Genomic DNA, 56,941 nt, shown 5'->3' on the forward strand with positions numbered 1-56,941 from the left:
CCGGCCCACAACACCGGAAACGCCCCCACAACACCCACACCAGCCGGCACCGCCGCCTGCCACACCCCAACACCCAACGCCGACACCGACGCCTGCGGATTATGATCATCAATCCCCTGCCACCGCGACGGCGGCAACACGATCACCCGCGCCTTCCCGATGACATTCTCCACCGGGACCGTCCCCTGCGCGTCATCCTCCATATGCGCCCGCGAATCCGCCGAGAAGTTCCTGTTGTCCCCCATCACCCACAACCGACCAGGCGGAACAGTCACCGGACCAAACGCCTCCACGTTCTCCGGCCCCGTCCCCTCCTCCCAGTGCACATAGGGCTCATCCAACAACTTCCCGTCAACCCTGACCCGCTTCGCCTCCGGATCCCACTCCACCGTCTGGCCACCCACCGCGATGACCCGCTTCACGAAGTCCCGCTCATCCGGCTGACCCACACCCAACGCCGAACCCACATCCTGCAACCACCGCACCACAGGATTCGACGACCGAGACCCCGCCACCTCCACGTTCCGACCCCACGAATCCGGCCCCTTGAACACCACCACATCACCAGGAGCCGGATCCGAGAACCGGTACGTCACCTTGTCCACCAACACCCGATCATTGGTGCACCCCCCACACCCGTGCAACGTCGTCTCCATCGACTGCGACGGAATCACGTACACCCGAGCCAGAAACGTCTGGATCAGGAACGTCAACACCAACGCGGTCAGCACCAACAACGGGAACTCCCGCCAGAAGGAACCCTTCCGCTTCGTCCGCCGCCCCCCAGACGACGACCCGGACCCACCAGAATCCGGAGACCCACCAGGGTCCCCTCCGGCACGGTCCGGGTCGTCCTGAGGCGCTGTCGAAGGCACTACGTCGGCCACGTCCCCAGACTACGGCAGAAGATCACCCCGACTTGACCGGCGACGCTCGTCGGTCCCCCCGATCCAGCGCGCTCCGCGAGGAACCCGGTCCGGAAACACCCACCCGAGGTCAGTCGACAGCCCCGGACGGGTCACGCCGCCGCTACTTCAGCTCCTGCGACGACTTGCCGAGCAGGCGTCGGGCCACGATGAGCTGCTGGATCTGTTGCGTGCCCTCGAAGATGTCGAGGATCTTGGCGTCCCGCGCCCACTTCTCCAGCAGGGTGTGCTCGGCGTAGCCGAGCGTGCCGCACAGTTCCACGCACCGGAGAGTGATCTCGGTGGCGACCCGGCCCGCCTTGGCCTTGGCCATGGACGCCTGCAACGAGTTGGGCCGGTGGTTGTCCGCCATCCAGGCCGCCTCGAGCGTCAGCAGGTGCGCGGCCTCCCAGTCGGCCTCGGCCGAGAGCAGGGCCGACGCGGCGGCGGGCTGGGTGTGGGCGGGCCGGTCGTAGTCCACGACGACACCGGCCTCCTCCAGCAGCCGACGCGTCTCGTCGAGCGCCGCGCGGGCCAGCCCGACGGCCATGGCCGCCACCAGCGGCCGCGTGTTGTCGAAGGTCTGCATGACGCCCGCGAAGCCACGCTCGACGTCGATCTCCGGGCTGCCCAGCAGGTTCTCCTTGGGCACGCGCACGTTGTCGAGCCGGAAGTGGGCGGTGTCGGACGCGCGGATGCCCAGCTTGCGCTCCAGGCGCACCAGCTCGAAGCCGGGCGTCCCCTTCTCCACGACGAAGGACTTGATGGCCGCGCGCCCCCGGTCCCGGTCCAGGGTCGCCCAGACGACGACGGCGTCGGCCCGCTCGCCCGAGGTCACGAAGATCTTCTCGCCGTTGAGCACGTAGTGGTCGCCGTCGAGCACGGCCGTGGTGCGGATGGCGGCCGAGTCCGAGCCGCAGTCCGGCTCGGTGATGGCCATGGCGGCCCACCTGCCCCGGAACCGTTCGAGCTGCTCGTCGTTGGCCACCGAGGCGATCGCGGCGTTGCCGAGGCCCTGGCGGGGCAGCGCGAGCAGCAGGCCCACGTCGCCCCAGCACAGCTCGATCGTGCCGAGCACGGTGGCGAGGTTGCTGCCGTTGCGGACCTCGCCGTCGGCGGCGGTGCGCTCGCGCCGCACGCCGGTCGCGCCCGCGCCGCCCTCGCCGGAGGCGTTCATGCCGTCGAGCACGGCGGCCAGCATGTCCAGTTCGGTGGGGTAGGTGTGCTCCTCCCGGTCGTAGCGCCGGGAGTGCGGGCGGAAGATCTCGGTCGCCACCTGGTGGGCCTGGTGGACCAGTGCCGCGAACTTCTTCGGAACCTCAAGGTTGATCATGTGTTCGTCCGCTCCTTCGCGCGGCGTCGGCCCTCAGACGAGGACGACGCCCTCCATCACGCCCACCGCGCGCAGGTCGCGGTACCACCGCTCCACCGGGTGCTCCTTGACGAACCCGTGGCCGCCGAGGAGCTGGACGCCGTCGCTGCCGATGGCCATGCCCCGGTCGGCGCACAGCCGCCTGGCCAGCGCGACCTCCCTGGCGCAGGGCAGTCCCTGTTCGGCCCGGCTGGCCGCGCGGTAGGTGGCCAGCCGCATGCCCTCCAGCTCGATCGCGATGTCGGCCACCCGGAACGCCACGCCCTGCCGGTGGCTGATCGGCTCGCCGAACGCCTCCCGGCCGTTGACGTAGGGGATGACGTAGTCGAGCACGGCCTGCGCCGTGCCGACGGCCAGGGCGCACCAGCCCAGCCGGGAGAGCCGCACGCAGTCGGCGTAGACCTCCGCCGAGCCCGCGCCGAGCAGCGCGCCCGGTGGGAGCGAGACGTCGTTCAGCACGAGCCGCCCCATGCTGGCCGCGCGCAGCCCCATCGCCGGGTCCGCCTCGACCGCCAGGCCGGCGGTGTCGGACTCGACGAGGAAGAGCGCGGGCGCGCCGTCGAGTTCGGCGGCCACCACGAACAGCTCGGCGCGCGCCGCCCTCGGCACGAGCGACTTCACGCCGTCGAGCACGTAGCCGGCGCCGACCCGACGGGCGCGGGTGCGGAGCGCGAACGGGTCGAACAGCGGGCGCGGTTCCGCCACGGCCAGCGCGGCGGCGGGCACGTCGTCACCGACGAAGGCGGGGAGGTAGGTGGCCTGTTGCCGCTCGTCCCCCCACAGCACCAGGGCGGTGCTCACCGCGGTGGGCGCGAGACAGGCCACCGCCAGGCCCATGTCGCCGTGGGCCATGGCCTCCGCGACCAGGACGTTGGTGACGGTGGAGCGCTCGTCCCCCGCGCCGCCGAGCGCCTCGGGGATCCCGACCAGGCCCACACCGAGTTCGGCGACCCGGCCGAGCAGGCCGTCGGGCGGGGCGCACCGGGTGTCCGCGTCGGCCGCCGCGGGCCGGAGCTGCTCGGCGGCGAACTCGACGACCGTCTCGCGGATCATCCGCTGCTCGTCGGTGGGGGTCAGGTCGAACAACCCCCGCTCCCCCGCCGCAGGCAGCCGGACCGGCTGGCCGAGCTGGCGGACCGCCTGGAACGAGCGGGTGGCCGCGCCGAGGGTGCGGAACCCGGCCCTGGTGGCCTCGAAGGCCATCCGCTCCACCGGCTTGCGCAGTCCGAGCCGGTCGAGGACCGACGCGCCGGCGACCCGGTTGACCAGCGCCAACCCGAGGCCCATGACGTCGAGGCCCGTCCCGCGGCCGCCGCGCCCGGTGTGTCGTCGCTCCTCGGCCATCACCGCTCCCTCCCGGGCCGTCGGCCCGTCCGCCAGTTACCTACTCTAGAGTAGACTTACTACCAAGTAAACAAGTCGCGCCCGGTTCCCGCCCAGCTCCAGGACCACGGGAACTCCCCACCCCGCGACTGACTCTCACCGCGCTCCGGGCATTCCGCGCCGTCCTCCCTCAGGAGGCGCGCCCGTCGCCGTGGATGCGGGACGGCGGACCCGACCCACCCCCCGCTCGCGAGTCCACAATGGACCGTCATGCGCGACCCGCGACCCGCGACCCGCGTGCCACGCCACGGGGCCGGTACGGAGCGCGAGGTGTGGGTATCCCCGCGGTGGACACGGCCGCCGAGGGGAAGGGGTGTGCGCATGCGCTGGCGACTTCGGGGCAAGGTCGTCGTGGTCACCGGCGCCTCCAGCGGGATCGGACGGGTGACGGCCGTGGCGTTCGCCCGCCAGGGCGCGGCCGTGGTGCTCGTCGCCCGCAGGGCCGCGGCGCTGGAGGCGGTGGCCGAGGAGTGCCGGGCGCACGAGGTGCCCGCCCTCGCCATGCCCGCCGACGTGACCGACGAGGAGGCGGTGCGGGAGGTCGCGCGGTCCACGGTGGAGCGGCTCGGCCGGCTCGACGTCTGGGTGAACAACGCCGGGGTCACGCTGTGGGGGCGGGTCGAGGAGGTCCCGATGGAGGACTTCCGGCGGGTGCTGGAGACCAACTTCCTCGGCTACGTCCACGGGGCGCGCGCCGCGCTCCCCCACTTCCGGGAGCAGGGCCGGGGTGTGCTGGTCAACAACGCCTCGATGCTGTCGGTGGTCGCCGAGCCCTACGCCGGCGCGTACGTCGCCGCCAAACACGCCGTCCTCGGCTTCGCCTCGTCGTTGCGCCAGGAGCTGGCGCTGGACGGGCTGGCGCGCCAGATCCGGGTGTGCTCGGCCATGCCGGCCACCATCGACACGCCGTTGTTCCAGCACGGCGGGAACTACTCGGGCCGACGGGCCAAGGCGATGCGCCCGGTCTACCCCCCGGAGCGGGTCGCGCGGACTCTGGTGAACCTCGCCCGCTGGCCGCGTCGCGAGGTGTTCGTCGGTCCGGCTGCTCGGATGTTGGCGTGGCAGTGGCGGATGGCGCCCGCGCTGACCGAACGGCTCACCGCGTGGATGGCCGACCAGGACCAGTTGGAGCGGCACCGCCTCGTGCCCGCCGACGACGGCAACCTGTTCGCGCCGGTGGACGACGGCGACACCGCCGACGGTGGCTGGGGCGGCCGACGAGGGCAGGCCCGCCGTCGGGTGCTGGCCGCCGCCGTCGCGGGCGCCGGCCTTCTCGGAGCGACCGCGACCGCCCTGCGTCGCCCCCGGGGTGATCGGTGGAGCTGACGAGCCGGTGGACGGCCGCCGCCGGCACGTTGGTGCACAGTCGCGCGGGCGGGGACGCGGGTCCCCCGCTGGTGCTGGTCCACGGCTTGGGGGTCGCCAGCCCGTACTGGGAGCGCACGGCGGCGGCGCTCGCGCCGTGGTTCCGCGTGCACGCGCCCGACCTGCCCGGTTTCGGCCACACGATCGGACCGCGCGAGGCGCTCGACGTCCACCAGCTCGCCGAGGCGTTGGCGGACTGGATGCGGACGGCGGACGCCTGGCCGGCGGTCGTGGTCGGAAACTCGATGGGATGCCAGATCACGGTGGACCTGGCGGTGTGCCATCCCGAGCTGGTGCGTCGCGCGGTGCTCGTCGGCCCGACGATCGACCGCACCGCGCCCGGCGCGCTGTCGCAGGTGTTCCGCCTGGTCCGCAACGGGTTCCGCGAACCGCCCCGCCAGTTCTGGATCGTCGCCAGGGACTACGCCAGGGCGGGATTGGGGCGGGTGCTGCGCACGTTCCTGGCCGCGATGGCCGAGCCGACCGAGTCCTGGTACCCGAGGGTGTCCGCGCCCACCCTGGTCGTGCGGGGCGAGAGGGACGCGCTGGTCACGGCGGAGTGGGCCGCTCGCGTCACCAACGCCCTCCCGCACGGGGGCCTGGTCACGCTGCGCGGCGCGGCGCACACCGCGAACCAGGCGGCGCCGGAGGCGTTGGCCAGGGTGGTGCGGGTCTTCGCGGAGGAGCAGTCGGCGGAACCGGCGGGAGGAACGCCGTGAGCCGTCTGCTGGCCGCCCGTTGCCTGACCGACTTCGACTCCTCCGTCAGCGGCGTGCGCGCGGTGTCCCGCGCGTTGCGCGGCCGGGAGTTCGGCGCGTTGGGGCTGCTCCCGTCGTCCCGTCTCCTCGCCGACGCGCTGGCGGGCCTGCCGGAGCCGGTGCGGCTGCGGCTGTTCGTGGCCACGGGCTGGCAGCAGGGCGCCCCCGAACGGCTCGTCCGCCGGCTCCGCGCCGCTGACCTCGACGAGTGGGTGACGTCCCAGTACGGAGCAGGGCCGTACCCGGCGATGCTCGTCGGGGCCGCCAGTGGCGCGGCCGTGCACCTGTGCGCGGCGTTGGGCGCGCCCTTCCTGCCGCAGACGCTCCTGGTCGGCGTTCGTCAGTCCTCTGTGGACATAGACGAGCCCCGGAGCGCGATGGCGGCCTTCGACCGCCTCGGGCACCACCTCGTGACGGCGAACCCCGATCTCCAGCTCCACCACATGCACGATCCCAACCAGGACCGACCGATGCTGGACCGGTTCGGCTACTTCCGGTTCAAACGCAGGCGACTCGGCCCGGTGTTGGAGCGGTTCTGCCGACAGCGGCTGCGGCCGGGCGGGAGCATTTTCGTGCTGGACTGCCGGTTGCGCTGGCCGTCGACCACGCTCGACGACCAGCGGTTCTTCCAGTTCGGCGCGCTGGGCGGGATTCCGGCGGAGGAGTACCACGACGGCAGCGAGCGGATCAGCCGGTTTCTCGCCGAACAGGGGGCCACCGTGCGGAGGTGGGACCCACCGCCACCCGACCGCGAGGCACCCGAGGCCGAGTGGGGCTTCGAACCCGCCTTGATGGACGACGTGAACCTGCTGGCGCAGCGGTACGGGTTCCGGGTTCGTCGGGTCGTGGTCGACCACCCGGAGGAGCTGAGCCCACCCGTGGCCGACCTGTTCCGGGACTGGTACCGCCGTCGCGGGATACCGTCCGACCGGTTGCTCGTGGAGAGCTACAACCAGACCGAGCCGCTGTGGGCGTTGCGGTTGGGCGCGGTCCCCTTCTGGCTGCACTTCACGGTCACCTCGGCGATCGAGCGCGCCCGGCACTACCTGGACACCCGCGGCGATCCCGCGGAGATCCTGGTGAACCTGTTCTCCAACGGGTTGTGCTCGCTGGGCCAGGTCCCGTTGGACGAGTGGCGCGCGCTCGCCGCGAGGGCGACCCGTCACGGCGCGTTGGTGGGCGTGGCGGAGGACGCCTATCCGACCGACATCGGCTCGACCGTCCGGTACGCGGCGGCCCTCGCTCGCCACGGCCCGCGCCATCCGCTCCCCCCACCGCTCCCTCTGTCCATAGTGGACGATTTTCTCCCCGAGGAGCGCTGAGGCCCCCCCAGAAGGAACGGCCCTGACCACGGGGAATCAGACCCGAAGGGGCTCAGCGGAAGGGAATCAGACCCGAAGGGAATCAGTCGAAGAAGCGCGCGAGGAGAACGGGATCCGCCTCGTCCTCCTGACGGCGCACGGGGGTCAGGTCGGCGAACACCGACGCCCCGTCGCAGGCCGCGTGCAGGGGCCGCCACCGCCGCTCGCGCCCGGGCTGGACGCAGATCCCCTTGATCGTCTGAATATCCAGCAACCGCACGTGGGTGGGGTCGGCCACCGCGTTGACGTGCCGCCACCACGGGGACATCACGTGCAGGACCCCGCCGTCGCGCAGCACCCGGTGGCACTCGTCGACCAGGGGCAGGAAGTCCACCAGGTGCTCCAGCACGTGGACGACGAAGACCCGGTCCACCGAGCCGTCGGCGAAGGGCAGCCCGTCGGACAGGTCCGCCAGGACGTCCACCGCCCCGGTCATCCGCTGGTCCACGCCCACGTTGCCCGCGTACTGCTTGGTGCTGCCGCACCCGAGGTCGAGGATCACCGGCTCGCGCCCGGCCACCACCACCCGGTCCCACACCGCCATCACCCCGTCGAGCCGGCCGACCAGCTCGCGCAGGACCGCGAGCCGCTCCGGATGATCGACCTCCCCCGTCAGGTGGGCCACGCCGCCGTCGAACCGGGCCTCCACCGCCAGGCCCCGCACCCGGTCGTCGTACTTGAGCAGCTCCGAGGTGGCCGTGGCCAGGTGGTCGTCCCACAGCCGCACCCGCTGCTCGGAGGGCGGGAACATCCGCGTCGTCACCATGCCTCCGTCTCCGGCGCCAACCCACGTCACGGACTCTCCTGGCTCACGGCAGCGCGGGGCGCACCGCGTGCTCGCTCCGGTCGCCCCATGGGCGCCGCGCCGCGCCCGCCGCCCACCCGGGTCGGTCGGGGAGACCGCTCAGGGCCTCGGTCACCGCCTCCTCGGCGCTCCGACCGGGCCGCCACCCCAGCTCGGCCCTGGCGCGTTCGGTGCTGAGCAGGGGGATCGCGGCGGCGAGGTCGACCCAGCCCGGCGACGACGGCCGGGCCCGCAACGTCCAGCGCACCCAGGCCGCCGCCCGCGCCGCCGACAGCGGCACCGGCGCGTGGCGCGCGCCGAGCAGATCCGCGAGCCGGCGCGGGGGCAGGGCGGGCTCGGCCGCGAGGTTGAACGCGCCGGGGACGCGGCGGCGCAGGATCCGGAGCACCGCGTCGGCCACGTCGTCGGCGTGCACGAACTGGAGCACCAGCCGGGAGGGCAGGGGCAGCACGGGAAGACGACGCCGCGCCAGCCGGAACACCTGGGGCGGAGGCGTCGGGCCGGCGTCCCGCCGCGTCTCGCCCGTGCCCGGTCTCGGAAGGACCAGGGCGGGACGCACCCTGGTGACCAGGAGGTCGGGGTGCGCGTGCTCCACGCGGTCCATGATCCGTTCGACCGCCGCCTTCTGGCGGCTGTAGGGCGAGGAGCCCACGCCGTCGGTGGGCCAGTCCTCGCTGGTCCTGCGGTCCTTGGGGGCCGGGGAGTACGCGCCGATCGACGACAGCGCCACCAGGTGCGGGACGCCTGCCTCGACCGCGGCGGTCGCGACGCGCTCCGCGCCGTCGACGTTGGTGCGGCGCGCCAGGTCCTCGTCATGGCCGGGCCCGGACGCCCACGCCAGGTTGACCACGGCGTCCGCGCCGGCGAAGGCTCGGCGCAGTGCGGCCGCGCCCGCCGGGTCGGCGACGTCGGCCGTGCACCACTCGACCTCGCGCGGCGGAGGAAGCGGGGGCTTCCGCCGGGACACCCCGACGACCGTCACGTCCCGCTCCGCCGCCACCCACCGAAGGAAGGCGGTACCGATGTTCCCGCTCGCGCCGACGACCGCGACCCTCATACCCGCCGGGCTACCCGGGTCGGCGGCCCCAAAACGCTCTTCGCCACCGGAGCGAGCACTCGACGCGACCGGGGCTCACGCGCCGTCCCGGCACCGGATCGACAGGTAGTCCCCCTCGTCGGTGACCGTCGTGCCCAGAGCGGCGCAGGCAAGGGCGAACCGGTCCCGGATCCACTCATACTCCTGGGGGTCGGCCAACCGGGTGTGGCAGTAGTCCAGCGCGATGGGCACGGCGTCGACCCGCTCCAGCCCGTCCCGGTCCACGGTGATCAGGAAGACCAGGCCGCGGTCGTTGCGCAGCCACGGGTGCGTCGCGTAGTCGTCGACGAAGTCCCCGAGGTCGAACAGCACGGAGTCGCCCACGCCGTGGAACACGTGCGCGGAGTGCCCCGCGACCACGGTCGCCCCCGCCGCCACCAGCTCCGCCGCCGCCCTCCGGACGTAGGACAGCGGCGCGGGCACCATGTTCGGCCCCCAGTGCGGTGTCACCAGGACGACGTCGACCTCCGCGCGCAGGTCGCGGACGAGCGCGGCGAGCCAGTCCGGCACCCCCTCCCGCAGGTCGGCGTGCGCGACCCCGGGCGCGGCGGCGCCCGCCGCGTACTCGTCGGGGTGGTCGGTCACCCCGAGGACCGCCAGCCGCAGGCCGCCCACCTCGAACATCTGGGGCCGCCGGGCCTGGTCGAGGTTCGCCCCCGCGCCCACCACGCGGATCCCCACCCCGCCGAGGTGGTCGACCGTGTCGAGCAACGCCTTGGGGCCGTAGTCGAGGGCGTGGTTGTTCGCCAACGTCACGCAGTCGACGCCCAGCTCGGCCAGCTCGTGCGCGGCGGACGGCGGCGCGCGGAACCAGAAGCGCTTCTCCGGGTCGGGCCACGGGCTGCCCCGACGGGAGACGCAGCACTCCAGGTTGAGCACGAACAGGTCGGCCTGGGCGACGGCCTTGCGGACCCCGGCGGAGAACAGCTCCTGCCGGCCGGGGCGCAGCAGCCGCTCGGCGACCCCGCGTCCCAGCATCGTGTCGCCGGCCATGGCGATCCGCACGGCCATCGTCACCGCCCCTTCCGCAGGAAGGACCGCAGCCTCCGCAGCGGCCAGGTGTTGATCACCTCGTCCGCGGTGAGCCAGCCGCGTCGCGCCGTGCCCACGCCGAACCGGAGGTGGGGCAGGTGCACCACCGAGTGCGCGTCGCTGTCGACCGCGAACCGCACCCCGTGCCGTCGGGCCCGCAGGATGTTCTCGTCGGACAGGTCCAGCCGGTCGGGGAAGGAGTTGATCTCCAGCGCGGTGCCGGTGCGGGCGCAGGCGCGGAACAGCTCGTCGAGGTCGACGTCGACGGCGGGGCGCCGGCCGAGGAGCCGGCCCGTGGGGTGGCCGATGATGGTGACGTGGGGGTTCTCGCACGCCCGCACGAGGCGTCGGGTCATCTCGGCGGAACCCTGGTTGAAGTGCGAGTGCACGGAGGCCACGCACAGGTCGAAGCCGTCGAGGAACTCGGGTGGCCAGTCGACCCCGCCGTCCGGGTCGATGTTGAGTTCCGTGCCGTGCAACAGCCGCATCCGGTGGTGTCGGCCGTCCAGGGCGCGCACCGCCTCCCGTTGCGCCAGCATCTTGTCGTCCGACATGCGTTGCATGAAGAGGTTCGGCGCGTGGTCGGTGACGGCGTAGTAGGAGTGGCCGAGCCGCGCGGCCGCCGCGACCATCTCGTCCAGTGAGGACACTCCGTCGGTCAGGTCGGTGTGGGTGTGCAGGTCGCCCCTGAGGTCCCCCTCCTCGATCAGGTCGGGCAGCTCGCCCCGCAGCGCGGCCTCGACCTCGCCCCTGTCCTCGCGCAGCGGGGGCGGGATCCACGGCAGGCCAAGGCGTTCGTAGACCTCCTCCTCCGTCTCGGACACGACGAGGTCACCGGTCTCGACGTCGAACAGGCCGTACTCGGAGAGCTTGAGCCCGGCCCGCACCGCCATCTCCCGCAACCGGATGTTGTGCGCCTTGGAGCCGGTGAAGTACTGCAACGCCGCGCCCCACGCGCCCATCGGCACGACCCTGAGGTCCACCTGGAGGCCCTTGGTGGTGCGGACGGAGGTCTTCTTGTCGCCCCTGGCGATCACTTCGTCCACATAGGACAGATTCACGAAGGCGTCCATCAGGGGACCGGGATCGTCGGCGGCCGACAACACGTCGATGTCGCCGATCGTCTCCCGGTACCGTCGCAGGGAACCCGCGTAGGCGCACCGCGCGCAGCCGGTGACCGCCGACAGCTCCGCCACCACCTCCTCGGCGAGGTCCATCGCCACGTTGAGGAGCACCCGCCCGCCGGCCTGTCGCATCACCGCGACGCCGTGCAGGATGTTCTCCTCGGTCTTCTCCCCGAAGCCCCGCAGGTCACGCAGCCGCCCGGCCGTGACGGCCTCCACCAGCTCCTCGACCGAGGAGATCCCCCGCTCCCGGAAGAGCATCATCGCGCGCCTCGGGCCGAGCCCGGGGATGGCGGTCATCTCCCGCACCCCGGCGGGGATCCGCGCGCGCAGCTCGTCGACGGCGGCGACGTGGCCGGTACGCAGGTACTCCTCGACCTTGTCGGCGATCGAGCGCCCCACGTGGGGGATCTCCCGCAGCGCCTTCGGGTCGAGCCGGGACACGTCCTCGTGGTAGCCGCCGACGGCGCGCGCCGCCTTCTCGTAGGCGCGTGCCTTGAACGCGTCGCCGCCCGTGATCGAGATGAGGTCGGCGTACTCCTGGAGGAGGGCCTCGACCTCCTCGTTCGGCCGGGCCATGTCCCGAGTCTAGGGCGGTCAGAACCCGCCCGCCGGCCGCCGGCGGGACACGGGAGACGGCCGGAGGGCGGTGGCGGGGACGGCGGCTCACCCGGCGACACCGCCGTCCCCGCGGGTCGGAGGTGTCCCCGGACCGGGCCTCACTCACTCGACGGAAGCGGGGGTCCCGTCGAGGGAGAGGGCAGTCGCCCGGTGGCGGCCCGACTCCGCCTCCCCTACGCCAGTACTTGGCGTGTCCGCGCCATCACCACGGGCGGCGGAGGGAGCGCGACGTGGCGAGGAGACGGGAGCACGACGGGCACGACGAGGGCGCCTGCCCGGGCCAGGGCGGACGCGACCACGCCGGCAGCGACCACGAGCCGTTCCACCCGCGCGCGGGGACGCGCCGGATCGACGGGAGCCGCGCCAACCCGGTCCTCGTCGGTCGGGTGTTCACCGACAGCCCCGCGACAGGGGGCAACGCCTGGAAGCAGGCGCGGCGAATCGCGGGTGACGCGAAGCGCGAGGCGAAGAAGACGGCGCGATGAGCGTGGTGACGGACCCCCGGCCGGTCGAGGGACGGCTCGGCGAGCGGGACCTGGGTTTCGGCGTCGGGCTGCGGATGTCGCACGTCCCGCACATCCGCGAGCACCAGCCGCCGGTCGGCTTCTTCGAGGTCATCTCCGAGAACTTCATGGACTCCCGCGGCGCGCGCCGACACGCGCTCGACGAGATCGCCGAGCGGTACCCGGTCGTCCTGCACGGCATGTCGCTGTCGGTGGGCAGCACCGACCCGCTCGACTTCGACTACCTGGCCCGGCTCAAGCGCCTGGCCGAGGCCGTGCGGGCGGAGTGGATCTCCGACCACGTGTGCTGGACCGGCGTGCTCGGCCTCAACACCCACGACCTGCTGCCGTTGCCGTTCACCGAGGAGTCGCTGGCGCACGTGACGCGCAGGGTCCGCACCGCGCAGGACTTCCTGGAGCGCCGGCTGGTGCTGGAGAACCCGAGCACGTACGTCGAGTTCGTCGACTCGACGCTCACGGATTGGGAGTTCCTCGCCCGGCTGGCCGGGGACGCCGACTGCGGGCTGCTGCTCGACGTCAACAACGTCTATGTCTCGGCCACCAACCACGGCTTCGACCCGGAGGAGTACCTGCGGGCGCTGCCGCACCACCGCGTGGTGCAGATGCACCTTGCCGGCCACACCCACTGCGGCACACACGTCGTGGACACCCACGACGCCCCGGTCGCCGACCCGGTCTGGTCGCTGTACCGGCTGGCCGTGCGGCTCACGGGCGGGGCGTCAACGTCGCTGGAGTGGGACGAGCGGATCCCGCCGTTCGCCGTCCTGGAGGAGGAGCTGGCCAAGGCCCGCCGGCACGCCGAGCACGCCAGGGACACCGGAGACGCCGGCTACACCGAAGACTCCAGGGACACCGGAGACTCCGGGGCCGCCCGAGGCCGGGGCGGCCAGGATGCGTGAGGACTCCGACCTCGTCCGCCTCCAGCACTGGTTCCAGGCCGCCGTCCTGGCCCCGCGGGGACCCGGCCCGGAGATCGACGACCTGGTCACGGCGTCGGCGCGGCAGACCGCCCGCCAGCGGTTCGCGATCTACTGGCGGAACTACCGGCTGCGGCTGCTGGAGACGATGCGCGCGCTGCACCCCGGTCTGGTCCACCTCCTCGGGCGGGAGCTGTTCCACCAGTTCGCGTTGAGCTACCTGGAGGAGCACCCCTCCCGCACGCACTCCCTGCTCCGACTGGACGAGCGGTTCGTCGAGCACCTGGAGCGGACCCGGCCCGCGCCCGAGGACGACGGCGACGGCCGGTGGTCGGCCCTGCCCGACCTGGTGATTGACATGGCCCGGTTCGAGCGGCTCCAGAACGAGGTGCTCGACGGACCCGGCACCGAGAACGGCGCGGAGGGCGCGGGCGGTGCCGCCCCGCACCTGGCCGCCCCGCACCTGGCCGCCCTGCCGCCGCGCTCCGGCCTCCCGCCGCCCGACCTCGTGCTGACCCCCGCGCCCTGCCTGCGCCTGCTGCGCACGTCGTTCCCGGTCCACAGCTACGTCGCCGCCGTCGAGCGGGGCGAGGACCCGGCCCCGCCCGAACCGCGCCCGACCTTCGTCGTCCTGACGCGCCGGAACTACGAGGTCGTCACCCGGGAGCTGACGCCGCGCGCGCACGCCACGCTCCAGGCCATGGTCTCCGGCGCGCCGATCGCCGAAGCCCTGCGCGGACCCGGCGGCGAACAGGGCATCTCCTGGCTGCGCGACTGGCTCGCCAGCGGGTTCTTCGTCGCTGCCCGGCCGAGCACGGGGCACGACGCCGACCAGGCCCCGCCGGACGACGGGGGCGAGAAGCCGGAGCCGTCGGAGCGGCTCGACGCGCCGCGACCGCCCACCCCTGTCCCGGGAGGACGCGGCACCGCCGCCATGTGAGGTGTCCTTCCCGGGGTGTGCGCGTCACGACGGTTCGTCAGCGTTCGGACAGGGGTGTTCCCGCTGCCGGCGGACGTGCGGTAACACGGTGCGGTGCGGAGAGAGCTGGGCGGCGGATGGTCGATCGACCTCGACGGAGCGGTCGTCGGGCGGGTGGTCGGCGGCAACACGCGGTTCACCGGGTTCGGCCGCACCGTGTGGACCGCGGTGTGGGACCTCCCCTCGCCCGAGACACCGGCCGACGCGCTCGCGTGGATCAGGCAGGCCGGCCCGCCCCGCCCCCTGCGCACCTTCGAGGAGCCCGGCGCGGACGACGAGGAACTCCGCTACGCCTCGTGGTGCCGTGAGACCGAGAACGGCCAGGAGCGGTTCGCCCTCCACGCCTACACACTGCGGCCGACCTCCTACGTCCAGGCCGCCTTCCTGGTCACCGTCGCGGACGACCTCGACTGGGCGCTCACCGCGTGGCGGTCGCTGCGGTACCGGCCCGCGCCGCACCACGGCGGCGGCACGCCGCTCGCGGGCGGGTGATCCCGACCCGTCATCACCCGGAAGAGCACCACTCTTCCGGGTATTCCCCCGGTCGTTGACGTCCGAGGGTGACGCGTTGCCCGTCCCCGCGACACTTTCGGGCCGTCCTGCCGCGGGTGTCCTGCCGCGCCCAGGCGCGGGGCGCACGATCGACGGTGGGGCGGGCAGTCGCGTCCCGCCACGACCGCCGCGGAGCGCACCGATGACGACGACGGCCGGTCCCACCGCGGAGCGGTACGGGGACCACCTCTTCCACCACGGACACCCCAGCGAGTTCGCCCGGCTCAGCGCAATGGCCGCGGCGCTGGACCCCGGCAGCCGCGCCCACCTCACCGCGCTCGGCGTCGGCCCCGGCTGGCGGTGCCTCGACCTGGGCGCCGGGACCGGAAGCGTCACCCGCTGGCTCTCCGAGCAGGTCGGGGACGGCGGCGAGATCGTCGCGGTCGACCAGGACGTGCGGTTCCTCTCCGGGATCGAGGAGGGGAACGTGACCGTGGTCGAGGCCGACGTCACCGCCCCCGACTTCGCGCCGGGCCGGTTCGACCTGGTCCACGCGCGGTTCCTGCTGATGCACCTGCGGAGCAGGGAGAAGTTCCTGGCCCGCGTGGTGGACTGGCTGCGGCCGGGCGGCTGGCTGGTCGTCAGCGACGCCGCGGACCTGGGCACCCCCTCCTCGGACAACGCCGCCTACCGGGCCACGATGGCGGCGTACTGGCACGCCGTGGGCGCGGCGTTGGGCACGGACATCACCTTCGCGCGCCGCTACCCGCGCCCGCTCGCGGCGTTGGGGCTGACCAACCTGGGCGTGGGCGTGCACTTCCCCGTCGTGTCGGCCGGTTCCGGCATCGCCGAGTGCTGGCGGCTGAGCCTGGAGCAGGCCAGGCACTACGTGCTGGCCACCGGCTCGGTCACCGCGGAGACCGTCGACGAGACGCTGCGCTACCTGGCGACGCCGACCACGTGGGACCTGTCGTTGGCCATGGTGACGGCCTGGGGCAGGAGGACCTGAGCCGACACCACGGTCCACAGAGGACGGTCTTGTTGACGTGGGGGTGTGGGCGGGGGCGCCGGGAGGCGCCCCCGCCCTCGACCCCCGTCCGTCAGCGCCAGGGGATCTGTGGTGAGCGGTGGAAGGCGACGCCCATCCGCTCCCAACGCGGCCCCTGCGCGGCCAGCCGTTCGCGGAAGCCCTCCCAGCTCCGGGTGACCTTCGGCGACCAGCCCAGCTCCGCCACGGCCGGCAGGCGCGGGAACGCCATGAAGGAGACCTCGTCGAGGTCGGTCAGCGTCTCCGTCCACAGTGGAGCCTCAACGCCGAGCACCGCCGACTCCGGCAGGTCGGCCAGGTGCCCGCCGGGCTCCCAGCCGTAGGCGTCCCGCACCTCGATGTACCCGGCCCAGGTCAGGCCCAGCTTGGTGCTCGGGTCGTACTTCATGTCCAGGTACGTCCGGTTGGCCGGCGACATGATCACCTTGTTCCCCCGCCGGGCGGCCTCCACGACCTCCCGGTCGGTGGTCCCCCTGCCCCAGTACTGGAGCACGGCCGAGGGCGGGGTGGCGGCCTTGGCCATCTCGTGCCAACCCACGGGCGTCTTGCCGTGGCGTTCCACGATGGGCAGCACGCGCCGCATGAACTCCTGGTAGTCGGCCGGCGGGGTCGAGTGCGCCTCGTCGCCGCCGATGTGCAGGTACGGGCCGGGCGTCAGCGCGGCGAGTTCTCGCACGACGTCCTCCACGAACCGGTACGTGACGTCCTTGCCCACGCAGAGCGAGCTGAAGCCCACCTCGATGCCGGTGTAGAGCGGCGGGGCCTTGCCGTCGCAGTTCAGCTCCGCGTACGAGGCCAGCGCCGCGTTGGTGTGGCCAGGCATGTCGATCTCCGGGACGATCGTCACGTGCCGGCGGCGCGCGTGCTCGACGATGTCGCGGTACTGGTCCTGCGTGTAGTAGCCGCCGGGGCCGCCGCCGACCTCGGTGCTGCCGCCGTAGGTGGCCAGGCGCGGCCAGCTTTTGATCTCGATCCGCCAGCCCTGGTCGTCGGACAGGTGCAGGTGCAGTCGGTTGATCTTGTAGAGGGCGATCCGGTCGATGTGCGCCTTGACCTCGTCCACCGTGAGGAAGTGCCGCGCGACGTCGAGCATCGTGGCGCGGTGCGCGAACCTCGGATAGTCGAGCACCTGACCGGCCGGCACGCGCCACGGACCGCGCTGCGGCCGGTCGCTCTCCACCTTCGCCGGCAACAGTTGGCGGAGCGTCTGCACACCGGCGAACAACCCGGCCGGCTGGTTGGCCCGCAACACCACCGACCGCCGCGTGACGTCGAGCTGGTAGCCCTCCTCCCCGACCCGGGGGTCCGCGCCGCCCAGCCGTAACACGATCGCGTTGCTCGTGAACCCGTGGTCCGGGACGACGGGGAGCCAGTACCCGGTGGACCGCCGGAGGAGGTGGGCGAGCTGTTCGCCCACGTCGCCGGCGCCCCTGTCGACCTGGATGCGCGTGGCGGGGTTGAGGGAGAACGTCTCGCCGGGCGTCGGCCGCGCCTCGACCGGGGCCGGCACCACGTCGGTCAGCCGCGTGACCTGTTCGGCCGCGGCCGCGGTCGGCTCGGCCCACGCCGCGCCCGCCACACCGGCCACCAGCAACGGCGCCACGAGCACGGAGAGCAGGCCACGCCATCGTGCGTGTCTCATCGGTCGTCCCTTCCGGCGGCGGCCCTGCGACGACGGTGCGTGATCGTCACCCACAGGGGACGAAACCACCGCGCCAGGACCTCCGTAAGGCGACGAACGGCCGAAACCCTTCCCCCACCCAGCCCCCACCCCGAAAGCGACAATATTGACAAGTTATTGTTCCATCTGTCAGCCTTTTCTTACGGGTGCTCCGGGAGGTGCCGTGACCAGCGAGGAGCTGTTGGCCCTGCTGGCCGCCATCGGGCACACCCAGCGACTGCGGATCATCGGTGAGCTGGCCAGGGGACGCGTGCACGTCAGCGAACTGGCCCGCAGGCTCGGCCTGTCCCGTCCACTGCTCTACATGCACCTGGAACGGCTGGAGAAGGCCGGTCTGGTGGCGGGGACACTCGAACTGTCGTCCGACGGCAAGGCGATGAAGTACATCGAGCTCACCCCGTTCGAGGTGCGGTTGAACGTGGACACCGTGCTGGCGGCACTCCGTGAGGATGAGGAGCGAGCGGAAGCCGACTCCGAGGCATGACGACGAGGGGGACCACCACATGACCGGCGGGATCGTCGCGGTCGTGATCGTCCTGATCAGCATCGGCGGCATCACGGCAATCCTGGTGTCGTACTTCCGCCTCCAGCGGCACCGCGCCGACGCCGCCGCGATGGCGTCCTCAGTTCCAACAAGGCTGACGAACATGAAGCCGACGAAGACCGACACCATCACCACGGCCGCACTGGTCACCACGCCCGCCGACCTGGTGACACCCTCGATGACCGCGCGCCGGGCGGGCAGACCGGCCATGACGCCCTCGCGGATCCGGCTGACGACGAACACCTGGCAGTCCATCGACAACCCGAACAGGATCACGAACAGGATCAGCGGGATCCGCGAGCTGACGAACCCGCCGGAGGTGAACCCGAGCAGGCCCGCGGCTGCCGCCCTTGCCGTCGACAGCGAGGTGGATTGTGGTGGTCAGGCCACCGGACGAGCGTCCAATGGCGTGGTCAGCCGGAACCGCGGTCGGATTCCTGTGATTCGACCAAGCCCCCGTGTCACCGGGCAGGGCCGCTGTGCTGGTGCGCTCGGACCAGGCTGGAGTCCACCGACACCACCCAGCCCCATTCGTCGATCAGGCCCGCTCTCGCACAGGCCTGGTCGACCAGGCGACTCCGCGTGCAGTCCGCGCTCCCGTGTGACAGCCGCTCATACAGCGTCTGCCACGGATCGAACCGTTCCAGCACCTCCCGCCACAGCACACCCGTCCGGTCCTTGTCGGCGATGTCCCCGATCTCCCGAGGCCTGATCACACCTCCCTACCGCCCCGACGCGGCGACCGAACCGGCAACAACGGCTCGAACACCGCCCCGCGCCACATCCATCACCAACTCCTTGCCCATGAACCAGGACTCCGCAGGTCCCCAACATCAAGATCCATCAGACACGCCCCAGGGTTCGGGTTGCCATCGGATGCACGTCGGCCGCGCCCCGCCGCTCTCCATAAATTCCTTCACCGCCGCCCGCACAAGTTCCAGCGGAATCTCCGCATTCGCGGGGAACCCCCGCCAGTGTCCCATGTAGAAGTACGCCACCTCTTCATCGCCGGACGATTGCTCGTTCACACTGACGACACCACGCGGCCAGTCCCGTCCCGCGTACCGAACCACGCCACGTCCGTCTGACACGCCTACGTCCAGCCCTTGCGTGTACGGATCTCCCGACAGGTGAACGTCCATCAGGATGGGCGCTTCCCGCGGCGACTCGGAGCGCACGCGGTCAATCAGGGCGTCCACATCCTCAGCCGTAGCCACAACCACAGGGCTTTCGTCGTGTTCGAACAGGTAGTAAACATCTAGGGAACCCACTTCGACGTTCCGTCTCCTCTATACACCCGACGAAATCCATTCGGGCCGTGGACAGTCATTGTATACCCAGACGGAAGGACCACGGGAATGAGCGCGTCACATCCCATCGGACCTCGACAAGGAAGGTTGTTTATGACGAGCACCGTCGATCGAATGCCGTTTTTTCGCATGTGAACGGCCAACTTGATTTCCACGTCGACGACGGTGACGGGAACACGTCGCGACCTTATTTCTTCCTCAAAGAACCGTAGCGCCTCTTCCGATTTCTCGTCCTTGCCACTCACTTCCCGGTGAACATTGCCCTCCGCGTCGATCCACCGTCCGTGCGTCTTCTGCCCCTTGCTCGAAACGACCGGTGGCGGCAGTTCCCGCCGGAGCTCCTCGACACGTTCAGGCGTCACTGGGGCCGAGACGTCTGAAGGGACCTCAGACGGTCGCGACCGGTTCCCCTGCGGACTCGTTAAACCCGCCGAGGAGCCGGTCGCAGTAGAGCCGCCTACCGAGTACATCCGGTAGGCGCGTATGGCGTCCTCGGCAGCCTTCAACTCCGCGAGCGGGGACCGAACGCCTTGCTGCGCCTCCCCGAACCACGCCAACGCCTGTAAGGCGTCAGAGGCGACCGTGCCGGACATAGCGGCACCGAAGGCCGTACTCGCCTCGTCGATCAAGTCCGCCGCCACGTTCAACGACGCGCGCGCGGCGTCGATCTTGTCCAACACCACGTCGAGCCGCGCGACCAAGTCCTTGATCGACACACCGTCATCCTATGGCGACACTCAGTTACCACGTAGCCGCCAGGGCGGCGGCACACGACGCCCGACCGCCGCAGAAGCCCGCAGCTCACGCCGGTAACCAGGTCATGTGGATGCTGTCGAAGAGCAGCACAAGGGAGGCACCTGAGCAGCAGAGCGTGGCTGTGGGCCCTGGTCGGGGCAGTTCCTCGTCGCCGGGAGCCTGTGCGGGAGCGTCCCCAAGATCTACAGCCCGATCGACGGTGATCTGCGTCGGCCCGTGACGACGCCGTCACGGCAGGTTCTGTCGCGAGCGGAGCGGTTCTTGCCGGGAGTGGCCGGGGTCTCAGCGCGATGAGGCCGTCCGGACGGCGCGCTGTCGGTGGTTCGGGGGAAGCTGCCGCACATGGCATACCTGGTTGGCCCCGTTCCCGACGAGCGCACCGCGCTCCTGACCTTCCTCGACCGGCAGCGGGTGGCGCTGCGCGCCACGCTCAACGGCCTGACCGAGGAGCAGGCGCGCTCCACGCCCAGCGCCAGCTCCCTGTCCCTGGCCGGCCTGCTCCGACACGCGGTCCGGACCGAGCGGCGCTGGGTCGTCGCGGGCCTCGCCGGACGGCCGCTGCCCGGCCTGTGGCCGATCGAGGGGTGGGGCGAGGCGGAGTTCACGCCCTCGCCGGAGGAGACCGTGCCGTCCCTGCTCGACGCCTACGCGGCCGCGGCGCGGGAGACCGAGGAGATCGTGGCGGGCGTCGAGGACCTGGGCCAGGCCTGCGCGGCCCCGGAGTGCGCGCACTGGTCGGCACGCTGGGTGTTGCACCACCTGATCGAGGAGACGGCCCGGCACGCCGGGCACGCGGACATCATCCGCGAGTCGCTGGACGGGGCGACCTCCCTCGACAGGGACGTCTGAGACCGGGGCCGAGGCGGTCACCCTCGACATCGGACGAGGACAACCGACAAGAGGGTCCGACAGGAGTGACCGACAAGGACCTCCGACAAGGACCTAGGCGGACATCCGAGAAGGACCCCGACGAGGCCACCTGACGAACGACATCCCGGCAAGAACCCCGACCAGGACACCGGACCAACAACACCCCGACAACAACCCCGACCAGGACACCGGACCAACAACACCCCGACAACAACCCCGACCAGGACACCGGACCAACAACACCCCGACAACAACCCCGACCAGGACCGCGACAAGGACTGTCGCGAAGCGCCTGACGAGGGCGTTCGAGAAGGATCGTCGAGAGGGACACCCGTCAAGGACCTCCAAGAGGGACCTTCGACAAGAACATCCGACAAGGACCGTCGAGAAGGACGTTCGTCGAGAACGCGCGACAAGGACTGTCGGCAAGGGCACCCGAGAGGGACAACCGGGAAGACATCCAAGACGGACGTTCGACGAGGGCGTTCGAGAAGGGGCGCACGGTGGTGTCGGTCGCGCCGGGGAAAGCCGGAAGAACGGAAGTGGCGCCGGGATCCCCCCAAGGACCCCGGCGCCACGCTCAGGCGCGCCCCTGCTCACGCGCCCGAGGGCACGGCCTCCCTGGCGTCGGAGACGGACTCCTCCGCCGGCGGCTGGTTCCGCCGGCCACGCCGGCGCCGCGCCCGCTCCTTGGCCCCCTCGACCAGCGAGTACAGGACCGGCACCACGACCAGGGTCAACAGCGTCGAGCTGATCAGACCGCCGATCACCACCACGGCCAGCGGCTGCGCGATGAACCCACCGTCGCCGGTCAGGCCCAGCGACATCGGCAGCAGCGCGCAGATGGTGGCCACCGCGGTCATGAGGATCGGCCGCAGCCGGTGCCGGCCGCCCTCGACGACCGACTCGGTGATGCCCATCCCCTGGGCCCGGTAGTGGTTGACCAGGTCGATCAGCACGATCGCGTTGGTCACGACGATGCCGATCAGCATCAGCATGCCGATCAGCGCCGGCACCCCCAGCGACGTCCCGGTCACCAACAGCAGGCCGAGCGCGCCGGTCGCGGCGAACGGGATCGACACCAGCAGGATCAGCGGCTGCACCAGGCTGCGGAACGTCGCGACCATGATCACGAAGACCAGGGCGACCGCCACGACCAGGGCGAGGCCGAGGTCGGAGAAGGCGGACTGCTGCTCGGACGAGGCGCCGCCGAGCGTGTAGGTCGCGCCGGCCGGCAGCGACAGCGCCTGGAGCCGCCGGGTCAGCTCGGCCGTGACCGAGCCGAGGTCCTGGTCGCCCGCGTTCGCGGTGACCGTGACGCTGCGCGCGCCGTCGATGCGGTTGATCTGCGTCGGCCCGGTGGTCGCCTTGACCTGGGCCACCGCGTCGAGCCGCACCGGCCCGGTGGGCGCCGCCACCTGGAGGGCGCGCAGGGCGTCGAGGTTGGCCGGGGCCGGACCCGCGCGCAGCACCACGTCCTGCTGGACGCCGTCGAGCACGGCCCTGCTCACGGTGCCGCCCCGGAAGGCCTCCCCGACGGCCTGGCCGATCTGCGCCTCGGTGAGCCCGTGCCGGGCCGCCGCCTGCCGGTCCACCTTCACGTCGACCATGGGCGCGCTGTCGGCGAGGTTGCTGCTCACGTCGCGCGTGCCCGGCGTCTCGGCGACCACGGCCCGCACCTTCTCGGCGGCCGACCGCAGCACGGCCTCGTCGCGGGCCTGGACGACGACCTCCAGCTTGGAGTTGCCGGCCCCACCGCCGCCGCCGGCCTGCACCGTGAGCCGGCCGGCGTCCTTGAGCGCGCCGAGCCGGTCGCGCAGGGTGCGCTCGATCTTCGCCTGGTCGGCCTCCGCGTCCGTGGTGATCGAGAAGTTGGCCTTGGCCGAGTCGGAGGACAGGCTGAAGCCGCCGCCACCGCCCACGGTGACCTGGTAGGACTTCACGCCCTCCACCTTGGAGACCACGTCCTCGACGCGCTTGGCGGCCGCGTCCGTGCTCTCCAGGCTGGTGCCGACCGGCATCTCCTGGCTGACGCTGAAGGAGTTGTCGCCGGCGCTGTCGAGGAAGTTGGTCTTCAGACCCGGCACCAACGCGATCGTGCCGAGGAAGATGCCGACGGCGATGGCCAGCGTCGCCGCCCTGTGCCGCAGCGACCAGCGGATGACCGGCACGTAGGAGCGCTGCAACACGCCCCGCCGCTCCCGCTCGTCGGCCTCGGCCCGCACCCGCTCGGGGTCCTCGCCCTGCCGCGCGGACGGCTTGAGGAACCAGTACGCCAGCACCGGGATGACGGTCAGCGACACGACCAGCGACGCCAGCAGCGCCACGGTCACGGTCAGCGCGAAGGGCCGGAACAGCTCGCCGACCATGCCGCCGACCACCGCGATCGGCGCGAACACCGCGACCGTGGTGAGCGTCGAGGACGTGACCGCGCCCGCCACCTCGCGCACGGCGGTGAGGATCGCGTCCCGCTTGCGCTCGCCGTAGCCGAGGTGCCGCTTGATGTTCTCCAGGACGACGATCGAGTCGTCCACGACGCGACCGACGGCGATCGTCAGCGCGCCGAGCGTGAGCATGTTGAGCGAGAGGTCGCCGATCCACAGCGAGATCAGCGCGATCATGACCGACAGCGGGATGGACACCGCCGTGACCAGCGTGGACCGCACGGACATCAGGAACACGAGGATGACCAGCACCGCGAAGACCAGGCCGAGCAGGCCCTCGGTGGTGAGGCCCTCGACCGAGCGCTCGACGAACGGCGCCTGGTCGAAGACGACCGTCAGCTTCGCGCCGTCGCCCAGCGACTTCTGGAGCTTGGGCAGGAGGTCGCTGACCGCGTGCGAGATCCGCACCGCGTTGCCCTCCGGCGTCGCGGTCACCGCGACACCCAGGCTCGGCTTGCCGTCGGTCCTGGTCAGCGTGGTCGACTCCGTCTCGCCCCTGGCCACGGTCGCGATGTCGCCGAGCCGGACGGGGGCCGGAGCCGCACCGCCGCGCTGCCCGCCGGCGCCGCCGCCCATCGCCGCCGGGTTGAGGTAGACGTCGCGGATCTCGTCGAGCGAGGTGAAGGTGCCGCCCACGGAGACCGTGGAGGACTTGCCGTCCTGGGTCAGCGTGCCGCCGGGCAGCGGGAGCCCGCTGGCCTTGAGCACGGCGCCCAGCACCTCGGGGCTCAGGCCGGCCTGGGCCATCTTCGCCGGGTCGGGCGTGATGGTGACCACGGGGTCGCGGGCGCCGGTCAGGCTCGCCTCCCGCACGCCCTCGATCGCCTGGATGTCCGGCAGCACGAGCTGGCGCAGCTTCCTGGCGAACTCCTGCTGGTCGCCCGGCCCGGTCGCGGCGATCTGGATGACCGGCATGTCCGAGGTGCTGCCGGTGACCAGCCGGGGGTCCACGCCGGTGGGCAGCGTGCCCCGCACCTGGCTGATCGCCCGCTCCACGTGGCTGCTGGCGTCAGCGATCTTCGTGCCGTAGTCGAACGACACCTGCACCGTCGACATGCCGGACTGGGAGAACGAGGTCACCTTCTTGACACCGGGCACCCCGCGCACGGCCTTCTCGATCGGCAGGGTGACCTGCTGCTCGGCGGTCGCCGGGCTGGAGCCCGGATAGGCTGAGCTGACGAAGACGGCCGGGAACTCCAGGTCCGGCAGCATCTGCTGTTTCAGCGACGGAATCGCCCATGCCCCGAACCCGGTGACCGCGACCGCGATCAACGCGATCAGGCCACGGTGGGCGAGGCTGAGTCTGGCCAGCACGGACATCGGCGGTTCTCTCCCCCTTAAGAGACACCCCGTGGGACGGGCGTGGGACGTACGCTGACCAGCCCAACACGCCGCGCCGAACACCAGCTCCAACGAAGCTGAAAGCCGGCTGAAAATCACAGGCGACACGGGCCACAGGCGTTCAGCGGGTTTCCAGGTTCCCGGTCCACGCTGAGCGGCGGTCACGGCGACGACGAGGAGGGCGCGTGATGACGGCGGGGGCGAGCGGACGGGACGGCGGCAGGAGGACCCGGCTGCTGGTGGTCGACGACGAGCCGACGATCCTGGAGCTGCTCTCGGCCAGCCTCCGGTTCGTCGGGTTCGAGGTGCGGACCGCCGAGTCGGGCACCGCGGCGCTGGCGGTGGCCGAGGAGTTCCAGCCGGACCTGCTGGTGCTCGACGTCATGCTGCCCGACCTGGACGGCTTCGCGGTGACCCGGCGGCTGCGCGCGGGCGGCGCGCACGTGCCCGTGGTGTTCCTCACCGCGCGGGACGCCACCGAGGACAAGATCACCGGGCTGACGATCGGCGGCGACGACTACGTCACCAAGCCGTTCAGCCTGGAGGAGGTGGTCGCGCGCATCCGCGCCGTGCTGCGGCGCACGAACGCCGACCTGGCCGAGCCCGGCGAGGACCGGGACGACGGGGTGCTGCGGTTCGCCGACCTGGAGCTGGACGAGGACACGCACGACGTCCGCAGGGCCGGCCGGCTGGTGCGGCTGTCGCCCACCGAGTACAAGCTGCTGCACTACCTGCTGCTCAACGCCGACAAGGTGCTCAGCAAGGCGCAGATCCTCGACCACGTGTGGCGGTACGACTTCGCCGGCGACGCGCGGATCGTCGAGTCCTACATCAGCCTGCTCCGCCGCAAGATCGACACGGTCGACCCGCCGCTGATCCACACGCTGCGCGGGTTCGGCTACAGCCTGCGGCTGCCGCGCGCATGAGCCCGCGTCGGACGAGCCAGCGCCGCCGCCGCGCCGGCCGGTTCTCGCTGCGCTCGCGCCTGCTGGTGGGCGTGCTCGCGCTGTCGGCCGTGGGCCTGCTCGGCGCCAACACGGCCTCGATCGTGTTGTTGCGCGACTACCTGACCTCCCAGATGGATGACGCGCTCGCGTCGGCGCACCGCCAGCTCGGGAACCTGGAGCGCCAGGGCTTCGACCCGAACATCCACCACGAGGAGCCCGTCGACGAGGACGTCCGCAGCGTGGTGCCGAAGGACATGGTGATCGAGTACCTCGCGGCCGACGGCGGCGTGCTGGTGCGGCTGGCCGGGTCCCTCGACCATCCCCCGCCGGCGCTGCCCGCGCTGGACCTCGCCTCCGCGCGGGAACGGGGGGATCGGCCGTTCGAGGTGGGGACGGCCTCGGGGGAGGACGAGGCCACCTACCGGGTGCAGGTCCGGCCCCTGGCGGGGGACAAGGGGGTCGCGCTGGTCGCGGTGGACGCGACGTTCCGCCAGGCCACCGCGCGGCGCCTGGTGCTGATCGAACTCGTGGTCACGCTCGTCGTGCTCGGGGTGCTGGCCGCGCTGGGCCGGGGGGTCGCGCGGCTGGCGCTGCGGCCGCTGGACGACGTGGAGGACACGGCGGAGTCGATCATCACCGGGGGCGACCTGTCCCGCAGGGTGCCCGAGGCCGGGGCGCGGCCGTCCGAGATCGGCCGGCTGGTCACGACGCTCAACACGATGCTGGCCGAGATCGAGCGGGCGTTCCGGCAGCGGGCGGACTCGGAGGCGCGGCTGCGGCGGTTCGTCGCCGACGCCAGCCACGAGCTGCGCACGCCGCTGGCCGGCATCCGGGGCCTGGCCGAGCTGTACCGCCAGGGCGCGGTGCGGGACGAGGAGGAGACCCGGCGGCTGGTGTCCAGGATCGAGACCGAGGCGACCAGGATGAGCCTGCTGGTCGAGGACCTGTTGCTGCTGGCCAGGATGGACGAGGAGCGCCGGTGGCGGCGGGAGCCGGTCGACCTGGTGCCGGTGGCGGTGGAGGCGGTCGAGTCGGCGCGGGTGGTCGACCCGGACCGCCCGCTGAGCCTGGTGATCCTGCCGGAGTCCGGGGACGACGACGCCCCGCCGCCCACCGTGCTCGGCGACGAGGCGCGGCTCCACCAGGTGGCCGCCAACCTGCTGGGCAACGCGCTGAGCCACACGCCGGCTGGCACGCCGATCACCGTGCGGGTCGGGGTGGACGAGGACCTGCGGCACGGGGTGCTGGAGGTCGTCGACCGGGGGCCGGGGCTGACTAGGGAGCAGGCCGAACGGGTCTTCGAGCGCTTCTACCGGGGCGACCCGGCCAGGACGCGGCCGCACAGCCGGACCGGCTACGGCGGCACCGGGCTTGGTCTGTCCATTGTGGACGCCATTGTGACGGCGCACCGGGGCAGGGTGGAGTACCTGCCCACGCCCGGCGGCGGCGCGACCTTCCGGGTGACGCTGCCGCTCGCCGACGAGGACGCGCCCGAGCCCGCCGACCGGGAGTCCCGGCCGGCCCTCTCCTCGGGTTCCGGGGGCGCCCCGCCGGCATGACGAGGGCGAACACGACCGGGCCCGCCGGGCCGGAATCCGTCGCGCTGGAAGGAAACCCTGGCCGCCGTCGGGCGGCCGGCGGCCGTTAGAGTGAGCCCGCTCGACCGGTCGCGCCGGGGCACGCCGTCCACACCGGACACAGAGGATCTTGCGTCGAACGAGTGTTCTAGCATGCGCCCTGCGTGTCCACCGGTCCGCCGGCGGCACGTCGTCAGTCAGACAAGTCGACCCGGTCGAGAGGAAGCAACCATCGTGGGCTCGGACTCCCCTGCTCAGCACGACATCGAGGGCCAGCAGGACCACGGCGCGAGCGACAGCCCGGCGCCCGTGACCAGCGACCAGCCCACCCAGCCGGCCACGCCGGAGGCCGAGCGGCCGGCCGCCACGCCGACCGCGACGCCGGCCGCCGGCGAGGGCGCCACCGAGGGGCGCTCCCGCAAGAAGAGCACCGCGCGCAAGACCCGCACGGTGGCGCTCACCCTGACCGTCACCGGCACCGAGGACGGCGACTGGCAGGCCGACCTGGTCCACGGCACCACCCGCGTGGTCCGTGGCCTGGCGGTGCCGGCGGCCGCGGTGGCCAGGGCGGCCAAGGAGCTGCACCCGGAGATCTCCGAGGGCATCGAGACGGTCCTGTCCGCCGCCAGGGAGCAGCACCGCGCCCGCATGGAGCAGCTTGAGGCGGAGCTGGAGCGCGTCAAGCAGGCCCTGGCCGAGCTGGGCGAGTGACCACGCCGCTCGGACGCCGAACAGCTCTGAACGGCGGGCGAGCGGCACTGAACGCCGAACGGCGCTGAACGACGCTGTGGGCGCACGCGACCGGATCGCGTGCGCCCACAGCGCTTTCTCACAGCATGAACACCTGGGAGTGTTGGACGCGCGGAGGTCAGGCCTCGCCCTCACGTCCCTCGGTGGGAAGCCGTGGGCGCGCGCACCGATCACCACCGCGAGCACCGGAACCATGAGCACGAGCACGCCCAGGGGAACGAGGCCGAGCCGACGCGGTCGAGCAGAACGCCGCCCACCACGCCGCCGACGCCCATCGCCGCGTTCCCCAGCGTGACGAGCACGGCCTGTGCCGCGTCGACCGCGCCCCGGTGGCGTCGCCGACGGCGGTCTGGAGCAGGGCGCCCTCCACCCCACCCGAGCCCCCACCACGCCACGGCCACGAACACCGGGGCGGGACTGGCGGCCAGCACCGCGAGGATCGCCGCCACGGCGACCAGGGACGCGCTTCCGATGCTGAGGAGGCGCAGCCGACGGTCGATGCGCGGCCCCACGACCCAGATGCGCCCCCAGCAATGCGACGCCGAAGACCAACAGCACGAGGTCGACCGACCTCCCCATGCCGACGCCGTCGAGGAACGTGGCGACGTAGGTGCAGAGGATCGCGTGCGCCAGCACGAAGACCAGCGTGACGGCCAGGACCGGGGCGACGCCGGGGATCGCGAGCGTCCGCGCGAGGGGGACCCACCGTTCCCGCCCCTGCCCCGAGTGGTCGGGGACGACCGCCATGATCCAGACGATCACGACGACCGCGAGGGCGGTCATCACCTCGAACGCCACCCACCAGCCGAGCGCCCCGCCGAGGAAGGTGCCCGCCGGCACGCCCAACACCAGGACGAGCGGGATGCCGGTCATGGCGACGGCGGCCGCCTTGCCCTGGAGGGCCGCCTTGCCCTGAAGGTGGGCGGGCGCCATGCGGCGGGCGTACCCGGCCAGCAGCGACCAGGCCATGCCGGCGGCCACGCCCCCGGCGAACCGCGTGACCACGGCCGCACGCCGGTGGGCAGCGTCTCGGTCAGGCTGGTGACGAAGGCGGCGGTGGCCAACGCGAGCAAGGCCGGCAGGGGTGGTCGGCCGGTCGCGTGTTCGCTGGGGCCTTCGGCGCTGGCGGTACCGCAGTTACGCATGGTGCGTATGCTCAAACCGTCACACTGATGTGAACGTCAACGTGACGCTGTGGGGGGTCGAGCACATGCGCATCGGGGAGCTGTCGAAGCGGACCGGGACACCGCGGCGGCTGCTGCGCTACTACGAGGAACAGGGGCTGATCGTCTCCAGCCGCTGCGCCAACGGCTACCGCTCATACGACGAGCACACGGTGGAGCGCGTGATGCAGATCCGGGGACTGCTGGACGCCGGCCTGCCCACCCGGATCATCAAGCAGATCCTGCCCTGTCTCAACAAACCCCGGGTCATCCACTTCTCCGACGCCACGCCGGAGATGATCGCGATGCTGGAACACGAACGCGACCGCATGACCCAACGCATCGAGTGCCTGACCCGGAACCGCGACGCCGTCGCCGAGTACCTCGACATCGTGCGCGCCAACAACAGCGGCGACAGCGGAGACCGCGCCGAGGGCGTTCGGGAGAACCACCAGGGGATGGCGACCGCGTCATGACCGGCGGGTCGGCGGAGCGGGCGCGGCGCTCCAGGGACTGACGATTCCGTGAGAACGCGCGTTCGCGCGCCTTCTCAGGAGCGTCCTTCCCGTTTCCTCGGGCCCTCCCCGTTCTCCCCCGAGGTCACGGCCGGGTGATCGGACTCCCCGCCCCGGGTGAGCTGACGCACGGCGTAGCTCAACGGCGGCACCAACAGGAACCACCACCACCAGCCGGTCGTGATCACGAGGACGAGCGCGACCGCGCCGGTCAGCGGGTACAGCGCCTTCGCCACGCCGCTCACCGACCGCCCGCTCCTGGTCGCGGGCGCGGTCGCCGCCCGAGGGGCGACCTCCGCGCCCGCCCCGTCGTCGTCGAACCTCGGGTGCGGGGCCGGCAGGTCCTCGAACAACGCGGCCAGCTCGGCCCTGGTGCGCGCGGCGGTGGCCATGGCGACCCGGCTGTCGAACTCGGCGAGGTCGATCCGCTGGAGCCGGACGTGCTCGCCCAACGCCTCGATCGCCCGCTCGCGCTCCTGGACGCTCGCGCGCGTCCCCGAGACCCTGTCCATTTCCGTCCCTTCCGCCCCTTACTCCTGCCGGCGTCCGCTGCTCCGGCGGCCGACCGGCCGACGAGGTCAACGCGGGTTCGGCGACGTGCCCGGCATCGTCGCAGACGGAGCCGGGGGCGACGCCGGAAAGAGCAGGCGAGGGCCGCGTAATCCGTCTGATCTCACGTCGAAACGACCGCAATTCGGAAACAACGGTCACGCGCGGAGGCGTCGTCGGGCGCGGGAGGCGGCCGGCGCGACCTGGCCGGAGGGGGTTGGCCTCGGTCACAGTCGAGGCCGGGCGGAAAGCATCCGGCGCTGTTCGTTGTTCGACGAAGTCGTGACGTCCTCATCCGGTGTTCCGCTGTCCGTCCTCGACCTCGCGCCGGTGTCCAGCGGCTCGACCGCGCGCCAGGCGCTGCGCGACAGCACGGAGCTGGCCCGGCTCGTGGAACGGCTCGGCTACCTGCGCTACTGGGTCGCCGAGCACCACAACATGCCCGGCATCGCCAGCTCCTCGCCCGCCGTGCTGATCGCCCACCTCGCGGCGGTCACCAGCACGCTGCGCGTGGGGTCCGGCGGCGTGATGCTGCCCAACCACCCGCCGCTGGTCGTGGCCGAGCAGTTCGGGATGCTGGAGGCGCTGCACCCGGGCCGGATCGACCTGGGCATCGGCAGGGCGCCGGGCACCGACGAGCGGACGGCGCGCGCCCTGCGCCGCAGCACCGGGCCGCTGTCCGCCGAGGACTTCCCGCACCAGTTCGGCGAGCTGCTGCGGCACTTCGGCGAGGGCGAGCAGACCCCGGTGACCGCGGTCCCCGCCCCCGGCAACCGGCCGGAGGTCTGGCTGCTCGGCTCCTCCGGCTACAGCGCGCAGCTCGCGGGCCTGCTCGGACTGCCGTTCGCGTTCGCCCACCACTTCAGTGCGGAGAACACGCTGCCGGCGCTGCGCCTCTACCGCGACAGCTTCCGTCCCTCTGACGTGCTGTCCGAGCCTTACGCGATGGTGGCCGCCTCGGTGATCTGCGCGGACACCGACGAGCACGCGCGGTGGATCGCCGGCCCCGGTGGGCTGTCGTTCCTGCGGCTGAGGCAGAACCGGCCGGGGCCGCTGCCCAGCCCGCAGGAGGCGGCCGATCACCCGTATACGAGCCTGGAGCGCGAGATCGTGGAGAGCCGGCTGTCCACGCAGATCATCGGCGGTCCCCGGACGGTGCGCGCCGGGGTGGAGAAGCTGCTGGCGGAGACCGGGGCCAACGAGCTGATGGTCACCACGATGGTGCACGACCCGGCGGACCGGCTCCGCTCGTACGAGCTGCTCGCGGATCTGTTCGACCTCGGTTCCCGCTGACTTCCCGCTGGGCGGCGCCGCCGTCCGGCTCGTCACCCTCCTCATCGTCACCGCGCCCACGCGGCGGAGGAACGCCCGCCGCGTGGGTGGCGCGTGCGGGGTGGGGCCTGTGCCCGAGGAGTGTGCGCGAGGCGTGTGCCCGAGCTACCCGAATCCGCGCTGTCCGAACGTCCTCGCGCGCACCACGTCTCCGAGCGCGTCCATGGCCGCCTCCAACTGCGCGTCGCAGAGATAGGGCGCGGGGCCGAACCGCAGATGCTCACCGCGACTGTCGGTGTGCACACCGCGTTCCGCCAGGCCGGCCCGCAGCTCCCCGGCGTGGGGCGACCGGAGCGCCAGGAAGCCGCCGAAACACTCGCGGGGCGTCGCACGGTCCCGCGTGACAACCTCCTCCGGCAGGTCGAGCTGGTCGAACCGGCGCGCCAGGAGGTCCACCTGGTGCAGGGAGACCTCGCGGAGGAACGGCGGCGTGAGCCCGTGGTTGGCGAAGAACCGGAAGACGCGGGCGGCGCGGTAGTGGCTGGTCGGGTCGTAGGTCGCGCCGGCGAAGCGGGCCGCGCCCCTGCCGTAGGGCACCAGGTCGGGCCGCTCGCCGTCGGCCAGCGCGGCGAACTCCGCGAACCACCCCGTCACCACCGGGCGCATCCGGTCGGCGTGCCCAGGGAGGCGCAGGAAGCAGTTGCCCTCGCCGAGCTGGAGGTACTTGTACCCGCCGCCGGTGACCCACGCGGTCTCCAACCCCCATTCGGACAACCGCACGGGCAGCACGCCGAGCGCGTGGTAGACGTCCACGAGCAGCTCGACGCCCCGCCGCTGACAGGCCGCGGCGAGCGCGTCGAGCCCCGGCACGATCCGGGACGTCGCGAACAACACCGCCGAGACCAACACCGCGCTCGTGCCGTCGTCGACCGCTTCGGCCAGCCGCGCGGCGAGGGTGTCCACGGGGTCGGTGCGCACCCGCACGACCTCGACGCCCTCCTCGGCGAGCCGGGCGAGCTGCCGGCGCAGCGTGTGGAACTCGCCGTCGGTGGTCACCAGCCGGGGCCGGGCGGCCAGGTCGAGCCCGGAGAGGAACCGGATGACCAGGTCGTGGGTGCTCGCGGCCAGGGCGATCTCCGCGTCGGGGTCGCCGAGCAGGCGGCGGTAGCCCTCCCGCACCTCCTCCGCCCTGGCGAACGCGTGCTCCCACTTGTCGTCGACGTGGCGCGCGGCGTCCTCGAACGCCTCGACCTGACCCTCCAGCGCGACGTCCGGCCACGCCTGGTGGGAGTGCCCGGAGAGCAACAGCCGGTCGGCGACCCGGAACCGGCGGTAGTGCGCGGCGAGCGCGTTGGGGGCGCGCCGAAGATCGTCCACTGTGGTCACAGCTCGCTCCGCACGGCCCAGAGGTCGGGGAACACCGGCCGGAACAGGGTGGTGCGCAGGTAGGCGGCGCCGGCCGAGCCGCCCGTCCCCGTCTTCGCGCCGATGGTCCGCTCGACCATCTTCACGTGGCGGTACCGCCACTCCTGGAGGCCCTCGTCCAGGTCGATCAGGTGCTCGGCGACCTCCGCCGGCGCGTTGTCGTCGCGGTAGACGGCGAGGAGCACCCGCTGCACGGCCGGGGACGGTTCGAGCGGCCGGCGCACGTCCCGCCGCAGCGCCTGGACCGGGACCTGGTACCCGTGCGCGGTGAGGTACCGGAGGAAGGAGTCGAACAGCGACGGCCGCGCCATCGCGGCGGCGATACGGGCCCTGGCCGGGCTGTCCTCGGCGTAGGGCCGCAGCATGTTGTCGTCCCGCCGGCCGAGCACCGCCTCCAGCTCGCGGAACTGCGCGGACTGGAACCCGCTCGACGCCTCCAGCCGCGCGCGGAAGCTCAGGAACTGCCGGGGTGTCATGGTCTCCAGCACGTCGATCTGCGCCACCGCGACCTTGAGGATGCGCAGCACCCGGCGCAGCGTGTGCGCGGCGTGCGTGGTGTCCCCGGCCTCCAGCCGTCGTTGCAGGTGCGCCAGCTCGTGCAGGACCTGCTTGAACCACAGCTCGTAGACCTGGTGGATGACGATGAACAGCATCTCGTCGTGTTCGGCGGAGCGCGGTCGCTGCGCCCCCAGCACCTCGTCCAGCGCGAGGTACGACGTGTAGGTCAACGCCGCGGACTGCTCGCTCATGGGGTCACCGCCCGGTCGAAGTGACGTCGCGCGCCGGGGTCCAGCGCCGTGTAGAGATCGTGGAAGAGGCGCACCGCCTCGGCACGGTGGGCCGGGGGCGGCGCGACGTCCTCCGGCAGTTCGGGGTCGAGGAAGGCGAACTGCCGGAAGGTGTGCACCAGCCGCGTGCGCAGCAGGAACGCCTCGCGGTCGGAGGGGGCGCCGTCCCTGGGGCGGCCGAACTCCGCGACGAAGGCGGCGTAGCGCCCGGCCAGCTCGTCCAGGTCCCAGACCCTGGCCACCAACGCGCGGAACCCGGCGGAGACCGTGGGCCGGCCCAGCAGGACACCGGCGTGCGGGGTCACGCCCAGTTCCTCCAGCAGCGCGGTGACCTCCCGCTCCCTGTCGTGCGGCGCGAGCCACGCCCCGTCCTGCACGGGGCCGAAGCCCAGGAAGCGCAGCCGGCGCACCAGGCGCGCCCTGGCCAGGCGCTGGTCCTCGGGGATGGCGTGCCAGAGCGTGGTCCAGGTGTCGCCGCCGGCCCCGCGACCGAGGGTGAAGATGCGGCGGTCCCCCTCGTCGAGCACGGCCAGCGCGCGCGGGGTGAGCGCGTAGTGGACGAACCGGCCCTCCCGCACCCGGGCGAGCAGCTCGCGGCGCACCAGCCTGGCGAGCGCGACGCGCGCGGCGCCGGCGGAGAAGCCGAACTCCGCCAGGAGGCTGACCAGGCCGCCCGACCACACCCGCGCCCGGTCCCTCGGGTGGACGTGGGCGCCGAGCAGCGTGATCACCAGGTCCTGCGGCTGCGCCGCGAACGCCGGGTCGGGCTCGACGGACTCGACAGGCGCGCCGTCGCCCGGGGACCGGACGAGCGCTGTTCCCTCGGCCATGGGGTGATTCTTGGTTGACACCTCAGCCCAGTCAACTGTAAACCGTTGACGCGACCGGCGGGAGGTGGTCGACATGCGGATCGGCATCGGACTCCCCAACACGACGCCGGGGGCCGACGGTTCCCTGTTGGTGGACTGGGCCCGCCGCGCCGACGACGGCCCGTTCTCGTCCGTCGCCGTGCTCGACCGGCTGGTCTACGACAGCCTGGAGCCCTTCACCGCGCTGGCGGCGGCCGCCGCCGTGACGACCAGGGTGCGACTGGCCACCATGATCGCGATCGGCCCGCTGCGCGGCGCCGCGCTGCTGGCCAAGCAGGCCGCCTCGGTGAACGCGCTGGCCGGAGGCCGGCTCACCCTCGGCCTCGCGGTCGGCGCGCGCCGCGACGACTACGAGGTCGCCGGGGTCGAGCACCGCGGCCGAGGGGAACGGCTGTCCGCGCAACTGGCGTACCTGCGGGGCTCCGGCCGCGACGGCCGAGTCCGGCCCTCACCCGAGGGGATCGAGATCCTGGTCGGCGGGGCGAGCGGGCAGGCCTTCACCCGGATGGCCCGCTACGCCGACGGGTACGCGCACGGCGGCGGCCCGCCCAGAGCGTTCGCCTCCGCCGCGACCAAGGCCCTGGCGGCCTGGCGCCACCTGGGCCGGCCCGGACGCCCCCTGCTGTGGGGTCAGGGCTACTTCGCGCTGGGCGACCCCGAGCGCGGCGCGGCCTACCTGCGGGACTACTACGCGTTCACCGGCCCGTTCGCCGAGCGGATCGCCGCGGGGCTGCTCACCGACGCCCGGCAGGTCAGGGACCTCGTCCGGGGCTACGCCGCCGCCGGGTGCGACGAGCTGGTGTTGCTGCCCACCGTGTCCGACCCCGCCGAGGTGGACCGGCTGGCCGAGGTGGTGGCGGGATGAGGGTCACCGTCGTCGGAGCCGGGCCGGCCGGACTGTACCTGGCGATCCTGCTCAGGAAGGCCGACAGCGACCACGAGATCACCGTCGTCGAACGCAACGCGCCCGACGCGACCTTCGGCTGGGGCGTGGTCTTCTCCGAGGGGACGCTCGGCGCGCTGCGGGACGCCGATCCCCGCACGGCCGTGGAGATCGACGACACCTTCGCGCGATGGGACACAGTGGACATCCGCTACCAGGGGCGGCTCCTGCGGTCCCGGGGGCACTCCTTCTCCGCGATCTCCCGGAAGCTGCTGCTCGACATCCTCCAGCGGCGGTGCCGGGAGCTGGGCGTGGAGCTGCGGTTCGGGGTCGAGGTCGACGACCCGGCGCGGGTGGCCGAGATGGCGGCGACGACCGACCTCCTCGTCGGCGCGGACGGCGTGCACAGCGTCGTCCGGCGCGCTCACGCCGACGCGTTCGGCAGTTCGGTGGAACCGCAGGGCTGCAAGTACGTCTGGTTCGGCACCGACCTCGTGCTGGACGCGTTCACGTTCATCTTCCGGGAGACCGAGCACGGGCTGTTCCAGGTGCACTCGTACCCCTTCGACGAGCGCACGAGCACGTTCATCGTGGAGTGCCCCGAGCGGACGTGGCGCTCCGCGGGGCTGGACAGGATGAGCGAGCAGGAGAGCATCGCCTTCTGCGAGAAGCTCTTCGCCGCCGACCTCGACGGCCACCGCCTGCTGTCGAACCGTTCACTGTGGACGAGCTTCCTCCGGGTGCGGAACCGGAGCTGGCATCACGACAACGTGGTGCTGCTCGGGGACGCCGCGCACACGGCGCACTTCTCCATCGGCTCGGGGACCAAGCTCGCGATGGAGGACGCGGTGGCGTTGGCCGGGGCGTTCCTCCGCCACGACGACGTCGGGGCGGCGTTGGTGGACTACGAGCTGCAACGCCAACCGGTGGTGGAACGCTTCCAGCAGGCGGCCGCGGAGAGCGCGGGCTACTTCAGCCGGGTCGAGCACCACACCGACCTCGCGCCGCTCCAGTTCGCCTTCAACCTGCTGACCAGGAGCGGCCGGATCAGCCACGCCAACCTGGAGGCCCGCGACCCCGACTTCATGCGCGTGCTCGACGCGTGGTTCGCGCGGGACGCCGCTCGCGCTTCCGGGAACGCGCGCGAGGCGGGCGAACCCGTCGCCATCGCACCGCCTCCCCTGTTCGCCCCACTACGGCTCGGTTCCGTCACGGTACGAAACCGGGTCGCGCGGACCGTCGCTGTTCTGTCCACAGAGGACGGTGGCCCCGAGGCGGGGACGGCGCGAGCCCTGGCCGACGTCGCCGCCGGCGGGGCCGGTCTCGTGCTCGTCGGGCCGGTCGCCGTCACCCTCGCCGGGCGCACCTCGCCCCGATCACCCACCCTCCACACCGACGCCCACGTCGACGCGTGGCGTCACGCCGTCGGCGCCGCGCACGAGCGGGGCGCGCTGGTGGGTCTCCTGCTCGGCCACGCGGGACGCCGAGGGTCGACGCGTCCTCCCGAGCACGGGCTCGACATCCCGCTGGACGAGGGCGGATGGCCGCTGGTGGCCGCCTCGGCGCTGCCCTACGGCCCGTTCCACCCCGTCCCCCGCGCCGCGACCGAGGACGACCTCGCCGAGCTGAGGGGCGCGTTCGCGGACGCCGCCGAGCGCGCCGCCCGCGCCGGGTTCGACCTCCTCGAACTCGACCTCGCCCACGGCCACCTGCTCGCCGGGTTCCTGTCCCCTTTGACCAACCGGCGCGACGACGACTACGGCGGGCCGTTGGAGAACCGGCTCCGCTTCCCCCTCGACGTGGTGCGCGCCGTGCGCGACCGGTGGCCCGGCGAACGCCCGCTGGCCGTGCGGCTGGGCGTCACCGACTGGGCACGCGGCGGGCTGACCGTCGACGAGGGGGTCAGGGCGGCGGCTTCCCTGGTGGCCGGCGGTGTCGGCCTGGTCCACGTGGAGGCCGGGCAGACCGTGCCGCACGACGATCCGCCGTACGGGCGCGGTTTCCTGACCACCCTGAGCGACCGGGTCCGCAGCGAGGCCCGCGTGCCCACCCTCGTCGGCGGCCACCTGACCACGCCCGACGAGATCAACACCGTGGTCGGGGCCGGCCGGTCCGACCTCTGCCTGCTCGACCTCGCGGACAGCCCGCTGGACCGGGAGCTCGTCGCGGCCGGGTCCGCGCCCCCGGTGCCCTCGGTGCCCCAGGCGTCCTCGGTGTCCCAGGCGTCCTCGGTGCCCTCGGCGCCCCAGGCACCCCCGGTGTCCTCGGCGGCCGAGGCGTCTTCGGCGGCCGAGGTGTCTTCGGAGGTGGGGTGAGTGTTCTTCGCCGACCTCACCTCGCCCCAGGTCGCCGAGCTGCTCGCCGGCGACCGCGCGCCGGTCCTGCTCCTCCCGGTCGGCGTGACCGAACCCCACGGCCCGCACGCCCCGCTGTCGACGGATTCCCTGATCTCCCAAGGCATGTGCGCGCGAGCGGCACGGCGACTCGCGGACGACGACGAGGTCCGGGTGCTGGTCCTCCCGCCGGTGCCCTACGGGGTCACCCGCTACGGCGCGGCCTTTCCCGGGGCCGTGTCCGTAAGCGAGGAGACGCTGCACGCGCTGGTCGTGGAGATCTGCTTTTCCCTGCTGGATCAGGGGTTCCGGCACATCGTCGTAGTCAACAACCACTTCGAGGCCGAGCACGTCGCCACGCTGCACCGCGCCGTGGACACGGTCCTGCGCGAGCGAGACGCGCTCGTGGGCTACCTCGACCTGACCCGCCGGCGCCGGGCGGCTCGGCTGACCGAGGAGTTCCGCACGGGCTCGTGCCACGCCGGCCGGTACGAGACCTCCCTGGTCCTGGCCGACCGGCCCGACCTCGTGGACCAGGAGCGCATGCGCGCCCTGCCCGAGGTCGTCGTCGACCTCCCCAGGGCCATGGCGGAGGGACGCCGGGACTTCCACGCCATGGGCATGGCCGAGGCCTACTGCGGCGCGCCCGCCCTGGCCAGCGCCGAGGAGGGCGAGGACACCTTCGAGGTGCTCACCGACATGCTCGTCGAGGTGATCAGGGACCTCGTGCGCGGCACGGGCGGACGGGACGTCCCCCGCCCCGCGCGCGGGCGCGACTAGGCCGGGAGGGCGGCGACGATGGTGACGCGCGAGGAGGACATCCCCCGGCTCTTCAACGTCACGAACTGGTTCCTCGACCGCAATCTGGAGGAAGGCCGGGGCGCGGCCACCGCCCTCGTCACCGACGACGACGGCCACGTGCGGCGCACCTCCTACGCGGACCTGGCCGCGCTCACCAACCGGATCGGGCACGTGCTCCGCGACCTGGGCGTGCGGCGGGAGGACCGGGTCCTGCTCGCGCTCAGCGACGGCGTCGAGTTCGTCGCCACCTGGTTCGCCGTGCTCAAGATCGGGGCGGTCGCGGCCGAGGTCTACACCTACCTGCACCCCGGGGACTACGCGTACTACCTGGACTACACCGGGGCCGAGGTCGTCGTCGTCGATCCCGTGACGCTCGACCGCGTGCGGGAGGCCGCGCGGGGCGGTCGCGGCCCCCGCCACCTCCTGGTCGTCAACGCCCGCCCCGAGGACCTGCTGGCCCACGAACACGACCTCACCGCCCTGGTCGCGGCCGCGCCGGCCGAGCTGGACCCCGCGCCGACGAGCCGGGACGACGTGGCGATCTGGAAGTTCACCACGGGCAGCACCGGCGCGCCGAAGGCGTGCGTGCACCCCCACCGCACCCCCCGGCTGAGCTTCGAGTGGTACGCCAGGGGAGTCCTCGGCATGACCGCCGACGACCTCGTCCTGCCCGTGCCCAAGCTGTTCTTCGGCTACGCGCGGGACCTCGCCGCGTTGTTCCCGTTCGGGGTCGGCGGAGCCGGGGTCGTGTTCCCGGGGCGGTCCACGCCGGAGCGGATCTTCGAGCTGCTGGACCGGCACCGACCGACCATCCTGGTCAACGTGCCCACGATGATGAACGCGATGGTCACCCACCCGTCGGCGGCGGAGCGGGACCTGCGACACCTGCGCGTGTGCACCTCCGCCGGCGAGGCGTTGCCCGGCGAGCTGCACCGCCGGTGGCTGGCCACCTTCGGGGTCGAGGTGCTCGACGGGATCGGCTCCTCCGAGGCCTACCACATCTACGTCAGCAACCGGCCGGGCGACGCCAGGCCGGGGAGCCTCGGGCGGGTCGTGCCCGGTTACCGGGTCGAGGTGACCGACGGCGAGGGCCGACCCGTGCCGGACGGGGAGGTCGGGGTGCTGGAGGTCACCGGTGGCACCGTCGCCCTCGGGTACTGGGACGCCCCCGAGAAGACCGCCGCGACCTTCCACGGCGCGACCGTCCGTAGCGGGGACCTCGTCGTCCGGGACCCCGACGGGTTCCTGTGGTACCGGGGACGCGCCGACGACCTGCTCAAGGTGGGCGGGGTGTGGGTCGCGCCGCGCGAGGTCGAGGACTGCCTGCTGGACCACCCCGACGTCCTGGAGTGCGCGGTGACCGGCTACGAGGAGGACGGCCTGGTCCGGCCGAGGGCACACGTCGTGCCGCGTCCCGGGGTCGCGCCGTCACCGGAGCTGGCCGAGGCGCTCCAGCGGTTCACCAGGACCCGCCTGTCCCCCCACAAGTACCCGCGCGACGTCCGCTTCGTCGCCGCGCTGCCGCGCACCGCCTCGGGCAAGATCGACCGACGCGCGTTGCGCGAGCGGCCGGACGGGGAGGACCGATGACGACCTGGGAGGAACGATGAGCGCGGCGGCACCCGAGCGGACCACGGCGAGGGCGGGGGACCTGCTCGACGTCGACCGGGCGCTGGGCGACGAGGAGCGGTTGATCGCCGAGACCGTGCGCCGGTTCGTGGGCGAGCACGTGCTCCCGGAGATCGAGGGCTGGTACGAGCGGGGCGTCTTCCCCCGCGAGCTGGTGCCCGAGCTGGGCCGGCTCGGTGTGCTGGGGATGCACCTGACCGGCCACGGCTGCGCGGGCGCCAGCGCGGTCGGCTACGGCGTGGCCTGCCGGGAGCTGGAGGCGGCGGACAGCGGGCTGCGCAGCTTCGTGTCCGTGCAGGGCTCGCTGGCCATGTTCCCGATCTGGCGGTACGGCTCCGAGGAGCAGAAGCGGCGCTGGCTGCCCGGCATGGCGGCCGGCGAGCTGGTGGGCTGCTTCGGGCTGACCGAGCCGGACTCGGGCAGCGACCCGGCCAGCATGCGGACCTCGGCCCGCAGGGACGGTCGGGACTGGGTCCTCAACGGCCGCAAGATGTGGATCACCAACGGCGGCCTGGCCGACGTGGCCGTGGTGTGGGCGCGCACCGACGACGGGGTGCGGGGTTTCCTCGTCCCCCGGGGGACTCCGGGGTTCACCACGCGCGACATCCACCGCAAGATGTCCATGCGCGCGTCGGTGACCTCCGAGCTGGTCCTCGACGACGTGCGTCTGCCGGAGGACGCGGTGCTGCCGGGTGTCGTCGGCATGCGGGGACCGTTGTCCTGTCTCGACGAGGCGCGGTTCGGGATCGTCTGGGGTGTGGTGGGGGCGGCGCGGACCTGCTTCGAGACCGCGTTGTCCTACGCGAGGACACGCGAGCAGTTCGGCCGTCCCATCGCGGGTTTCCAGCTCACGCAACAGAAACTCGTCGACATGGCGGTGGAGCTGAACAAGGCCGCGCTGCTCGCCCACCACCTCGGGCAGCTCAAGGACGCCGGCGCGCTCACCCCGGAGCAGATCAGCTTTGGCAAGCTGAACAACGTGCGCGAGGCGCTGCGGATCGCCCGCACCGCGCGGACGGTGTTGGGCGCCAACGGCATCAGCTCGGAGTACCCGGTGATGCGCCACGCCAACAACCTGGAGTCCGTGCTCACCTACGAGGGCACGAACGAGGTGCACACGCTGGTCCTCGGGCACGCGCTCACCGGGCTCAGGGCGTTCCAGTGACCCGGCGGCTGGTCGTGGTGACGGGTGGGGGCCGAGGGGTGGGCCGGGCGGTGGTCGCCCGGTTCGCGGCGCTGGGCGACGAGGTCGTCGCCGTGGGGCGCGACGTCGCCGCCCTGGACGCCACGGTGTCCGCCACCGTCACCACGACCGGCCCCCGCGTCAGGGCCGAGGTCTGCGACGTCACCGACGAGGCCGCGGTGACCACGCTGTTCGACCGCGTCGGACCGGTCGACGTGCTGGTGAACAACGCGGGCGTCGCCGCCAGCGCTCCCCTGACGCGCACCACGCTGGCCGACTGGCACGACCACCTGGAGGTCAACGCCACGGGCGCGTTCCTGTGCACGCGCGCCGCGCTGCCGGGCATGGTGGAGCGCGGCCATGGCCGGATCGTCGTCGTCGCCTCGACCGCAGGGCGGGTGGGCACGCGCTACACCGCCGCCTACACGGCGTCCAAGCACGCGGCGGTCGGCCTGGTGCGCGCGGCGGCCGCCGAGGTCGCCGGCACCGGCGTGACGGTGAACGCCGTCTGCCCGACCTTCGTGCGCACCGACATGACGCGCCGCGCCGTGCGGCGGATCGCCGAGACGACCGGACGCGACGAGACCGCCGCCGAGGCGGCGCTGGCGCGCATGTCGCCGCTCGGCCGGTTGCTCGAACCCGAGGAGGTGGCCTTCGCCGTGGCGTTCCTCGCGGCGCCCGAGGCCGCCGCCGTCAACGGACAGGCACTCGTGCTCGACGGAGGAGGGATCCAGGCGTGAGCCCGTTCCGCGCGTCCCCCGGCTTCACCGACCGATGGCGGCACTTCGACCTCACCCTCGACGCGGGCGTGGCGACGGTGACGCTGAACCGCCCGGAGAGGCTCAACGCCCTCACCTTCGACACCTACGCCGACCTGCGGGACCTGCTGGGCGAACTGCCGCACCGGGGCGACGTGCGCACGGTCGTCCTCACCGGGCGCGGACGCGGGTTCTGCGCCGGCGGCGACGTGCGGGACATCATCGGCGCCCTCCAGACCATGGAACCCGACGAGCTGCTGGACTTCACGCGGATGACCGGCGCCGTGGTCAAGGCGCTGCGGGAGTGCCCGCTGCCGGTGATCGCGGCGGTCAACGGCGTCGCGGCGGGCGCGGGCGCGGTGCTCGCCCTGGCCAGCGACTTCCGCCTGCTCGCCCGGTCGGCCTCGTTCGCGTTCCTGTTCACCAGGGTCGGGCTGGCCGGAGCGGACATGGGCTCGGCCTACCTGCTGCCCCGGATCGTGGGGCTGGGCCGCGCCACCGAACTGCTCGTCCTCGGCGACACCGTGGACGCCGAGCGCGCGCTCGCCATCGGCCTGGCCACGGCCGTCGTGGACGACGACCGGCTCGCCGGGGAGGCGGCGGCGCTGGCCCGGCGGCTGGCCGACGGCCCTGCCCTGGCCTACGCCACGACGAAGTCCCTGCTGACCAGGGAGCTGGACATGAGCCTGGGCAGCGCGATCGAGATGGAGGCCGTCACCCAGGCCCTGCTGATGCGCAGCAGGGACCACGCGGAGTTCCACGCCGCGTGGACCGAGGGTCGCCGTCCACAGTGGACTGGGAGGTGAGGGGTGGTCCACCGCGTCGTCAACCCCGACGACCTGGCCCGACCGGTCGGGTTCGCGCACGCCGTCGTCGCCGCCCCCGGCACCACCGTGCACCTCGGCGGCCAGACCGCCCAGGGGCCGGACGGCGCCGTCCTCGGCTCCACCGTCGTCGAGCAGTTCGACGTGGCCGCCGGCAACGTGGTCAGGGCGCTGGCCGCGGCGGGCGCGCGCCCCGAACACCTCGTCTCCCTGCTCATCTACGTCACCGACGTCGCGGAGTACCGGGCCGCGCTGCGCGACCTCGGGCCGGTCTACCGCCGCCACTTCGGCCGGCACTACCCGGCCGTGGCCCTGCTCGGCGTGGCCGAGCTGTTCGACCCCGACGCCAGGGTCGAGCTGGTCGGCACCGCCGTGATCCCCCACCCCAGCCCCGACGAGGCCAGGCCATGACCGACTGGACCCACACTCACCTCACCGAGGCCCAGCGCGGGCTGTTCACGCGGGTGCGGACCCTCGCGGCGGAGGTCCTCGCCCCGCTGGCCGCCTCCGGCACACCGGGAACCGTGAACCGCCCGCTGCTCGCCGCGCTCGCCGACCCCGACCTCGTCGACGGCGGGTTGCTGGGCCGTGTCTTCCGGCGGGACGAGGGCGGCCGGTTCACGCCGCGCGTCACCGCGCTGGACCTCTGCCTGATCCGGGAGGGGCTCGCCCTGCACTGCACCGAGGCGGAGACCGCGTTCGCCCTCCAGGGGCTGGGCGGGCACCCGATCCTGGCCTCGGGCCGACCCGAGGTCGTGGAGGACTGGGTTCCGCGGATCGCCGACGGGACGGCCGTCGCCGCCTTCGCGCTCACCGAACCCGAGGCGGGGTCCGACGCGGCCGCGCTGGAGCTGTCGGCCGTCCGGGACGGCGACGGCTTCCGGCTCACCGGGGAGAAGACCTACATCTCCAACGCCCCCGACGCCGACGTCTACTCGGTCTTCGCCAGGACCACGCCCGGCGGCGGGACGCGCGGCATCACCGCCTTCCTCGTGCCCGGCGACAGCGCCGGCCTGTCGGGGGAGCGGTTGCGGCTCCTCGCGCCCCACCCGATCGGCCGGTTGCGGTTCGACGACGTGCGCGTGCCGGCCGAGCACGTGCTGGGCGAGGTGGGCGGCGGCTGGGCGGTCGCGATGACCACCCTCACCCTGTTCCGGCCCAGCGTGGGCGCGTTCGCCGTGGGCATGGCGCAGGCCGCGCTCGACGCCGCCTGCGCGCACGCCAGGAGCCGCACCGCGTTCGGCCGGCCGCTGCGGGACTTCCAGGCGGTCTCACACCAGCTCGCCGAGATGGCCACCCGGGTGCACGCGGCGCGGCTGCTCGTGCACCAGGCCGCGACCGCGCGGGACGAGGGCGTCGGCGACGTCCGACACCTCGCGGCCATGGCCAAGCTGTTCGCCACGGAGACCGCGCAGACCGCCGTCGACGTCGCCGTCCAGGTGCACGGCGCGCACGCGCTGGAGGAGGGCCACCCGCTGGAGCACCTCTACCGCGAGGTCCGCGCGCCCCGGATCTACGAGGGCACCTCGGAGATCCAACGAGAGATCATCGCCCGCCACCTGCTCGGCCGCTGACCTCCCCACCCCACCCCAGCTCAGCCCCCACCCGCCCTGGGGGGCGACCCCGCGTCCAGCCTATCCGCCCAGCAAGGAGCGACCAAGAGCATCACGTCCGACTGTGGACAACTCCGCGCCCTGTGGACAACTCCGCGCCGCACCACCCGTCCAGACCCACACCCCCGGCCGCCAGGAACACGGGTCAGATCCCCGTCCTCGCACACCACACCGGGCATATCCAGCCACAACGAATGTCCACAATAGACAAATGGGATCTCGGGAACGGGCAGCGTCAGCATCGCAAGCCCCCACTGCCCCATCCACCCGGAATCCCCGAAAACCACTCGACGGTGGCCGTGAACAGCGTTCCGATCCGCCGAAAGCGACGTCCGGCAGCCAGGCGTCAGTCCGAAACCGGTTCGGGCGCCGGGAGGATCTGCCGCAGCGTTCCCCGGCGCAGGCCGTACTGCCGCCATTCCCTCGGATAGCCCACGGAGACCTCCTCGAACCGCACCCCGTCGTGCCACGTCGTGCGCGGGATGTGGAGGTGCCCGTACACCACGGCGGCCGCGCGGAACCGCACGTGCCAGTCCGCGGTGCGCTCGCTCCCGCACCAGAGCGCGAACTCCGGGTAGCGCAGCACCCGCGTGGGCTCACGCACCAGGGGCCAGTGGTTGACCAGCACGGTGGGCAGCGACGGGTCGCAGGCCGCGAGCCGGCGCTCGGTCTCCTCGATCCGCGCCCGCGACCACGCGTCGCGCGACGGGTACGGGTCGGGGTGCAGCAGGAACTCGTCGGTGCACACCACCCCGGCCTCCCTGGCGGCCGACAACGCCTCCTCCTTGCTCGCCGTGCCGTCGGGACGGAACGTGTAGTCGTACAGGAGGAACAACGGCGCGATGGTGACCGGGCCGCCCTCCCCCTCCCACACCGGGTACGGGTCCTCCGGGGTGAGCACGCCCAGCCCCCGGCACAGGTCCACCAGGTGCTCGTAGCGGCGGACACCCCGCAGGTCGACCGAGTCCCGCTTCGGGGTCCACAGCTCGTGGTTGCCGGGGACCCACACCACCCGCGCGAAACGGTGGGCGAGCAGCTCCAGCACCCAGTGGATGTCGTCGACGCGCTCCCCGACGTCGCCGGCGACGAGCAACCAGTCGTCGTCGGACCCCGGCCGCAGGTCCGCCACGATCCGCCGGTTCTCCTCGTACGCGACGTGCAGGTCACTGGTGGCGAGCAGCCTTCCGGCCCGCCCACGGGCGGCAGTCATCCCGTAGTTGTACCGTTCGCCGGCGCGACTCCCGCCACCCGTGTGACCGCGGTCGCCCGAACGCCCCGCCGCTCAGCCACCCGCCACCGAGGGGATGATCTGGATCTCGGCTCCCTCGGCGAGCCGGGTCGCCGCCCCGTCCAGTCGTCGGCACTCCTCGCCGTCGAGATAGAAGTTGACGTATCGCCGCAGGTCACCGCGTTCGTCCCGCAACCGGCGGTCCAGCGCGGGGTGCCGCGCGGCGAGCTGGTCGAGCACCGCGTCGAGCGTGGCCCCGTCGGCCGCGTCCACCTCCAGTCGCGCGGCCCCGTCCGCGCTGGGGCGCAACACTCCGGACAGCACCACGACGACGCGCACGTCCTCACTCCCCGACGGTCGCGGCGCGGACGCACAGCACGTCGGGCAGGTGCTCGGCGATCCGGCGCCAGCTCTCGCCCTCGTCCCTGCTGGCGTAGACCTCGCCGCTGCGCGAGCCGAAGTAGACGCCGGCGGGTTCGGCGTCGTCGACGCACATCGCGTCGCGGAGCACGGCCGACCAGAAGCGGCCCTGCGGCAGGCCGTGGGCCAACGGCGTCCAGGTCTCGCCCGCGTCCTCGCTGCGGTACACCCGGCAGTTCCCGTCCGGCGGGAAGCGGCGCAGGTCGGCGACGAGCGGGAAGGCGTAGACGACGTCCCGCCGGTGCGGGTGCACCACGACGGGGAAGCCGAAGTCGCTGGGCAGCGCGTCCGCGATGGACCGCCAGCTCGCCCCTCCGTCGTCGCTGCGGTACACGCCGGGGTGGTTCTGGAGGAACAGCCGGTCGGCCAGGGCGGGGTGCCGCGCGACCTTGTGCACGCACTGGCCGTACTCTGGGTACTCGTCCGGCAGGAAGGGCGCGCGGATCCCCGTGTTGCTGGCCTGCCACGTGCCGCCGCCGTCCTCGGTGCGGTAGACGCCGCCGGTGGACATGGCGACCGTGACGCGCCGAGGGTCGGTCGGATGTGGGAGCACCGTGTGTAGGGCCATCCCGCCACCGCCGGGCGTCCAGTCACCGCGGTGCGGGTGGTCCCACAGCCCTCGGACCAGCTCGTAGCTCCACCCGCCGTCCTCGGAGCGGAACAGCGCCGTGGGTTCGGTGCCCGCGTAGACCACGTCGGGCTCGGCGGCCGACGCCGGGGCGAGCTGCCAGACCCTGGCGACCGCCGCGTCGGTCCCCTCGGGGAACGCCAGCGCCCGGTGGTCCGGCTCGGCCCACGTCTCCCCGAGGTCGTCGCTGGTCGCCACGACGGGCCCGAAGTGTTCGTTGGCGAAGCCGGCGAGCAGCCGGGCCGGCCGGCGGCGGGTGTCGATCGCGACCGCGTACACGCTGTCCACGGGCCGGTGCGGCCCGGTGAACCGCCAGGTCGCCCGGTCGTCGCGGCTGGTCGCCAGCCACAGCCCCTTGCGGGTGCCGATCGCCAGCAGGGTCAGGTGTGTCATGTCGACCTCCCCCGGCCAGGGCGTCGCGTCGTGGCGCACACGCTACGCCCGGGACTCCCTTCGACGCAGTCCCCCGCACCGGGAAAGACAAGATCTTTTCTCTCGTCGGGGGACCGCCTCACGAAAATGATCGACAAAAGGGGCGGGCATGACCGGAGGATGGGCCGTTCGGAGGAGCTTCGAAGAGCGCGGACGGGGCTCGGAGGGAGCGCGGAATCCGCGGGTGCGAAGGCTACCAAGACACGCGCGCCGATTTCCCGAACCTGTCACGGGCGAGACGTCCGCGCCACCCGTTCGCCCCACGGAAGCCGGGAACCACCTCCTCCTTCGGCACAAACATCGGACTTTCGGTTCCGAACCGCGGTCAGCGCGGCGTGACGAAAAACGAACGATGACCCCACCAATGGCGGCACCGCTCATTCGTCCGGTCGCACCCTTGTCCCGAATGGGTTTCCTTGATTGGTTGGCAGCACGAGCACGAACCACCCCAGGGAACGAGGTGAGTCACATGTTCGAGATCGAGATCGTCGAGGACGAGATGACGCTGCTCAACCACCCGACCCTCTGATCGGGTCATCCGGCCCAGCCGCGGCGACCGCCGCGGCTGGGCCTTCCCGTCCTGGCCTTCCCGTCCTGGCCTTCCCGTCCTGGCCTTCCCGTCCACCACAGCGAGAGGACACGATGAGGGTTCGCCGCCGCCACCACCTCGTCTGCCGCTGGACCACGGACGGCTTCCTGGTCGCGGTGCCGGCGCGCAACCAGTGGGTGCGGCTCCCGCGCGCCGTCGTCGACCTGCTGGAGGCGGCGGGCGACGGGATCGACCTCGACGACCTGGTCGCCACCGCCGGACCGGACCGACCGGACGAGGTCCGCCGCGCGGTCCGGAACCTCGTCGACCTCGGGGTGCTGGTGACGGACGAGGCCGACGTCGCCGGCGGGGACGCCCCGGACGCCCTCCCGCCGGTCTGGCGGCACTGGGGCGATCTCACGCACCGGTTCCACCTGTCGGCCCGCGACGCGAACTACCTGGTGGACACGCCGGAACGGGCGCGGGTGGCGGAGTCGATCGTCGCCGAAGGCGACGCGCCGCCCATCTTCAAGGAGTACCCGGACCGCCCGGTCGTGATGTTGCCGCGCCGGCCGCTGCCGTTGCGCGCGCCCGTCGAGGACGTCTTCGCGGCGCGCCGCACGCACCGCGTCTTCTCCGACGCCCCGGTGACCCTGGACCAGCTCGCCACGCTGCTGTTCCACACCTTCGCCCCGCAGCGGTTCCTCGACGGCCGCCTCTTCGGCGTGCAGCAGGGCAGGGTGAGCGCCTCGGCCGGCGGCCGGCACGAGGTCGAGTGCTACCTCGTGGCGCACCAGGTGGAGGGGGTGCCGCCGGGGCTCTACCACTACTCGCCCCGACAGCACGCGGTGGAGCTGCTCCGAGCGGACGTGGACCGGGCGGTGGTCGCCGATCTCAGCTACCACCAGGGCCCCTCCTACGAGGGGGCTTTCACGATCTTCACGACGGCGGTGGCGCGCCGGTTGTCCTGGAAGTACCGGCATCCCCGCGCCTACCGGCTGTGGATGTACGACGCGGGGCACTACGCGCAGACCTACGCCCTCACCTGCGTCGCGCTCGGACTCGGCCCGTTCCAGACGGTCGCGTTCCGGGACAGCGCCGTGGAGGAGCTGCTCGGGGTGGACCCGGACGAGGAGTTCGCGGTCTACCTGCTGTCCGGGGGCGTGCCCGAGAAGGGCCCCGGCCTGGTGCCGGTCGACTTCGACCACCCGCCGCCCGCCACGGTCCGCTGACTCCCGCCCGCCCCGTGACCGAGGAGCCCCGATGGCACTCGACCGCCTCGTCCCCTCCGTCGAGGAGTTCCTGCGCGAGGTCTTCGGCGCGCGCCACGTCCACCACAGGTCCGAGGACCTCGCCTCGGACTTCGCCGACCTGTTCTCCCCTGACGCGCTGGAGCGGCTGCTCGGCGACACCGGCCTGCGCGCGACGTCGATCCGGTTGGTGCGGGACGGCCAGGAGCTGAGCCCGTCGGGGGCCGGCGTCGCCGACTCCGGGGACGCCCAGGACAGCCCGAGGTACGTCGACACCGACTGGGTGCGGCGCGCGATCGCGGACGGCCACACCCTGATCATCCGGTCCCTGCACCGGTACCACCCGCCGGTGCGGGCCTTCGCGCACCAGCTCGCGGCGGAGCTGGGCCACCCCGTGCGGGTCAACGCGTTCATCACCCCACCGCACGCGCGGGGCGTGAACCCGCACTACGACATCCAGGACGTGTTCGTCCTCCAGATCGCGGGCGTGAAGCTGTGGCAGCTCAACAGCCCGCCCCTGCCGGACCCGTTGCCCAGTCAGGCGTGGTTCGACGTGCCGGAGCGCCAGCGGGAGCGGCTGCGGAACCTCGCGCGGCCGCTCGGCGAGCTGACCCTGCGTCCCGGTGACGTCCTGTACTTCCCGCGCGGCACGATGCACGCGCCCAGGACCGAGGACTCCCTGTCCGTGCACCTCACCGTGGCGGTGTCCAAGGTGACCCGGCACGACCTGCTTCGGCGGCTGGTCGACGCGGCGGTGGCCGACCCGTGGCTGCGGGCCAGTGTCTCGTTGTCGGAGCTGGAGGAGACGCCGGAGCGGGCGGCGACGGTGTTGCGCGGGATCGCGGAACGGTTGGCGGGCGTCGCCGACCAGGTGGACCCGGCGGACGTGCTGTGGGCGACCCGCGAGGAGGCGTTCCGGGAGCTGCCGCCGGAGCCCGTCCCGGTGTTGCCCCCGTCCGCGCCGCCGGTGGCCTACCGGCCCCGCTCGGGCGCGCGGTTCCGCGTCACGGTGGACGGGGAGCACCTGTCGCTGTCCGCCGGACGACGCCGCATGCGCCTTCCCGCGGCCACGGCCCCGGTGGTCGAGGGCCTGCGGCGGGGCGAGGTCCTGCGGGTGGACGAACTCGTGGCCGGCCTGGGCGCGGAGCTGGCCGGGGAACTCGGCCGGGCGCTGGTGGAGTTCGGCATGGTCGTCCCCCTCCATGATCGCGACTTCACCCGGGAAGCGGGCGTCCGACCGGGCCAACAGGACCTAGGGTGACCGGGAACCGTCCACGCGGCACCGGGTCCCGCCGGCCACGCGGCCCCGTGTCTCCTGGAGCTGGGAGGACCCTGGGATGAGCGCGCCACCGGAACCCGACCCAGAGAGTCCACTTCGGACGGACAGTGCGGTGGAGCCGGGCCGGGGCACCGTGCGCTCCCATCCCCGCTTCCTCCGCGCCTGGGTCGGCCAGGTGGCCGGCGCCGTCGGCGACCAGCTCATCCCGGTGGCGCTGAGCCTGTACGTGGCCCGCCAGGGCGGCGGGCCGGGCGTCGTCGGGATCGTGCTCGGCGGACGCGTGTTCGCGCTCGTCCTGTGCCTGCTGGTCGGCGGGGTCCTCGCCGACCGGGTGCGTCGCTCCCGGCTGCTGGTGGGCGTCGACGTCTACCGCGCGTCCCTGCTCGTCCTGACGGCGTTGTTCCTCGACGCGTTGCCGTTGACGGCGCTGGCCCTGGTGACGCTGCTGGTGGGCGCGGGCGAGGCGATGGCGCGCCCGGCGTACCGCTCGCTGGTGCCCTCGCTGCTGCCCACGGCCCTGCTGGAACGCGGCAACGCCCTGGTCTCGGCGGGGATGCGGAGTTCGGCGGTGCTGGGCAGCCTGGCCGGCGCGACCATCGTGTCGTTGACCGGCGCCAGGGCCGCCCTGCTGCTCGCGGCCGTGACGTTCGGGGCCGCCGCGCTGACGGTCCTCGGACTGGGCGACACCCGCCCCCGGAAGTCGACGACGAGCGTGCTCGCGGACGCGGCGGCCGGCGTCAGGGCGGTGCGGGAACGCCCGTGGGTGCTGGCGGTGATGGTCGCGGTGAGCGTGCAGCTCCTCGCCGGCACCGCGACCGCCCTGACCCTGCTGCCCCTCATCGCGCAGCGCGAGCTGGGCGGGGAGATCGCCTACGGCGTGGTGCTCTCCGCGCTGGCGCTCGGCGCGTTGCCCGGTGTGGTGGTCGCGGGGCGCTGGCAACCGACGCGGCGGGGCACGATGTCGATGCTCGCCCTCGCCGGGTACGCGGCGCTGCCGTGGAGTCTGGTCGGCCCGCTGCCCCTGCCGCTCACCATCGCGGCGTTCGCCCTGGGCGGCTTCGTCGTCGAGTTCTACTTCGTGTACTGGATCTCCGCGCTGCAACGCGGGGTGCCGCCCGAGGTGCTCGGCAAGGTCCTCGCGCTGGACCAACTGGGCTCGTTCGCCCTGCTGCCCCTGGGATACCTCCTGGTGGGGCCGGCCGTCTCCGCCTTCGGCGAGCGGGACACGCTGATCGTCGCCGGGATCATCGTGGCGGCGGCCAGCCTGGTGACACTGCTGGTCCCCGGGGTGGCCACCTTCCAGGAAGCGCCCAGGAGCCGCGCCCGACCCGACCGGTCGCGCTCAAGCTGACGGTCTCCCCGCCGATCTCGCACGCCTCGGTCAGCGCGCGGGGTTCCGCCAGGGCACGTCGACCACACCCGCGACGTGGTTGACGTGCCGGGCGACCACGAAGAGCAGGTCGGCCAGCCGGTTGAGGTAGGTGAGGACCTCCGCGCCCACCTCCTCGGCCCGGGACAGGGCCGTGGCGCGTCGCTCGGCCCTGCGGCACACGGTCCTGGCCAAGTGCAGGTGCGCTGCGGCGATCCCGCCGCCGGGAAGGACGAAGTTGCGCAACGGCGGCAGGCCCGCCTCCAGCTCGTCGATCACCTGTTCCAGGTGGCGGGTCTCCTGCCCGCTGAGCCGGGGCACCGACGCGCCCGGCCCGCTCCGGTCTGGGGCCATCAGTTCACTGCCGACGACGAACAGGGTGTCCTGCACGGTCCGCAGCACCACCGCGACCGGCTCCGGCACGCCGTGAGCGAGCGCGACGCCGATGGCGGCGTTGCACTCGTCCACGGAGCCGATCGCCTCGATCCTCAGTTCGTCCTTGCCCACCCGGCGCCCACCCCAGAGACTCGTCCGGCCGGTGTCGCCCTTGCGCGTGTAGATCCGCATGTCCCCGCGCCTCCCCCGACTCGTGCGGGCGGGCATCGAGCGCCGGCCCGATCGGCATCACCCATGATCTCGCCAACGCCGCCGATCGTCCGCCGTTCCTTTCACCGCCACCACACGCGGGCACACGCCAGTCATCGCCCAAGAACCAGAGCGCGCGACCCACTTCTGTCCTTTGTGGACTCTCACTCCGAGCCGCGCGTCCTTCCTCCCCGTCGGGCGACCGCGCCGGGAGGTTCCCAGGAACGGCATCCCTGGTGGGAACGCATGAGGTGAGGGGTCATGATGCCTGTTCAGGAACGTGACCGGGCGTTGATCGGGACCGGGAGACGACCGGGCGCGGACGGGCCGTAGCGGCGGCCCGGCACGGGTGAGGAGGTTCGATGGGGAACCAGGGTGGGAGAACGCTGGTCGCCGGCGTCGACTCGTCAACGCAGTCGACCAAGGTCGTGGTGTGCGACGCGGAGACCGGGAGGATCGTCCGCGAGGGCGAGGCCCCTCATCCCGACGCCACCGAGGTCGACCCGGAGCGGTGGTGGGACGCCCTCGTCACCGCCAGCGACGGCCTGCTCGACGGGGTCGCGGCGCTCGGTGTCGCCGCGCAGCAGCACGGACTGGTGCCACTGGACGACACCGGAGCGGTGGTCCGGCCCGCGTTGCTGTGGAACGACACCCGGTCCGCGCGGGCCGCCGCCGACCTCGTGGCCGAGCTGGGCGCCGAGACCTGGGCCGAGGCGGTGGGCTCGGTGCCGGTCGCCAGTTTCACCGTCGCCAAGCTGCGGTGGATGGCCGAGCACGAGCCCGCCGCGGCCGACCGGGTGGCCCGCGTCCTCCTGCCGCACGACTGGTTGACCTGGCGCCTCACCGGCCGCCCCGACCGGCCGGTCACCGACCGGGGCGACGCGTCGGGAACGGGCTACTGGTCGCCGGCGACCGGCGACTACCGCGAGGACCTGCTCCGCCACGCCTTCGGCGGGCGCGCCCCCGCGTTGCCCCGCGTCCTCGCCCCGTCCGCGCTCTCGGGCGAGCTGTCGAGCGAGCTGTCGAGCGAGCTGTCAGGCGAGCTGTCAGGCGAGCTGTCAGGCGACGTCGCCGGCGAGGGAGCGGACGGGATCGCGGTGTCGGTCGGCACCGGCGACAACATGGCGGCGGCACTCGCGCTCGACGTCGCGCCCGGCGACGTGGTCGTGTCCCTCGGCACCAGTGGGACGGTGTTCGCGGTGTCCCCGTCCCCGACCGCCGACGCCACCGGCGCGGTCGCCGGGTTCGCCGACGCCACCGGGCGGTTCCTCCCCCTGGTCTGCACGCTCAACGCCGCGCGCGTGCTCGGCGCGACGGCCCGCCTGCTCGGCGTCGACCTCGACGCGCTCGACCGGCTCGCCCTCGCCGCGCGACCCGGCGCCGACGGCCTGGTCCTGCTGCCCTACCTCGACGGCGAGCGGACGCCGAACCTCCCGGACGCCAGCGGGACGTTGTTCGGTCTGCGCCGGTCCACGATGACGCCGGAGAACCTCGCCCGCGCCGCCGTCGAGGGGATGCTGTGCGGACTGGCCGCCGGACTCGACGCCCTCCGCGCCGAGGGTGTCGTGGCGCGGCGCGTGCTCCTGGTCGGCGGCGCGGCGCGGTCCCGCGCGGTCAGGGCCGTCGCGCCCATGATCTTCGGTGTGCCGGTCGCGGTCCCCACGCCGGCCGAGTACGTGGCGCTGGGCGCCGCCCGGCAGGCGGCGTGGGCGCTCGCCGCGCGGTCCGGCGACGCCCGACAGCCCGCCTGGCCCGTGGGAATCGACGAGGAACTGGACCACGTTGACGACGAGGCCGGGCAGCGCGTCCGAGGGGCCTACGCCGCCGCCCGCGAGGCGCTGCACGGCGGCTGAGCACGCGGTCAGCCGCTGGTCGCCGCCGCCACCACGGTGAGGGTGCGGCGAACTCCGTTCACCGGCTTGTCCCACGACCTCGGAAGCGTCCACATAGGACGTCCATGGTGGACGGATCTGGCACGCTCACGCCAGGGTCGGGGACCGCGGGGCCGGACGAGAGCACCACGAACGGCGCGCGGCCCGTCGCCTCCGACCAAAGCCGGGACGACGGGCCGCGCCGCGTCGCAGGACCCGCGGGTCGCCGGACCTCAGAAGTTGATCATGTGCCCGGCCAGGCCGTGCACCGCCTCCTTGACCGCCTCGCCCAGCGTCGGGTGCGCGTGGACGTTGCGGGCGACCTCGTGCACCGTGAGGTCCCACTGCTGGGCCAGGGTCAGCTCCGGAAGCAGCTCGGTCACGTCCGGGCCGATCAGGTGCCCGCCGAGCAGCTCACCGTACTTCGCGTCGCTGATCAGCTTGACGAAGCCGACGGTGTCGCCGAGGCCGTGCGCCTTGCCGTTGGCCGTGAACGGGAACTTCGCGACCCGCACGTCGAAGCCCTCGGCGCGGGCCTGCGCCTCGGTGTACCCGAAGCTGGCGATCTGCGGCTGGCAGTACGTCGCCCTCGGGATCATGACGTAGTCCAGCTCCATCGTCTCCGCGCCGGCGATGGTCTCCGCCGCGACGATGCCCATGGACTCCGCGGCGTGCGCCAGCATCAGCTTCGCGGTGACGTCGCCGATGGCGAAGATGTGCGGCACGCTGGTCCGGCAGCGCCCGTCCACCTCGATCGCCCTGCGCTCGGTGAGCCGGACGCCGGTGTTCTCCAGCCCGTAGCCCTCGACCCTGGGCTGGAAGCCGATGGCCTGGAGGACCTTGTCGGCCTCCAGCACCTGCTGCGCGCCGTTCCTGGTGACCGTGACCCTGACCTTGTCGCCGGTGTCGTCGATGCCCTCGACCCTGGTCGAGGTGAGGACCTCGATGCCGAGCCGCTTGTACCGCTTGGCCAGCTCGGCGGAGACCTCCTCGTCCTCCAGCGGGACCATCCGGTCCATGAACTCGACGATCGTCACCTTCACGCCGTAGTTGCGCAGCACGTAGGCGAACTCGACGCCGATCGCGCCAGCGCCGGCGATGATGATGCTCTCCGGGAGCGTGTCGCTGAGGATCTGCTCCTCGTAGGTCACCACGCGCTCGCTGAGCGAGGTGCCCGGCAGCAGCCGGGTGGTCGCGCCGGCGGCGATGATGCAGTGGTCGAAGGTCACCGTCTCGGTGCCGCCGTCGGTGAGCTGGACCTGGAGCGTGTGCGGGTCGGTGAAGGAGCCGCGCCCCTGGAACTGGGTGATCGCGTTCTTCTTCATCAGGAAGTGCACGCCCTTGACGCGCCCCTCGGCGACCTTGCGGCTGCGCCGGAACGCCTCGCCGTAGTCGAAGCTCACCTGGCCCTCGACGCGGATGCCGTAGGTCTTCGCCTCGTGCGTGAACAGGTGGGCGAGCTCGGCGTTGCGCAGCAGGGCCTTGGACGGGATGCAGCCCACGTTGAGGCAGACGCCACCCCAGTAGCGCTCCTCGATGATCGCCGTCTTGAGCCCGAGCTGCGCGGACCGGATCGCGGCGACGTAGCCACCCGGACCGGCGCCCAGGACCACGACGTCAAAGTGTGTGCTCATGGGGTCAACGATATGGGGAGCGCCGGCCCGGTGTTCGCCAGGAGACACCCACGCCACAGTCCCGCTGTTTCACCCGGTCGCATTACGCTTCGCGCCCGACCCGCCACTCGGAGGGGTAACGCCAGCTCAGGCTGACGAACCGCCCGCGCGAGGCACCCGGGGGCCGCTCCCCGCCGCTCCCCGCGCCCGCCCCCCACCGGCCCCTCCCCCACCGACGGTCGTCGTTCCGACGACCGTCGGTCACCCACCGCGACCTGGGAGAAGACGCCGCGCAGACGCCGGGGAGACGCTCCGGCAGCCGCCCGCCCCGTTGACTGCCGCCCGAGGGGCCTCCCGCCGGGAGGCGAGCCGAACCACGGGAGGCGTGTCCGATGCCGACGAACGGCGACCCCCAACTCGTCGAGCTGCTCCTGCGCACCGCGGACGGCCGGGACGAGGAGATCCTCCAGCTCGCCAACCGGACGACGTTCCGCCCGGTGCTGGAGGTGCTCTTCGCCGAGGTCATGCTCGACCTGCTCCCGGAGGGCGACCGCCGCGCGCTGGTCATCCACCTGGACGTGGACGCCGGGTCCTACGCGCACGGCTACCGGGTGCGGGTGGACGGCGACGACGTCTCCGTGGAGGCGTTGCCCTTCAGCACCGGCGACCGCCCCGCGCCGGCGGCGGACGTGGACGTCCACCTGGTGACCACGCTGATCGAGTTCGTCGGGCTGTACCGCGCGGTCTTCGGGGCCGAGGCGGCGCGGGACGGGCACCGCACGGTGGGCGACCTCTTCGCGGCCGGCTCCCGCGTGGCCGACCTCGACTGGCGCGAGCTGTTCGCGCGGCGGGCCGACGAGCGCGCCGACCTGACGCGGCTGGCGGTGCGCCTCAACGTCGACAAGTGGGGCACGAGCTGGTACACGCCGCACTACCACCGGTTCTTCCAGACGCTGCGCGAACGGCCGGTGAAGATCCTGGAGATCGGCATCGGCGGTTACGCCGACCCGAACGCCGGCGGCGCGTCCCTCCAGATGTGGAAGCGGTACTTCCCGCGCGGCCTGGTGTACGGGCTGGACATCGCCGACAAGTCGGGGATCGACACGCGACGCGTCCGCACGTTCCGCGGC

General features: G+C 72.8%; 52 protein-coding genes and 2 pseudogenes (1 of these 54 cut by a window edge). 30 read left to right on the forward strand and 24 right to left on the reverse strand.

The window, feature by feature from the left end; translation table 11 throughout:
* From lepB to LX15_RS21905, 3 genes are all read right to left on the reverse strand, one after another.
* A partial coding sequence (gene lepB, locus LX15_RS21895) for a signal peptidase I (RefSeq protein ID WP_253671506.1) occupies positions 1-887 on the reverse strand: 887 nt, incomplete at its 3' end.
* Between the two features lie 142 nt (positions 888-1,029).
* Positions 1,030-2,238: an acyl-CoA dehydrogenase family protein gene (locus LX15_RS21900; protein WP_253671507.1), complete on the reverse strand. Its 1,209-nt coding sequence runs from the start codon at positions 2,236-2,238 to the stop codon at positions 1,030-1,032.
* 33 nt (positions 2,239-2,271) lie between these two features.
* A complete protein-coding gene (locus tag LX15_RS21905; RefSeq protein WP_253671579.1) occupies positions 2,272-3,564 on the reverse strand; it encodes an acyl-CoA dehydrogenase family protein in 1,293 nt (430 codons plus the stop codon).
* Between the two features lie 417 nt (positions 3,565-3,981).
* Here LX15_RS21905 and LX15_RS21910 point away from each other — a divergent pair, with 417 nt between their 5' ends.
* From LX15_RS21910 to LX15_RS21920, 3 genes are read left to right on the forward strand one after another with little or no spacing between them, the layout of a single operon-like run.
* Complete coding sequence (locus LX15_RS21910; RefSeq protein ID WP_253671508.1) at positions 3,982-4,986, forward strand: SDR family oxidoreductase; 1,005 nt, start codon at positions 3,982-3,984, stop codon at positions 4,984-4,986.
* Positions 4,977-5,744: an alpha/beta fold hydrolase gene (locus LX15_RS21915; protein WP_253671509.1), complete on the forward strand. Its 768-nt coding sequence runs from the start codon at positions 4,977-4,979 to the stop codon at positions 5,742-5,744. The genes LX15_RS21910 and LX15_RS21915 overlap by 10 nt, the downstream gene beginning before the upstream one ends.
* Entirely contained in the window at positions 5,741-7,105 is a 1,365-nt protein-coding gene (locus LX15_RS21920) for a hypothetical protein (protein WP_253671510.1), read from the forward strand. Before LX15_RS21915 ends, LX15_RS21920 begins: the two co-directional genes overlap by 4 nt.
* Before the next feature lie 82 nt (positions 7,106-7,187).
* Here the strand turns inward: LX15_RS21920 and LX15_RS21925 are convergent, their stop codons facing one another.
* The 4 genes from LX15_RS21925 to polX form a co-directional block, all read right to left on the reverse strand.
* Complete coding sequence (locus LX15_RS21925; RefSeq protein WP_253671511.1) at positions 7,188-7,940, reverse strand: class I SAM-dependent methyltransferase; 753 nt, start codon at positions 7,938-7,940, stop codon at positions 7,188-7,190.
* 13 nt (positions 7,941-7,953) lie between these two features.
* Positions 7,954-9,006 (reverse strand): NAD-dependent epimerase/dehydratase family protein, encoded by a 1,053-nt coding sequence (locus LX15_RS21930; protein ID WP_253671512.1) that lies wholly within the window; start codon positions 9,004-9,006, stop codon positions 7,954-7,956.
* Between the two features lie 75 nt (positions 9,007-9,081).
* Entirely contained in the window at positions 9,082-10,056 is a 975-nt protein-coding gene (locus LX15_RS21935) for a CapA family protein (protein ID WP_253671513.1), read from the reverse strand.
* Positions 10,057-10,058: 2 nt separating this feature from the next.
* Positions 10,059-11,780, reverse strand: a complete 1,722-nt coding sequence (gene polX, locus LX15_RS21940; protein WP_253671514.1) for a DNA polymerase/3'-5' exonuclease PolX — start codon at positions 11,778-11,780, stop codon at positions 10,059-10,061.
* Positions 11,781-12,052: 272 nt separating this feature from the next.
* On the opposite strand from polX, the gene LX15_RS21945 reads away from it, so the two are divergent.
* From LX15_RS21945 to LX15_RS21965, 5 genes are all read left to right on the forward strand, one after another.
* Entirely contained in the window at positions 12,053-12,307 is a 255-nt protein-coding gene (locus LX15_RS21945) for a hypothetical protein (protein ID WP_253671515.1), read from the forward strand.
* A complete protein-coding gene (gene bufB / locus LX15_RS21950; protein WP_253671516.1) occupies positions 12,304-13,245 on the forward strand; it encodes an MNIO family bufferin maturase in 942 nt (313 codons plus the stop codon). The genes LX15_RS21945 and bufB overlap by 4 nt, the downstream gene beginning before the upstream one ends.
* A complete protein-coding gene (locus tag LX15_RS21955) occupies positions 13,238-14,203 on the forward strand; it encodes an HvfC/BufC N-terminal domain-containing protein (protein ID WP_253671517.1) in 966 nt (321 codons plus the stop codon). Before bufB ends, LX15_RS21955 begins: the two co-directional genes overlap by 8 nt.
* A 93-nt stretch (positions 14,204-14,296) precedes the next feature.
* The gene (locus LX15_RS21960; protein ID WP_253671518.1) at positions 14,297-14,734 is read left to right on the forward strand and encodes a hypothetical protein; all 438 of its coding nucleotides are present in this window, start codon (positions 14,297-14,299) and stop codon (positions 14,732-14,734) included.
* 202 nt (positions 14,735-14,936) lie between these two features.
* Entirely contained in the window at positions 14,937-15,743 is an 807-nt protein-coding gene (locus tag LX15_RS21965) for a class I SAM-dependent methyltransferase (RefSeq protein ID WP_253671519.1), read from the forward strand.
* Positions 15,744-15,834: 91 nt separating this feature from the next.
* Here the strand turns inward: LX15_RS21965 and LX15_RS21970 are convergent, their stop codons facing one another.
* A complete protein-coding gene (locus tag LX15_RS21970) occupies positions 15,835-17,424 on the reverse strand; it encodes a beta-N-acetylhexosaminidase (RefSeq protein WP_253671520.1) in 1,590 nt (529 codons plus the stop codon).
* Positions 17,425-17,626: 202 nt separating this feature from the next.
* On the opposite strand from LX15_RS21970, the gene LX15_RS21975 reads away from it, so the two are divergent.
* The gene (locus LX15_RS21975) at positions 17,627-17,947 is read left to right on the forward strand and encodes an ArsR/SmtB family transcription factor (RefSeq protein ID WP_253671521.1); all 321 of its coding nucleotides are present in this window, start codon (positions 17,627-17,629) and stop codon (positions 17,945-17,947) included.
* 162 nt (positions 17,948-18,109) lie between these two features.
* Here the strand turns inward: LX15_RS21975 and LX15_RS21980 are convergent.
* The 4 genes and pseudogenes from LX15_RS21980 to LX15_RS21995 all read right to left on the reverse strand — a co-directional run.
* A pseudogene (locus tag LX15_RS21980) lies at positions 18,110-18,370 on the reverse strand (MMPL family transporter); the annotation flags it as partial.
* 98 nt (positions 18,371-18,468) lie between these two features.
* A complete protein-coding gene (locus tag LX15_RS33615; RefSeq protein ID WP_372502775.1) occupies positions 18,469-18,723 on the reverse strand; it encodes a hypothetical protein in 255 nt (84 codons plus the stop codon).
* Positions 18,724-18,840: 117 nt separating this feature from the next.
* Complete coding sequence (locus tag LX15_RS21990) at positions 18,841-19,278, reverse strand: Imm1 family immunity protein (RefSeq protein WP_253671522.1); 438 nt, start codon at positions 19,276-19,278, stop codon at positions 18,841-18,843.
* Positions 19,266-20,033 (reverse strand): DddA-like double-stranded DNA deaminase toxin, encoded by a 768-nt coding sequence (locus LX15_RS21995; RefSeq protein WP_253671523.1) that lies wholly within the window; start codon positions 20,031-20,033, stop codon positions 19,266-19,268. Before LX15_RS21995 ends, LX15_RS21990 begins: the two co-directional genes overlap by 13 nt.
* A 382-nt stretch (positions 20,034-20,415) precedes the next feature.
* Here LX15_RS21995 and LX15_RS22000 point away from each other — a divergent pair, with 382 nt between their 5' ends.
* Positions 20,416-20,922 (forward strand): DinB family protein, encoded by a 507-nt coding sequence (locus LX15_RS22000; RefSeq protein WP_253671524.1) that lies wholly within the window; start codon positions 20,416-20,418, stop codon positions 20,920-20,922.
* Between the two features lie 617 nt (positions 20,923-21,539).
* Here LX15_RS22000 and LX15_RS22005 read toward each other — a convergent pair.
* On the reverse strand, positions 21,540-24,707 hold the full coding sequence (locus tag LX15_RS22005) for an efflux RND transporter permease subunit (protein WP_253671525.1): 3,168 nt from the start codon (positions 24,705-24,707) through the stop codon (positions 21,540-21,542).
* 209 nt (positions 24,708-24,916) lie between these two features.
* On the opposite strand from LX15_RS22005, the gene LX15_RS22010 reads away from it, so the two are divergent.
* The 3 genes from LX15_RS22010 to LX15_RS22020 all read left to right on the forward strand — a co-directional run bounded on the left by LX15_RS22010 (position 24,917) and on the right by LX15_RS22020 (position 27,963).
* Positions 24,917-25,654 (forward strand): response regulator transcription factor, encoded by a 738-nt coding sequence (locus LX15_RS22010; protein WP_253671526.1) that lies wholly within the window; start codon positions 24,917-24,919, stop codon positions 25,652-25,654.
* Entirely contained in the window at positions 25,651-27,234 is a 1,584-nt protein-coding gene (locus LX15_RS22015; RefSeq protein WP_253671527.1) for a sensor histidine kinase, read from the forward strand. Before LX15_RS22010 ends, LX15_RS22015 begins: the two co-directional genes overlap by 4 nt.
* A gap of 252 nt (positions 27,235-27,486) precedes the next feature.
* Entirely contained in the window at positions 27,487-27,963 is a 477-nt protein-coding gene (locus tag LX15_RS22020; RefSeq protein ID WP_253671528.1) for a DUF6319 family protein, read from the forward strand.
* A 209-nt stretch (positions 27,964-28,172) separates the two neighbouring features.
* On the opposite strand, the gene LX15_RS22025 is transcribed toward LX15_RS22020, so the two are convergent.
* Both LX15_RS22025 and LX15_RS33620 read right to left on the reverse strand, forming a co-directional pair.
* Complete coding sequence (locus LX15_RS22025; protein ID WP_253671529.1) at positions 28,173-28,514, reverse strand: MFS transporter; 342 nt, start codon at positions 28,512-28,514, stop codon at positions 28,173-28,175.
* A gap of 61 nt (positions 28,515-28,575) precedes the next feature.
* Positions 28,576-28,971: pseudogene (locus LX15_RS33620) on the reverse strand (MFS transporter); the annotation flags it as partial.
* 241 nt (positions 28,972-29,212) lie between these two features.
* On the opposite strand from LX15_RS33620, the gene LX15_RS22035 reads away from it, so the two are divergent.
* Positions 29,213-29,641, forward strand: coding sequence for a MerR family transcriptional regulator (locus tag LX15_RS22035; RefSeq protein WP_253671580.1), 429 nt, complete (start codon positions 29,213-29,215; stop codon positions 29,639-29,641).
* 74 nt (positions 29,642-29,715) lie between these two features.
* Here LX15_RS22035 and LX15_RS22040 read toward each other — a convergent pair whose 3' ends face one another.
* Entirely contained in the window at positions 29,716-30,192 is a 477-nt protein-coding gene (locus tag LX15_RS22040) for a DUF1707 SHOCT-like domain-containing protein (RefSeq protein WP_253671531.1), read from the reverse strand.
* Positions 30,193-30,511: 319 nt separating this feature from the next.
* Here LX15_RS22040 and LX15_RS22045 point away from each other — a divergent pair, with 319 nt between their 5' ends.
* Positions 30,512-31,522, forward strand: a complete 1,011-nt coding sequence (locus LX15_RS22045; protein ID WP_253671532.1) for an LLM class flavin-dependent oxidoreductase — start codon at positions 30,512-30,514, stop codon at positions 31,520-31,522.
* 144 nt (positions 31,523-31,666) lie between these two features.
* On the opposite strand, the gene LX15_RS22050 is transcribed toward LX15_RS22045, so the two are convergent.
* From LX15_RS22050 to LX15_RS22060, 3 genes are read right to left on the reverse strand one after another with little or no spacing between them, the layout of a single operon-like run.
* Complete coding sequence (locus tag LX15_RS22050) at positions 31,667-32,887, reverse strand: aminotransferase class V-fold PLP-dependent enzyme (RefSeq protein ID WP_253671533.1); 1,221 nt, start codon at positions 32,885-32,887, stop codon at positions 31,667-31,669.
* Positions 32,884-33,675 carry a tryptophan 2,3-dioxygenase gene (locus LX15_RS22055; RefSeq protein WP_253671534.1) on the reverse strand — a complete coding sequence of 264 codons (792 nt, stop codon included), beginning with the start codon at positions 33,673-33,675 and terminating at the stop codon, positions 32,884-32,886. Before LX15_RS22055 ends, LX15_RS22050 begins: the two co-directional genes overlap by 4 nt.
* On the reverse strand, positions 33,672-34,544 hold the full coding sequence (locus LX15_RS22060) for a PaaX family transcriptional regulator (protein ID WP_253671535.1): 873 nt from the start codon (positions 34,542-34,544) through the stop codon (positions 33,672-33,674). The genes LX15_RS22055 and LX15_RS22060 overlap by 4 nt, the downstream gene beginning before the upstream one ends.
* Before the next feature lie 73 nt (positions 34,545-34,617).
* Here LX15_RS22060 and LX15_RS22065 point away from each other — a divergent pair, with 73 nt between their 5' ends.
* From LX15_RS22065 to LX15_RS22105, 9 genes are read left to right on the forward strand one after another with little or no spacing between them, the layout of a single operon-like run.
* Positions 34,618-35,448 (forward strand): LLM class flavin-dependent oxidoreductase, encoded by an 831-nt coding sequence (locus LX15_RS22065; RefSeq protein WP_253671536.1) that lies wholly within the window; start codon positions 34,618-34,620, stop codon positions 35,446-35,448.
* On the forward strand, positions 35,445-37,781 hold the full coding sequence (locus LX15_RS22070) for an oxidoreductase (protein ID WP_253671537.1): 2,337 nt from the start codon (positions 35,445-35,447) through the stop codon (positions 37,779-37,781). Before LX15_RS22065 ends, LX15_RS22070 begins: the two co-directional genes overlap by 4 nt.
* Positions 37,782-38,579, forward strand: a complete 798-nt coding sequence (locus tag LX15_RS22075; RefSeq protein WP_253671538.1) for a creatininase family protein — start codon at positions 37,782-37,784, stop codon at positions 38,577-38,579. It abuts the gene before it with no gap.
* An 18-nt stretch (positions 38,580-38,597) separates the two neighbouring features.
* Positions 38,598-40,190 carry a benzoate-CoA ligase family protein gene (locus LX15_RS22080; protein ID WP_253671539.1) on the forward strand — a complete coding sequence of 531 codons (1,593 nt, stop codon included), beginning with the start codon at positions 38,598-38,600 and terminating at the stop codon, positions 40,188-40,190.
* Positions 40,191-40,206: 16 nt separating this feature from the next.
* A complete protein-coding gene (locus tag LX15_RS22085; RefSeq protein ID WP_253671540.1) occupies positions 40,207-41,394 on the forward strand; it encodes an acyl-CoA dehydrogenase family protein in 1,188 nt (395 codons plus the stop codon).
* Positions 41,391-42,152, forward strand: coding sequence for an SDR family NAD(P)-dependent oxidoreductase (locus tag LX15_RS22090; protein ID WP_253671541.1), 762 nt, complete (start codon positions 41,391-41,393; stop codon positions 42,150-42,152). The genes LX15_RS22085 and LX15_RS22090 overlap by 4 nt, the downstream gene beginning before the upstream one ends.
* Entirely contained in the window at positions 42,149-42,976 is an 828-nt protein-coding gene (locus LX15_RS22095; RefSeq protein ID WP_253671542.1) for an enoyl-CoA hydratase family protein, read from the forward strand. Before LX15_RS22090 ends, LX15_RS22095 begins: the two co-directional genes overlap by 4 nt.
* Positions 42,977-42,979: 3 nt before the next feature.
* On the forward strand, positions 42,980-43,405 hold the full coding sequence (locus LX15_RS22100; RefSeq protein WP_253671543.1) for a RidA family protein: 426 nt from the start codon (positions 42,980-42,982) through the stop codon (positions 43,403-43,405).
* The gene (locus LX15_RS22105) at positions 43,402-44,568 is read left to right on the forward strand and encodes an acyl-CoA dehydrogenase family protein (protein ID WP_253671544.1); all 1,167 of its coding nucleotides are present in this window, start codon (positions 43,402-43,404) and stop codon (positions 44,566-44,568) included. Before LX15_RS22100 ends, LX15_RS22105 begins: the two co-directional genes overlap by 4 nt.
* Positions 44,569-44,953: 385 nt before the next feature.
* Here LX15_RS22105 and LX15_RS22110 read toward each other — a convergent pair whose 3' ends face one another.
* The 3 genes from LX15_RS22110 to LX15_RS22120 form a co-directional block, all read right to left on the reverse strand.
* Complete coding sequence (locus LX15_RS22110; protein ID WP_253671545.1) at positions 44,954-45,817, reverse strand: metallophosphoesterase family protein; 864 nt, start codon at positions 45,815-45,817, stop codon at positions 44,954-44,956.
* A 72-nt stretch (positions 45,818-45,889) separates the two neighbouring features.
* The gene (locus LX15_RS22115) at positions 45,890-46,174 is read right to left on the reverse strand and encodes a ubiquitin-like small modifier protein 1 (protein WP_253671546.1); all 285 of its coding nucleotides are present in this window, start codon (positions 46,172-46,174) and stop codon (positions 45,890-45,892) included.
* Positions 46,175-46,178: 4 nt separating this feature from the next.
* Positions 46,179-47,276 (reverse strand): WD40/YVTN/BNR-like repeat-containing protein, encoded by a 1,098-nt coding sequence (locus tag LX15_RS22120; protein WP_253671547.1) that lies wholly within the window; start codon positions 47,274-47,276, stop codon positions 46,179-46,181.
* A gap of 445 nt (positions 47,277-47,721) precedes the next feature.
* Here LX15_RS22120 and LX15_RS32630 point away from each other — a divergent pair, with 445 nt between their 5' ends.
* The 4 genes from LX15_RS32630 (at position 47,722) to LX15_RS22135 (ending at position 51,724) form a co-directional block, all read left to right on the forward strand.
* Positions 47,722-47,844 carry a hypothetical protein gene (locus LX15_RS32630; RefSeq protein ID WP_301305050.1) on the forward strand — a complete coding sequence of 41 codons (123 nt, stop codon included), beginning with the start codon at positions 47,722-47,724 and terminating at the stop codon, positions 47,842-47,844.
* A 113-nt stretch (positions 47,845-47,957) separates the two neighbouring features.
* The gene (locus LX15_RS22125; RefSeq protein WP_253671548.1) at positions 47,958-49,076 is read left to right on the forward strand and encodes a SagB/ThcOx family dehydrogenase; all 1,119 of its coding nucleotides are present in this window, start codon (positions 47,958-47,960) and stop codon (positions 49,074-49,076) included.
* A gap of 31 nt (positions 49,077-49,107) precedes the next feature.
* Positions 49,108-50,355 carry a cupin domain-containing protein gene (locus LX15_RS22130; RefSeq protein ID WP_253671549.1) on the forward strand — a complete coding sequence of 416 codons (1,248 nt, stop codon included), beginning with the start codon at positions 49,108-49,110 and terminating at the stop codon, positions 50,353-50,355.
* Positions 50,356-50,431: 76 nt separating this feature from the next.
* Positions 50,432-51,724: an MFS transporter gene (locus LX15_RS22135; protein ID WP_253671550.1), complete on the forward strand. Its 1,293-nt coding sequence runs from the start codon at positions 50,432-50,434 to the stop codon at positions 51,722-51,724.
* A gap of 30 nt (positions 51,725-51,754) precedes the next feature.
* Here the strand turns inward: LX15_RS22135 and LX15_RS22140 are convergent, their stop codons facing one another.
* A complete protein-coding gene (locus LX15_RS22140) occupies positions 51,755-52,309 on the reverse strand; it encodes a cob(I)yrinic acid a,c-diamide adenosyltransferase (RefSeq protein WP_253671551.1) in 555 nt (184 codons plus the stop codon).
* Positions 52,310-52,689: 380 nt separating this feature from the next.
* On the opposite strand from LX15_RS22140, the gene xylB reads away from it, so the two are divergent.
* Positions 52,690-54,180 (forward strand): xylulokinase, encoded by a 1,491-nt coding sequence (xylB, locus tag LX15_RS22145; protein ID WP_253671552.1) that lies wholly within the window; start codon positions 52,690-52,692, stop codon positions 54,178-54,180.
* Between the two features lie 251 nt (positions 54,181-54,431).
* On the opposite strand, the gene lpdA is transcribed toward xylB, so the two are convergent.
* The gene (gene lpdA, locus LX15_RS22150; protein ID WP_253671553.1) at positions 54,432-55,832 is read right to left on the reverse strand and encodes a dihydrolipoyl dehydrogenase; all 1,401 of its coding nucleotides are present in this window, start codon (positions 55,830-55,832) and stop codon (positions 54,432-54,434) included.
* A 371-nt stretch (positions 55,833-56,203) separates the two neighbouring features.
* On the opposite strand from lpdA, the gene LX15_RS32635 reads away from it, so the two are divergent.
* On the forward strand, positions 56,204-56,941 hold the 5' portion of the coding sequence (locus LX15_RS32635) for a class I SAM-dependent methyltransferase (protein ID WP_301305051.1). The gene runs 531 nt beyond the window's last position; 738 of the gene's 1,269 nt are visible here — the first part of the coding sequence; the start codon lies at positions 56,204-56,206; its stop codon lies off the right edge, out of view.

Source organism: Streptoalloteichus tenebrarius, assembly GCF_024171885.1.
GTDB classification, from domain to species: domain Bacteria; phylum Actinomycetota; class Actinomycetes; order Mycobacteriales; family Pseudonocardiaceae; genus Streptoalloteichus; species Streptoalloteichus tenebrarius.

Bases quoted from the DNA above. Each gene is read 5' to 3' on its own strand.
- LX15_RS21900 (WP_253671507.1), bottom strand. From the start codon at position 2,238: ATGATCAACCTTGAGGTTCCGAAGAAGTTCGCGGCACTGGTCCACCAG.
- LX15_RS22135 (WP_253671550.1), top strand. From the start codon at position 50,432: ATGAGCGCGCCACCGGAACCCGACCCAGAGAGTCCACTTCGGACGGAC.
- LX15_RS22080 (WP_253671539.1), top strand. From the start codon at position 38,598: ATGGTGACGCGCGAGGAGGACATCCCCCGGCTCTTCAACGTCACGAAC.
- LX15_RS21905 (WP_253671579.1), bottom strand. From the start codon at position 3,564: ATGGGCCTCGGGTTGGCGCTGGTCAACCGGGTCGCCGGCGCGTCGGTC.
- LX15_RS22065 (WP_253671536.1), top strand. From the start codon at position 34,618: ATGCGGATCGGCATCGGACTCCCCAACACGACGCCGGGGGCCGACGGT.
- LX15_RS21935 (WP_253671513.1), bottom strand. From the start codon at position 10,056: ATGGCCGTGCGGATCGCCATGGCCGGCGACACGATGCTGGGACGCGGG.
- LX15_RS22060 (WP_253671535.1), bottom strand. From the start codon at position 34,544: ATGGCCGAGGGAACAGCGCTCGTCCGGTCCCCGGGCGACGGCGCGCCT.
- LX15_RS22140 (WP_253671551.1), bottom strand. From the start codon at position 52,309: ATGCGGATCTACACGCGCAAGGGCGACACCGGCCGGACGAGTCTCTGG.
- LX15_RS21930 (WP_253671512.1), bottom strand. From the start codon at position 9,006: ATGAGGGTCGCGGTCGTCGGCGCGAGCGGGAACATCGGTACCGCCTTC.
- LX15_RS22125 (WP_253671548.1), top strand. From the start codon at position 47,958: ATGAGGGTTCGCCGCCGCCACCACCTCGTCTGCCGCTGGACCACGGAC.
- LX15_RS22035 (WP_253671580.1), top strand. From the start codon at position 29,213: ATGCGCATCGGGGAGCTGTCGAAGCGGACCGGGACACCGCGGCGGCTG.
- LX15_RS21965 (WP_253671519.1), top strand. From the start codon at position 14,937: ATGACGACGACGGCCGGTCCCACCGCGGAGCGGTACGGGGACCACCTC.
- LX15_RS22120 (WP_253671547.1), bottom strand. From the start codon at position 47,276: ATGACACACCTGACCCTGCTGGCGATCGGCACCCGCAAGGGGCTGTGG.
- LX15_RS22015 (WP_253671527.1), top strand. From the start codon at position 25,651: ATGAGCCCGCGTCGGACGAGCCAGCGCCGCCGCCGCGCCGGCCGGTTC.
- LX15_RS22130 (WP_253671549.1), top strand. From the start codon at position 49,108: ATGGCACTCGACCGCCTCGTCCCCTCCGTCGAGGAGTTCCTGCGCGAG.
- LX15_RS22085 (WP_253671540.1), top strand. From the start codon at position 40,207: ATGAGCGCGGCGGCACCCGAGCGGACCACGGCGAGGGCGGGGGACCTG.
- LX15_RS22110 (WP_253671545.1), bottom strand. From the start codon at position 45,817: ATGACTGCCGCCCGTGGGCGGGCCGGAAGGCTGCTCGCCACCAGTGAC.
- LX15_RS22105 (WP_253671544.1), top strand. From the start codon at position 43,402: ATGACCGACTGGACCCACACTCACCTCACCGAGGCCCAGCGCGGGCTG.
- LX15_RS21955 (WP_253671517.1), top strand. From the start codon at position 13,238: ATGCGTGAGGACTCCGACCTCGTCCGCCTCCAGCACTGGTTCCAGGCC.
- xylB (WP_253671552.1), top strand. From the start codon at position 52,690: ATGGGGAACCAGGGTGGGAGAACGCTGGTCGCCGGCGTCGACTCGTCA.
- LX15_RS32630 (WP_301305050.1), top strand. From the start codon at position 47,722: ATGGGTTTCCTTGATTGGTTGGCAGCACGAGCACGAACCACCCCAGGG.
- bufB (WP_253671516.1), top strand. From the start codon at position 12,304: ATGAGCGTGGTGACGGACCCCCGGCCGGTCGAGGGACGGCTCGGCGAG.
- LX15_RS22005 (WP_253671525.1), bottom strand. From the start codon at position 24,707: ATGTCCGTGCTGGCCAGACTCAGCCTCGCCCACCGTGGCCTGATCGCG.
- lpdA (WP_253671553.1), bottom strand. From the start codon at position 55,832: ATGAGCACACACTTTGACGTCGTGGTCCTGGGCGCCGGTCCGGGTGGC.
- polX (WP_253671514.1), bottom strand. From the start codon at position 11,780: ATGGCCCGGCCGAACGAGGAGGTCGAGGCCCTCCTCCAGGAGTACGCC.
- LX15_RS22010 (WP_253671526.1), top strand. From the start codon at position 24,917: ATGACGGCGGGGGCGAGCGGACGGGACGGCGGCAGGAGGACCCGGCTG.
- LX15_RS21970 (WP_253671520.1), bottom strand. From the start codon at position 17,424: ATGAGACACGCACGATGGCGTGGCCTGCTCTCCGTGCTCGTGGCGCCG.
- LX15_RS22040 (WP_253671531.1), bottom strand. From the start codon at position 30,192: ATGGACAGGGTCTCGGGGACGCGCGCGAGCGTCCAGGAGCGCGAGCGG.
- LX15_RS22000 (WP_253671524.1), top strand. From the start codon at position 20,416: ATGGCATACCTGGTTGGCCCCGTTCCCGACGAGCGCACCGCGCTCCTG.
- LX15_RS21910 (WP_253671508.1), top strand. From the start codon at position 3,982: ATGCGCTGGCGACTTCGGGGCAAGGTCGTCGTGGTCACCGGCGCCTCC.
- LX15_RS22055 (WP_253671534.1), bottom strand. From the start codon at position 33,675: ATGAGCGAGCAGTCCGCGGCGTTGACCTACACGTCGTACCTCGCGCTG.
- LX15_RS22070 (WP_253671537.1), top strand. From the start codon at position 35,445: ATGAGGGTCACCGTCGTCGGAGCCGGGCCGGCCGGACTGTACCTGGCG.